The sequence below is a fragment of the Shewanella holmiensis genome (assembly GCF_025370255.1).
Taxonomy (GTDB): domain Bacteria; phylum Pseudomonadota; class Gammaproteobacteria; order Enterobacterales; family Shewanellaceae; genus Shewanella; species Shewanella holmiensis.
In genome coordinates this window covers 1-49026 of the sequence record NZ_JAMTCD010000028.1, presented here as the reverse complement: position 1 = coordinate 49026, position 49026 = coordinate 1, and the positions used below count along the sequence as shown (strand labels likewise).

31 protein-coding genes are annotated in these 49026 nt (G+C 42.3%); 21 read left to right on the top strand and 10 right to left on the bottom strand.

All coding sequences use genetic code 11. From position 1 onward, the window contains the following. The 7 genes from NE535_RS16515 to NE535_RS16485 all read left to right on the top strand — a co-directional run. Nucleotides 1-4404, top strand: a 4404-nt coding sequence (locus NE535_RS16515) for a beta strand repeat-containing protein (RefSeq protein WP_261299698.1), incomplete at its 5' end; no start/stop codon positions are given. Nucleotides 4405-4490: 86 nt separating this feature from the next. Beyond that, nucleotides 4491-6668, top strand: a complete 2178-nt coding sequence (locus NE535_RS16510) for a type I secretion system permease/ATPase (RefSeq protein WP_188842682.1) — start codon at nucleotides 4491-4493, stop codon at nucleotides 6666-6668. Next, nucleotides 6665-8047 (top strand): HlyD family type I secretion periplasmic adaptor subunit, encoded by a 1383-nt coding sequence (locus NE535_RS16505; RefSeq protein ID WP_188842680.1) that lies wholly within the window; start codon nucleotides 6665-6667, stop codon nucleotides 8045-8047. The genes NE535_RS16510 and NE535_RS16505 overlap by 4 nt, the downstream gene beginning before the upstream one ends. A gap of 21 nt (nucleotides 8048-8068) precedes the next feature. After that, a complete protein-coding gene (locus NE535_RS16500) occupies nucleotides 8069-9481 on the top strand; it encodes a TolC family outer membrane protein (RefSeq protein ID WP_261299697.1) in 1413 nt (470 codons plus the stop codon). Further along, the gene (locus NE535_RS16495) at nucleotides 9481-10086 is read left to right on the top strand and encodes an OmpA family protein (RefSeq protein ID WP_261299696.1); all 606 of its coding nucleotides are present in this window, start codon (nucleotides 9481-9483) and stop codon (nucleotides 10084-10086) included. The genes NE535_RS16500 and NE535_RS16495 overlap by 1 nt, the downstream gene beginning before the upstream one ends. Nucleotides 10087-10096: 10 nt before the next feature. Next, complete coding sequence (locus NE535_RS16490) at nucleotides 10097-10819, top strand: transglutaminase-like cysteine peptidase (protein ID WP_425347469.1); 723 nt, start codon at nucleotides 10097-10099, stop codon at nucleotides 10817-10819. Nucleotides 10820-10826: 7 nt separating this feature from the next. Further along, nucleotides 10827-12752 carry a bifunctional diguanylate cyclase/phosphodiesterase gene (locus NE535_RS16485; RefSeq protein ID WP_261299695.1) on the top strand — a complete coding sequence of 642 codons (1926 nt, stop codon included), beginning with the start codon at nucleotides 10827-10829 and terminating at the stop codon, nucleotides 12750-12752. A 77-nt stretch (nucleotides 12753-12829) separates the two neighbouring features. Here NE535_RS16485 and NE535_RS16480 read toward each other — a convergent pair whose 3' ends face one another. Together NE535_RS16480 and NE535_RS16475 are read right to left on the bottom strand one after the other, a co-directional pair. Further along, on the bottom strand, nucleotides 12830-13270 hold the full coding sequence (locus NE535_RS16480; protein WP_261299694.1) for a hypothetical protein: 441 nt from the start codon (nucleotides 13268-13270) through the stop codon (nucleotides 12830-12832). 416 nt (nucleotides 13271-13686) lie between these two features. Continuing rightward, nucleotides 13687-14688 carry an NAD(P)H-quinone oxidoreductase gene (locus NE535_RS16475; RefSeq protein WP_261299693.1) on the bottom strand — a complete coding sequence of 334 codons (1002 nt, stop codon included), beginning with the start codon at nucleotides 14686-14688 and terminating at the stop codon, nucleotides 13687-13689. A 268-nt stretch (nucleotides 14689-14956) separates the two neighbouring features. Here NE535_RS16475 and NE535_RS16470 point away from each other — a divergent pair, with 268 nt between their 5' ends. Beyond that, nucleotides 14957-15616, top strand: coding sequence for a substrate-binding periplasmic protein (locus NE535_RS16470; RefSeq protein ID WP_261299692.1), 660 nt, complete (start codon nucleotides 14957-14959; stop codon nucleotides 15614-15616). Nucleotides 15617-15688: 72 nt separating this feature from the next. Here NE535_RS16470 and NE535_RS16465 read toward each other — a convergent pair whose 3' ends face one another. From NE535_RS16465 to NE535_RS16435, 7 genes are all read right to left on the bottom strand, one after another. Next, nucleotides 15689-16798, bottom strand: coding sequence for a glycosyltransferase family 9 protein (locus NE535_RS16465; protein WP_261299691.1), 1110 nt, complete (start codon nucleotides 16796-16798; stop codon nucleotides 15689-15691). An 8-nt stretch (nucleotides 16799-16806) separates the two neighbouring features. Then, a complete protein-coding gene (locus NE535_RS16460) occupies nucleotides 16807-17583 on the bottom strand; it encodes a glycosyltransferase family 25 protein (RefSeq protein ID WP_261299690.1) in 777 nt (258 codons plus the stop codon). A 47-nt stretch (nucleotides 17584-17630) separates the two neighbouring features. Then, complete coding sequence (locus NE535_RS16455; RefSeq protein WP_261299689.1) at nucleotides 17631-18476, bottom strand: glycosyltransferase; 846 nt, start codon at nucleotides 18474-18476, stop codon at nucleotides 17631-17633. 37 nt (nucleotides 18477-18513) lie between these two features. Then, nucleotides 18514-19467 (bottom strand): ADP-glyceromanno-heptose 6-epimerase, encoded by a 954-nt coding sequence (gene rfaD / locus NE535_RS16450; RefSeq protein ID WP_261299688.1) that lies wholly within the window; start codon nucleotides 19465-19467, stop codon nucleotides 18514-18516. Nucleotides 19468-19517: 50 nt separating this feature from the next. Further along, nucleotides 19518-20528: a glycosyltransferase family 9 protein gene (locus NE535_RS16445; RefSeq protein ID WP_261299687.1), complete on the bottom strand. Its 1011-nt coding sequence runs from the start codon at nucleotides 20526-20528 to the stop codon at nucleotides 19518-19520. Between the two features lie 165 nt (nucleotides 20529-20693). Continuing rightward, nucleotides 20694-21371, bottom strand: a complete 678-nt coding sequence (locus NE535_RS16440; protein ID WP_261299686.1) for a single-stranded DNA-binding protein — start codon at nucleotides 21369-21371, stop codon at nucleotides 20694-20696. A gap of 54 nt (nucleotides 21372-21425) precedes the next feature. Next, on the bottom strand, nucleotides 21426-22793 hold the full coding sequence (locus NE535_RS16435; protein ID WP_261299685.1) for an MFS transporter: 1368 nt from the start codon (nucleotides 22791-22793) through the stop codon (nucleotides 21426-21428). 225 nt (nucleotides 22794-23018) lie between these two features. Here NE535_RS16435 and uvrA point away from each other — a divergent pair, with 225 nt between their 5' ends. The 5 genes from uvrA (at nucleotide 23019) to NE535_RS16410 (ending at nucleotide 30840) form a co-directional block, all read left to right on the top strand. Beyond that, nucleotides 23019-25931 carry an excinuclease ABC subunit UvrA gene (uvrA, locus tag NE535_RS16430; protein ID WP_261299684.1) on the top strand — a complete coding sequence of 971 codons (2913 nt, stop codon included), beginning with the start codon at nucleotides 23019-23021 and terminating at the stop codon, nucleotides 25929-25931. Nucleotides 25932-25956: 25 nt separating this feature from the next. Next, on the top strand, nucleotides 25957-26967 hold the full coding sequence (locus tag NE535_RS16425) for a M20/M25/M40 family metallo-hydrolase (RefSeq protein ID WP_261299683.1): 1011 nt from the start codon (nucleotides 25957-25959) through the stop codon (nucleotides 26965-26967). 206 nt (nucleotides 26968-27173) lie between these two features. Continuing rightward, a complete protein-coding gene (locus NE535_RS16420; protein WP_261299682.1) occupies nucleotides 27174-29033 on the top strand; it encodes a DEAD/DEAH box helicase in 1860 nt (619 codons plus the stop codon). A gap of 169 nt (nucleotides 29034-29202) precedes the next feature. Further along, on the top strand, nucleotides 29203-30261 hold the full coding sequence (locus NE535_RS16415; protein WP_261299681.1) for a hypothetical protein: 1059 nt from the start codon (nucleotides 29203-29205) through the stop codon (nucleotides 30259-30261). A gap of 9 nt (nucleotides 30262-30270) precedes the next feature. Next, complete coding sequence (locus NE535_RS16410) at nucleotides 30271-30840, top strand: LemA family protein (RefSeq protein WP_261299680.1); 570 nt, start codon at nucleotides 30271-30273, stop codon at nucleotides 30838-30840. A gap of 141 nt (nucleotides 30841-30981) precedes the next feature. Here NE535_RS16410 and NE535_RS16405 read toward each other — a convergent pair whose 3' ends face one another. Next, nucleotides 30982-31923: a DMT family transporter gene (locus NE535_RS16405; protein WP_261299699.1), complete on the bottom strand. Its 942-nt coding sequence runs from the start codon at nucleotides 31921-31923 to the stop codon at nucleotides 30982-30984. A 252-nt stretch (nucleotides 31924-32175) separates the two neighbouring features. Between NE535_RS16405 and NE535_RS16400 the strand changes: the two genes are divergently transcribed. The 8 genes from NE535_RS16400 to rimO all read left to right on the top strand — a co-directional run bounded on the left by NE535_RS16400 (nucleotide 32176) and on the right by rimO (nucleotide 48711). After that, nucleotides 32176-33279 (top strand): phosphoribosylaminoimidazolesuccinocarboxamide synthase, encoded by a 1104-nt coding sequence (locus NE535_RS16400; protein WP_261299679.1) that lies wholly within the window; start codon nucleotides 32176-32178, stop codon nucleotides 33277-33279. 989 nt (nucleotides 33280-34268) lie between these two features. Beyond that, a complete protein-coding gene (locus NE535_RS16395; protein WP_261299678.1) occupies nucleotides 34269-35321 on the top strand; it encodes a porin in 1053 nt (350 codons plus the stop codon). A 32-nt stretch (nucleotides 35322-35353) separates the two neighbouring features. Next, on the top strand, nucleotides 35354-38602 hold the full coding sequence (locus NE535_RS16390) for an ExeM/NucH family extracellular endonuclease (RefSeq protein WP_261299677.1): 3249 nt from the start codon (nucleotides 35354-35356) through the stop codon (nucleotides 38600-38602). Between the two features lie 74 nt (nucleotides 38603-38676). Then, nucleotides 38677-41334 (top strand): endonuclease, encoded by a 2658-nt coding sequence (locus NE535_RS16385; protein ID WP_261299676.1) that lies wholly within the window; start codon nucleotides 38677-38679, stop codon nucleotides 41332-41334. Between the two features lie 156 nt (nucleotides 41335-41490). Next, a complete protein-coding gene (ushA, locus tag NE535_RS16380; protein WP_261299675.1) occupies nucleotides 41491-43230 on the top strand; it encodes a bifunctional UDP-sugar hydrolase/5'-nucleotidase UshA in 1740 nt (579 codons plus the stop codon). Between the two features lie 499 nt (nucleotides 43231-43729). Continuing rightward, nucleotides 43730-45886 carry a TonB-dependent siderophore receptor gene (locus tag NE535_RS16375; protein ID WP_261299674.1) on the top strand — a complete coding sequence of 719 codons (2157 nt, stop codon included), beginning with the start codon at nucleotides 43730-43732 and terminating at the stop codon, nucleotides 45884-45886. A gap of 108 nt (nucleotides 45887-45994) precedes the next feature. Then, nucleotides 45995-47107 (top strand): PepSY-associated TM helix domain-containing protein, encoded by a 1113-nt coding sequence (locus tag NE535_RS16370; protein ID WP_261299673.1) that lies wholly within the window; start codon nucleotides 45995-45997, stop codon nucleotides 47105-47107. A 179-nt stretch (nucleotides 47108-47286) separates the two neighbouring features. Then, entirely contained in the window at nucleotides 47287-48711 is a 1425-nt protein-coding gene (rimO, locus tag NE535_RS16365; protein WP_261299672.1) for a 30S ribosomal protein S12 methylthiotransferase RimO, read from the top strand. Nucleotides 48712-49026: the final 315 nt, after the last annotated feature.

The following is a 49026-nucleotide window of genomic DNA, read 5'->3' as shown; positions in this document are numbered from 1 at the left end:
AACGGCGGCAGCGACACGGCCACAGTGACCCTCAATGTCAGCAATGTGAATGATGCCCCAGTAATCACCTCAATTTCTAATTCTCGAGTATCTGAAGAAGGCCTAACGGGTGGTGTTGCTGATACGACTGGCAATACTGATACGACCAATTTTGCAACTGCATCTGGAACAATCAATATTAACGATGAAGATGGAGACTTACTGACTGTATCGCTATCAGGACCATCCGGCATAACTTCAGGCGGCGATCTCATTCAATGGACTTGGGATGGTACAAATACCCTAACAGGATATATTGGTACACCGGATACAAGCTCATATGTGGCTGTGATGACTGTTGTTCTAACCGCTCCAGCAAATGGTTCTTCGGGAGCTTGGTCATATGACGTGACGCTGTTAGCTCCTGTTGATCATGCAGATACTCAGTCTGAAGATAATCTTTCACTCGACTTTGGCATTGTGGTTAACGATGGCAACGGCGCTTCTGGTGTCGGCGATTTCACTGTAATAATTGAAGATGATGCTCCTGTAATTGCTGATGCTAATGTAGTAGCGGTAACCGACATAGATATCCCTAATACATTGATTGGAAGCTTCTCACTCACAAATAATCTCGGTAGTAATAATGAGCTTGATTTTGATGGTTTCACCATTACTGCTAGAGGTTTCACCTCTGCCACTGATTCTTCATTAACGGCAGCTTCTGTGTTTGGTAATAGCGACGGGATCGGTGTTAAAAGTGTAGGTGCGCCATATCATCAGATTAATGGAGAGATCGATTTCCGTAAATTTGCAGATGGCTCAGAAGCCTCTGAAGAAATAGTAATCACGCTAGATCCAGGCACCCTTGCATATGGTGTCAATATCGAGTTTTCTGCGATGTTCGGTGGAGAGCTTGAAGTGGGAGTCGTTGAGTTTTATCGAGACGGCCAGCTTGTTGCTACGCAGTCATTTAGCTCCGATGCAAATGATGGTAATTACGCCGCTGTTTTTGAAGTATTACAAGGTGGGTTTGATCAAATGATAATTAAAGCTACTGACAATGGCTTTAATGCGGCTCACGGTGACAATAGTGATTTATCAATTAAAACCATAGAATTTTTAGGGGCTGCTGATGTCGCCATTGCCTACGCCTCTGGGTCTGTTGATACCCAATGGGGCGCTGATGGGAAAGGCTCCTTGGTGTTTAGTGGAACTGATGAAACTGGACTTCTGACTGCTACTGGTGATGCGGTTATCATCACTCAATCAGGCAATACCTTAGTTGGTCAAACTGCCAATGGTGATCTGGTCTTTAAAGTAGAGTTTACTCCTCATACAGGCCAATGGGATTTCTATCAATATCAAGTAATGCAGCCTACGGCTGATGGAAAGCTAGACTTTAATGTTGTAGCAACGGATGGTGATGGAGACAGCTTTACTGGACACTTCGCTGTATCGGTGCAAACGAATACTGCACCCGTGTCTGTCGATTCACTAACACAGGGCATAGAAGATACTCCTTTATTACTTAATTGGGACAGTTTGAGCATTACTGATACCAATAACAGCAGAGATGAATTATCCATCAAGATTACGGCACTACCCAATGCAGCTAATGGTGAGCTACAACACTTAATAAATGGACAATGGGAAGCTGTGACTGTAGGAATGTTACTGACGTCAGCAATGTTTGATGCGGGAAGCGTACGATTTGTTCCTGCTAACGATCAAGCTGATGGTGGAAACTCTGCAACAGGCATTGGAAATCAAGGGGAAGCACTAGCAAACTTCACCTATATTGCAACAGACGGCTCCAATGAGAGTTCGCCTGCAACGGTTACCATCCACATTGATGCCAGAGCTGATGAGCCTATGTTAACAGTATCGAAGGGGCAATTAACTTGGATTAATGCCTCAGCAGATAATACGCTGAATTCGACTCACACTATTGGCTCCAATGATTTTGGTATTACCATTGAAGCCACTAAATCAGGTCGTACTGCTACTGCCGATAACGATAAAAACCATTACTTACAAGGCGATTCTAACGACTCGAATATGCTTACCGGTAAAGGCGGTGATGATATTTTAGTTGGTGGTAATTTAAGCGACAACTTGCTTGGAGATAGTGGCGATGATGCATTTATTGGTGGCGGATTAAACGACTCTATTTATGGTGGTTCGGGTACTGACACCGCTATTTACTCAGGCAATTTCGCTGATTATGTTATTACTAACCATACTGACCACTCCGTTACGCCTTATATATTAATTAATGATAAGCGTGGCATTGATGCCAGCTCGGTAAATACCAATGCTTTAGATGCTGGCGATCACTTGTATGAAGTTGAGCGTCTGGTTTTTGCTGATGGCGTTTACATTGTCAATGATAAAGGTCAAATTACACAGCTACAGATTAAACAAATCCCATTATCAATCGATGTTGATTTAGTCGATACAGATGGTAGTGAGACCTTAACAGATGTCACTATTTTTGGCATTCCTAGCGGTGTTTATCTGACTGCAGGCACACTCAATGCTGATGGTAGTTGGACGGTATCAATTAGTGATCTACCGAATATCAAGTTACAAGTTGCTGAAGATTACAAAGGTGATCAAGAGTTTACTTTAACGATTTTAGCAAGCTCAGTTGAATCAAGTAATAGTGATATTGCGACCAGTCAAACCACTCTTGATATATCGTTAAGAGACTATGTCTATGACAATGGTACGGATGGCGATAACACCATCACCGGAACTGACAATAATGACGTTATTGTCAGCGATACGACGGGTATTCAAATTGTTCAAGGTGAAAACTATAATATCGCCTTTATTCTAGACTCATCTGGCAGTATGGGAACCAGCAACATAACCGCTGCAAAAACACAGTTGCTTCAAGTTTTTGATACTTTAAAGTTAAGTGTAGGCTCTGCCACATCTGGTACTGTTAATATTTTACTTGTCGATTTCGATTATGGTACTCAGGTCAACGTCGCGGTTAATTTAGCAGACGCTAATGCGATTTCGGTGTTAACAGCTGCCCTCAACACCATCCAGAATGGTGGTAATACCAACTATGAAGCCGCATTTGAAACTGTTACAAATTGGTTCCTAAATGGATCTGCTGCAAGCAACAGCGGGAATAACCTCACCTATTTTATTACCGATGGTGAGCCAAATACCTATAACACCGACGCGCAGCTAAATACGGTTTTGGCCTATGATGTTTCGGGAAGCAATAATGATAAAAAGTTGTCAGATCTTATTGGCAACTATACAAAAGGTCAGGCATTAACTCACAATGGTAAGGTCATTATTGACGAATATGGTAATACCTATAAATGGTCTAATGATAGTGGCTCATGGAGAAGTGTACAAACAGGTAGTTTAAGAGTTGATGCCAGCGGAAAATATTACCTAGCCAAAATCACTGATACCACTAACAGCGAAGCTGCTGCACAAGCAAAAGCGGCTTTCCAAGTGCTCAGCACATTATCCGAGGTTGAAGCGATTGGTATCGGCTCTGGAATCAGCCTAAATAAACTGACCCCTTATGACTCAGATGGTAATGTCGCAACCAACATCAATGCCAACAGCTTAGCGAGTGTCATTTTAGGATCTGAATTGTCGCTCATTCAAGGTGATGATAGCGTCAACTCTGGTGCTGGTGATGACATTATCTTCGGTGATTTGGTTCAATTTGATGGAATAGAAGGGCAAGGCTACGCCGCATTGCAAAAATTTGTTGCGCAACAAACTGGTGAGAATGCAGCTGATGTGTCAATTCAAGATGTGCATGAATACATTACAGCCAATACCGGATTATTTGATACATCACGTGTAAATGACGGTGATGACATTCTTGCTGGTAATGAAGGTAATGACATTTTATTCGGTCAAGGAGGGAATGATGAACTTCATGGCGGAAGTGGCAAAGACATGCTCATCGGCGGAACAGGTAATGATTCATTAGATGGCGGTTCTGATAATGATGTGCTTATCGGTGGTCTAGGCAATGACACATTAATTGGTGGCTTAGGAGATGATACCTTTGTATGGTCTAAAGGCGACACTGGCATCGACACCATAATGGACTTTGAGGTAGGAAATAATAAACTTCACCTCAGTGACTTATTGCAAAATGAACAGAATGGAAATTTAGATGATTTTCTACATTTCTCGTTCAATAATGGCAATACCACTATCTCAATTGATGTTGATAAAGACGGTAAGGTAGATCAAACAATCGTGCTAGATGGCGTAGATTTATCGGCAGAGTACGGCTCAACGACTGATGGCGTGATCATCAATGGATTACTGAATGATGGTGCATTAATTGTCGATACGGCAACGACTACATCAGCAATCTCATTATATGTTGAGCCTCTTGAGCCATTACATGGAAATATGATTCCTTAATAGAAATACATTGTATACGTCACATAGTATTATGTGACGTATACTCTATTAATATACTTACAATAATTATTTAGGACTCTTATTAGGTGTCTATTACTGCGTCTAAAAAAAGCGATCAGTGGACGATTTCAGCTTCTCAACGAGTAACTATTGATCCACTACTCGATTGCTTAGTTTTGCTAACCGAACATTTTGGTAGCCCATGTTCCATAGAATCTTTATCGGCAGGTCTTCCTTTGTCAGGGTCGGTTATTACCCCTGAGTTACTTCCTCAAGCTGCGGGCAGAGCTGGATTATCAGCTAAGTTATCTCGCAAAGATTTAAATCAAATCTCTGAAATATTGTTACCTTGTATTTTATTATTGAAAGATAAGAAAGCGTGTGTTTTAAGAAAAATTGATTTTGACAATGATAAAGTGATTATTCAGTTACCTGAAACCGGTGGCGAAGATACATTATCCATTGGAGGGCTTGAGTCTTTATATGTCGGGTATCTGTTTTTAGTCAAACAGGATTATCGAGGCGATAAAAGTGTTGATGTTCATTTACATGACAACAGTACCCACTGGTTATTGCAAAGTATAAAAGATTCAGCCTCAATTTATCGTGATGCGTTAATTGCTTCTGTACTCGTTAACTTGTTCGCTTTGGTTTCACCACTTTTCATCATGAATGTGTATGACAAAGTCGTGCCTAATCTTGCATTTGAATCTCTTTGGGTATTAGCTATCGGGGCGAGTATTGCCTACCTATTTGACTTTATCATGCGACAATTAAGAAGCTACTTAATTGATGTTGCAGGTAAAAAAGTCGATATTATTGTGTCTTCAAAATTATTCGCAAAAGCTGTGGGCATTCCGCTATCAAAACGCTCCCCTAGTGTAGGCGGAATGGCCAGACAATTAGGTGAATTTGACAGTATCCGTGAGTTTTTAACTTCCGCAACAATTACAGCTTTGGTTGATTTACCCTTTGCACTGCTGTTCGTATTTATTATCTATATCGTTGCGGGTGACTTAGCCTTAATTCCTGTGTTGGGTAGTATTGTTATTATCGCAACCACCTTTTATTTACAGCCGAAATTAAAACAAGCTATTGAAGAAAGTAATCGTTTTGCTAGCTTAAAACATGGACACCTTATTGAAAGCTTAACTGCACTTGAATCAATAAAAGCCAATGGGGCTGAAGGGCTTGTTCAAAAGAGTTGGCAACAAATGATTGGCCATACGGCTAATTGGCAATTAATCACCAAGAAATTGTCAAATCATGTCACGCATATTGCAAATTTTATGGTGCAATTGACTGTGGTATTGGTGGTTATTCTAGGTGTTTATCGACTTGCTGATAACGAAATATCAATGGGAGGCATTATTGCCGCCGTGATGTTATCTAGTCGAGCTATTTCACCGATGGCACAGCTTGCAGGACTTATCACTAGAGGTAATTACACTATAAGCTCTCTTCGTCAACTTGATGCAATAATGGAGCAAGATGATGAATTTGAAAACAAAGGTCATCTGGTTAGTAAAGAGCGTATTTCAGGTAAAATTGAAGCTGACAATCTAAGCTTTAGTTTTCCGGGCACAGAAAAACCTAGCTTATATCCCTTATCGTTAAGAATACAACCAGGAGAGCGTATTGCGATTATTGGTCGTAATGGTTCAGGTAAGAGTACTTTAGCTAAATTATTATTGGGTTTATACAAGCCAACCCAAGGTAGTCTTCGTTATGATGGTTTGGATTCAGGACAAATTCACCCTAGTGATTTAAGGCGTAATTTTGGTTATTTACCCCAAGATATCACCTTATTTCACGGTAGCATTCGAGATAATATCTTATTTGGCTCACGTCAAGTTACTGAACATCAGTTAATGAGAGCTGTGCAGCTGTCTGGTGTGAGTTTATTTACCAATGTTGAATCTGAAGGGTTAGATTTGCAAGTCGGTGAAGGTGGTTTATCACTGAGCCGAGGTCAGCGCCAAACGGTCGCCTTAGCAAGAGCAACCCTTAATGACCCACCGATTTTACTTATGGATGAACCAACTGCGAGTTTAGACGCTAGAGCTGAAAAACAATTTATTAAATCAATGCAATTAGTTAGCCGCGATAGAACCCTATTACTGATCACGCATAAAATGCACTTACTTAATTTAGTGGATCGTATTATTGTCCTAGACAGAGGCCATGTAATGGCTGATGGTCCAAAAGACGAAGTACTTGCTAAATTAAACTCAGGCGCAATGGCAGGAGAAAGAAGTGCATGAGTAAACACCTTACGACAGAAGACCTAGAAATGGTCGATGATGTATACGGTGCCATGATGACTGATGCGCCAACTGGACATCGTTTAATTATATGGTCATTAGCGGCAATGATGGTTTGCTTCTTTATTTGGACATACTTTTCTGAATTAGATCAAGTTACTACTGGCATGGGTAAAGTGATACCGTCGACTCAGATACAAATGATCCAAAGTTTAGATGGCGGTATTTTACAAGAAATTTATGTTCAAGAAGGGCTTTTAGTTGAAAAAGGCCAACCGCTTGTACGTATTGACGATACACGTTTTCGCTCTGATTTCGCCCAACAAGAACAAGAAGTTTATGGATTACAAACTAATGTTATTCGTATGCGAGCCGAATTAGACAGTATTTTGATATCAGACATGTCAGCAGACTGGCGCCAACAAGTAAAAATTACCAAGCAATCTCTTATTTTTCCTGAGGAATTAATTGCACAGGAGCCAGCATTAGTTAAGCGTCAGCAGGAAGAATACTCTGGTCGCTTAGACAATCTTAGTAATCAGCTGGAAATTTTGGTGCGTCAAATTCAACAACGCCAACAGGAAACTGAAGAGTTAGCATCCAAAATATCAACCTTGACCACCAGCTATCAATTAGTATCAAGAGAGCTAGAACTGACCAAACCATTGGCCCAAAAAGGCATTGTACCCGAAGTTGAACTACTAAAACTTGAACGTATTGTGAACGACATTCAAGGTGAATTACAATCATTGCGTTTATTGCGCCCAAAAGTAAAAGCATCGATGGATGAAGCTATATTAAAGCGCCGTGAAGCGGTTTTTATCTATGCTGCTGATTTACGTGCGCAACTGAATGAAATGCAGACTAAACTTTCACGTATGAATCAGGCTCAAATTGGGGCTTTTGATAAAGTGAGTAAAGCGGTTATTACTTCACCTGTAGCAGGGACAATTAAATCTATTCACATAAATACACTTGGTGGTGTCATTCAGCCTGGTGTTGAGATTATTGAAATAGTGCCTTCAGAAGACCGATTACTGATCGAAACAAAAATCATCCCCAAAGATATTGCTTTTTTACATCCGGGTTTACCAGCAGTCGTTAAAGTTACCGCCTATGACTTTACACGTTATGGCGGATTGAAAGGAACGGTGGAACACATTAGTGCCGACACATCACAGGATGAAGAAGGCAACAGTTTCTATATCATTAAAGTAAGAACTGAAGAATCGAGTTTGATAAAAGACGATGGCACACAGATGCCAATTATTCCCGGTATGCTCACTTCGGTGGACGTCATTACAGGGAAAAGATCCATACTTGAGTACATTCTAAATCCCATATTAAGAGCAAAAGATACTGCGCTGAGAGAGCGCTAAAGAACCGGGAGGGTTTTTTAAATGAACAATAAAATCAATCGACAATTTAAGTTCAGTGCTATTGCATTAAGCTTGTCGATGTTAATTGCCCCAACAGCCTCTAGCCAAACGCTAGAACAAGCTGTTGCGCATACATTGGACACAAATCCAGAACTAAAAATTGTTTTTAATCGCTTTAAAGCACGAGAAGAACAAGTTAATCAGGCTATATCAGGTTATATGCCCACAGTAGATATTACTGCCGGATATGGCTGGGAACAAACTGATAGTCCCTCTTCTCGCAGAAAAGTACAGCCTCTAAATGATAATTTTGATGACGGGGTGATGGAGCTTGAACGCGGCGAGGCGGGATTTAGTATTAAACAAATGCTTTTTGATGGGTTCTATACCAGCAGTGAAGTTGATCGCTATTCATTCGAAGCCAGTGCAGAGCAATGGGCACTGATGGCTGCGGCTGAAGATATGGCATTAGATGTATCTAAAGTCTATTTAAATTATATTCGTGCAGAGCAGGTACTATTGCTTGCGGAAAAAAACTTGGCCAGTCATAAAGAAATTTTTGACCAAATCAAGCAACGTACTGACTCAGGTTTAGGCTCAATTGCTGACTTATCACAGATTACTGGTCGCTTGGCACGAGCTAATGCAAACGTTATTTCAGCAAAAAACAACCTACAGGATGCAAAAGCGCAATACATTCGTATTGTCGAAGTTGCACCTGATGATTTAATTCTGCCGGTTCCTGATGCAGAGATGCTGCCAAGCAGCCTATCTGAAAGCATTGAGTTAGCGTCATCAAGCCATCCTATTCTGAAATCATCAGAAAGTGACATAAATGCAGCAAAAGAAGAGCGTAATTCAGCCCAGTCAAATTACTATCCCAAGTTCAACCTTGAATTAAGTGGTAACTGGAACAATGATATCAGTGGTGAAGATGGTTATAGCCAACTCACCAGTCAAAATGTCAATGGTTATAATAACGATTTAGTTGCTATGGTGAGAATGCGCTATAACTTATTTGCTGGCGGTAAAGATCTCGCCCGTGATAAAGAGTCCGCTTACAAAATCAATGAAGCAAAAGAAATTCAACAACGCGCTAACCGTCAGGTTGTTGAAGGTGCCACATTAGCATGGAATGCTTATGAAATGCTGTCACCTCAAAAACTGTATATTCGCGATCATGTTATAGCATCAAAGCAAACCCAAGTAGCCTACTCTCAACAGTTTAATTTAGGACAGCGTACCTTACTTGATTTACTTGATACTGAAAATGAACTGTTTGAAGCCCGCAAGGACTACTTACAAACAGAATATGATGAAATTATTGCTCAATATCGAGTGTTAAATGCAACAGGTCGATTATTAGAATCTTTACGAGTAACCCGTCCTGATGTATGGAAAGGTGAGCGTAGCTATGAAGGAGGAGTCAAATAATGCGGTACTTCATTTTACTATTTGTTATGGCCCTAACTACTGCTTGTTCTATGAATGATATTATTGTTCAAGATCAAGTTACCAAACAGAAATTTGACTTGAGCGATCAAGATCGTGACGGTGTTATCGTTGCAAGAGAGCGTTGCGTTGGCACCCTTACGGGTTCTGATATTGATAATTATGGTTGTGGCGCAATTAAAAATATTGCAGAACGCCAAGAGCTGAAAATTCTATTTGCCAACAATTCTTATTACATTGAGCCTCAGTATTATCCGCAAATTGAAAAAATTGCGATAATGTTAAAGCAATACCCTGCTACCACCGTTGTGATTGAAGGTCATACAAGTAACAAAGGCAGTTACGAATTAAATTTGGCACTATCCCAGAATAGAGCTTCTGCGGTGACCGACGTATTAAGAGACACCTACGGTATAGATCAATCTCGTTTGAAAGCGATTGGTTATAGTTTCGATAGATTAATCGATGCCAGTGGTACCCCTGAAGCTGAGACAGTCAATCGCCGTGTAATCGCAGAAGTAACAGGCGAAGATACAGCTTCAGATTTAAAATGGAATATTTACACTGTTGATGAAGAAGTAAAATAAAGAGTAGTCAATGGACATGCCGCTTTTGAATCTGCAACGATTCAACAAGTCCATACAACAAAAGCGCTGCCACATTTTTATTGTGGCAGCCTTTTTAGCTGTATCTACACTTTACGCTGCGCCAACCCAACAACTGGATGCCAACAAAATAACCTCTACTCTCGCTAAACGTTATGGAGAACGTGCAGGATTAAGAGCAAAAGCGTGGTTTAAGGTTGTCGCAGAAGCTCAAAAATTACCGGAAAAACAACAACTCGAAAAGGTGAATCAATTTTTCAACCTGTTTCGATTTGTAGATGACATCGTGCTTTGGGGGGATTCTAATTATTGGGCAACGCCAATGGAATTTATTGGCGTAAATGGTGGAGACTGTGAAGACTTCTCGATTGCAAAATATTTTACCTTACTGCAACTTGGCATTCCGGAAGATAAATTACGCATCACCATGGTAAAAGCCACCTCGGTCAATCAATATCATATGGTATTAGCATATTATGAAACACCAGGTGCAATACCCCTAGTTTTAGATAATTTAGATACAAAAATAAAGCCTGCAACACAACGTGGTGACTTATTGCCAGTGTATAGCTTTAACGGTAAACAGTTATGGCTAAATAAAGAAAAAGGTCGTGGGGTGCTAGCTGGCTCATCATCTCGACTTGAAAAATGGAATGATTTAAAAAATCGCTTAGGTGTTGACCGCCTACGTCAACCCAAACTTAACATGGAGTAGTAAGCTCATGACCCTGTTTAGGCAGATTTATGCGTTACTTTTCGTACTATTCTCGCTCACAATAGCCAGTTTAGCCTACGTGCAATTTAACGAGACCCAAAGCTTTCTAACTAAGCAAATGGAGTCAGACCTCAATAATGCAAGTCATTCGCTCAGTTTGATGCTGGTTCCGGCTTTAGAGTCGGGTGATACCGTCGCCACTGAAACTTTGGTGAATGTGCTATTTGAAGGCGGTTATTACAAACAGATAAAATTGACCTGGTTAGTCGATGGTAAACAGCAAGTTTGGAATAATGCCATTAGAGTTCAAAATGTACCCCAGTGGTTTATTGACTTAGGCATATTCAAGCCAATTTCCAAAGAGAACGTAATCACTTCAGGTTGGTTACAACTCGCTAAAATTGAAATTACCGCACATCCTGGATTTGGTTATCATGAGATGTGGCGAATACTATCAAATACTGTGATTGTATTTGCGATACTATTTTTAGTGGCCATTTTATTTGCCCGCGTTGGTTTAAGCATCATATTAAAACCTTTACATGCACTTTCTGAACACGCGAAAAAAATTGCCAACCGTCAATTTGGGCCTGATATGCCCACGCCAAAAACAACCGAGTTAAAAGAATTAGTTCAAGCATTTAATAGCATGTCTAGTCAGTTAAAACAGGTTTTTAGCTCATTAGATGACGAAGTCTCAGCTTTACGTAAAAAGAATTTAGTCGACCAAGTATCCAACTTACCAAACCGTCAATACATGGTGAGCCGTATCAATGGCTGGTTAAGTGAACCTAATTCAGGCGCTTTATTTTTAGTGAAAATGGACTGGCTTGAAGATGTACATAGCCAATATGGTTATCAAGTTCGCGATGAAACCATTAAATTATTAGCTGAAAAATTACACCAAAGTTTAGACAGTGTTACACCATCAGTGATAGCACGCATCGCTGCCTATGAATTTGCATTTTTAGTTGAAGAAAGTGAACATGAGCAATTAGTCAGCTACTTGCAAAATCTCATTCGCACAGTGAATAAAGAAGTATCGAAAGCGGGTTGTAAACCTAATGAGCAGTTTAATATAGGTATTGCTGAACGTTCTGGACAAATGAATGTGTCAGACATTCTTGCACAAGCAGATAATGCCTTACAAAAATCGATTAAAGATAATAAAGTTTTTCATTGGTATGAGAATAACCAACAACAATTATTTAACCGTGACGAATGGCGCAATAAATTAACCTATGCAATTAAGAACAATCAGTTTCAATTCCGATGGCAACCTATTTTAGACAATGAAAGAAACACTCCTTGCCAAAGAGAATTGTACTGCCAACTTACGCTTGATGGAAAAGTGTTGCATGCAGGACAGTTTATGCCGTTTATCGAGATTCTATCACTCGGTACCATGTTAGACCGTTGCTTAATTGAGGCCGTTAACAAACACCATTTATTTGATCGTAATTATGAGCCTGTGGCCATTAATTTAACTTATCAAAGTATCAGCGATCGCGACTTCCACTCATGGATTAAGCATTTTCTCAGAAATCATAAAACACCAGAGCGTATTTGTTTCGAGATCCCTGAAGCCAGTGTTTATAGCGATTTAAGTGCCTGTGAGCATCTGTGTGACATTATTCGTGACAGTGGCGCACATTTTGGTATCGATCATTTTGGACGCCAATTTGGCTCTATGGCTTATTTACAAAATCTGCGCCCAAGTTATGTCAAACTGGATCAATCGTTTGCCTTTATCGAAGAGAACCAACACAACAGCGAGCTATGTCGTGCACTCGTCAACGTGGCTAAAGGCTTAGATATTCAGGTCATTGTGACAGGTATTCAAGAGCCGGAACAATTAGCAAGATTCAGTGATCTACGCCTCGATGCATATCAAGGGTTTATTGAGCCTCCAGTGGATATTAAACTCGAATAAAACAGCGGGTTATAAACCACACAAACAAAAAAACCAGTAGCTTTCTACTGGTTTTTTTATTGAAATTACACGATACATTAATCGTCTAGGTTATCACCCATTTCATCATAATCATCGTCGCCATCATCGGTATCATCGGGATCATCAAAGTCATCGATATCAACATCAGATGATTCATCTGGCTCTGGTGCTGGCTTGACTTTTTTCGGCGGCGCTGTATCTGGTACTTTAGACAAGTCGATACGAGCCTGATGTTTCACCATAAATTCAGCACGAACCGCTTTCCAAGCATCACCAAACTGCTCTAAAGCCGCTTTAACTTGGGCATCATCAAGATCATGTAGATTCACCTTAACGATATCTTCCACATACTCCACAATGATGTTGCGCACTGTGTTGTATAAATAAACACGCCCTTTAGACGCTTCAGGTAATTGGCCATCATGAAAGACAATAGTGTTACCTCTTGCCGTTCTTAACTCACCTACCCATAATTGTTTCTTTGCCATGTTATACATATATGCTAACGCCCTTAAATCAACACATATACTTAAAAAGATATGTTATATGAGCTTTAAAAACTAAAGCTTTGCTTAATATTATTAAGCTTTAATAATGTGGGTATTTAAACAGAAAATTGCAGAGAATCAATGCCTAAATAGGTGAAATTTTCAATTTTTTGCCAAAAAAGCACAAAATAACTCATCATGGATACAAATCAGCCAATCCTCGGCTAAGCAAGGGCTAGTGTGAATCGATAGTCCGCTTAGCCCTTGGTGTCTAAACCACGCTTGAGTTTGATCAAATGCAAGTATTACGCTTAAAAATTGGCGTGGTTTTGTCAAAAAATTAACTCAACAAACATTTGATAAATGCAGATTAGCTTAAATTTATTATGCTTCAAGTTTTTTATGACTTTTTTTCATGTCATTTTTTAATTGCTTATATTTAAAATGATTTTACCTTTATGTAAACCCGACTCCATATGTTGATGCGCCGCGACCACCTCATCAAACAAAAACACTTTATCAATCGCAATATTTAATTTACCAGCATCAAGTAGCGGCCAAACATGTTGACGAAGTTCACTGGCAATTTTCGCTTTTGCAGCCACACTCTGCGGTCGTAGCGTTGAGCCAGTCCACACGATACGTTTAGCCATTATCCTAAATATATCGACTGTCGCTTTAGGGCCTCTTTGCATTGCGATAGACACCATGCGGCCATCCATTGCTAGCACCTTAAGGTTTTCATTAATAAAATCACCTCCAGCGATATCGACCACGACATTAACGCCAACATTATCGGTTAATGTTAAGATCGGCTCGACAAAAGACTCCTCATGGTAATTAAGAGCAAATGATGCCCCCTGGCTTAAGCAAAATTGGCGCTTTTCTTCAGACCCTGAGGTGGCAAAAACTTTGGCTCCTAATTGGCTAGCGAGCTGAATTGCCGTACTCCCTATACCACCCGAACCACCATGCACTAAAACCGTTTCGCCCGCCTTTAAACCCGCTCGCATAAACACATTACCCCACACGGTAAAAAATGTTTCAGGCAGCCCAGCAGCTTGAATAAAACTCCAACCATTGGGAATAGGTAAACAATGAGCCGCGAATGTATTAACGGCTTCTGCATACCCACCTCCCGGCACCAAAGCACAAACAGGGTCCCCCACTTGCCATTGCAAGACATCATCAGCAACAGCAATAATCACCCCAGCGACTTCTAAACCAAGAATAGGGCTAGCGCTTTCTGGCGGAGGATAAGCCCCCATGCGTTGCTTTATATCAGGCCCATTAACGCCTGCCGCGTGGACTTTTATACGTACCTGCCCTGGTTGTAAATAAGCAAGTTTTCCTTCAGAGAATTGCATTACATTTGCATCACCAGGCTGTTCAAAAACAACCTGTCTAACCGTGTCATGATTAAGCATATTGCACCTATTTCTAGTTAAATTTAATCAACAAAAAAATGAATCAAATACAGCATTATAGTGACGACAACATCAAAAAAAATCACAACATTTAGTGATTTACTCCAAAGATAGTAACATCCATAAGCGAAATATATTGCGGTATAACAGTAAATCCTTAATGATAGCTACGCCATACCACATGCTAGAGGAACCCATGCTTAGAATTTTTATGATAGTGACTGTGATGACGTTATGCAGTTTCACTGTATCAGCAAGGAATATCCATGTGGCTTCAGATGTATGGTGCCCTTATGTTTGCGATACTCAGCCAGGTTATCTGGTCGAAATTATGCAACGCGCTTTTGAATCCCAAGGTGATAAAGTCATTTTTACCCAAATGCCATTCAAAAGAGCGCTGAAAGAAGCGCAAGTCGGCAATATTGATGCGGTATTAGCCATCACTGCAACCGTCGCAGCAGCTAATCAATTATTAATAGATGATACTGAGGTGGGGTATGTCAGCAATGACTTTTTCGTGGTCAAAAACAATTCTTGGGCTTATCACCAACTCAGCGATCTCAATCAGCAATCTATCGCAGTAATTAAAGGCTATGATTATGGCGACGTATTGGAGCCATATTTACAGCAGCATAAAGCGCTTTTTCTTGCATCAGGTGAAGACCCTCTTTCAATGAATATTATTAGATTAATAAAAGGTCGACATAAGGTCATTGTGGATAATAGACATGTGATCGAATATACCGCAAAACAACTGGGGCTGATTGATAAAATTCAATACGCAGGTTCGATGCCTGACAAGCAACCTCTGTATATCGGTTTTCATGCACGCCAAACAGCCGCCATCGCAAGATTCGCCCTTGGCGTGATAGCACTAAAACAATCAGGGGAGTATCAGCAAATTCTCGATAAATACCAGTCACTGTAAATAGCGACTCAATTGAGTTGAAAAAAGCGCTCAACCTCATTTTTATAAATGCGATGAACTTACCCTAAACCGTTATTGACAGATAATCTTATCCAATTGTGCTTTACAGGCCTTTACCACAGTCTCAGGTTCCACAGAGCTGGCTTTACCGCTACCTTCTAAAATTAGACTATCACCCAATGGCTGCCAAAGTTTAAAATCACTCGCCATTACAGCTACTTGCGGCACCCCCATACTAACAGCAAGATGGGCAGTGGCGGTATCGACACTAAAACAAAAATCACATTCAGCCATTAACGCAGGTAATTGGAAAAAATTATCCAAAGCGGTAAAAACGGTTATAGGTAAGGCACTCAAATTTTTATCGGTACTTACATCCTGTTGTACCGTTGCTAATTGATTCGGAGGGGTATTGATGATGAACACCAATTGAGGATATTGCTGTGCTAGCTGCAATATCACCGTTTTTAATTGAGGCCAAGGATAATCTTTTTTCGCAGCGGTTGAGAGATGATTAATAAAACACACCCGTTTTGAAGTATCGCCTTGAGTTAAGGCTGTAATAATCTGTTTAGCTTGCTCTGTAAACTGGGCTTCAGGTTGGATCATTAACTGAGTATAGCCAGACACTAAATCGGTAGATTTAAGGCCTAACAAGCGCTCAAAACACTCCGCATATAACTCAGTAATATGTTGGGTGGAATCAGCAATATCGTCGTAACTAATTACGCCATCTAATTTATTAAAGTATAACCACTTAGTTAAAAAATTAATCCCGCTAGATGTCGCAACAACCCACCCCTTAGGGGATATTTGTCTGGCCAACTTGGCATATTGTGCTGCACGATTTTTACCAACAAACACGACTACATCGTAATCTTGATGTTGTGCTTTAGTCATAAACTGTTCACGTTGGGCAATATTCGACACGATAGGGTAAACATCACCAAAGTCACCAATGGCATCAATCCATTCGGTTAAAATCTGATTACGGCCACTGGCCCATTCATGTGGTCTTCTACGGCAATCATCAAACCAAATATCAATGGTTAAGTGTGGATATTTGGCTTTTAACGCCGATAACCACACGCCTTGATAAACAAAGTCACCAATAGCCAAATGAGTCATATAAAGCACTCGCTTGGCATCTAGAAGCTGCTGATGGCTGACTAATCCGTTCACAATATTCCTTACTTCAAACTATTTTTAAATTGGTTAAAATGTTTGTCTAATGATGGTGTGGCTAACATGCGTTTAAACGCGCGGGTCCAATTTAAACGTAACTTAGTTAATTTGCGTTGTTTCATCTTCTCTAACCCACCATGTGGGTTAATATCTGAAAGACCATCTAAATCCACGGAAACGCAGTAAGGCATTAACCCAAATGGATAGATACCCAGTGACCACCAAGACTTAATGTGGCCATCTACAGGCTCTAAAATATAAGGCATGTGCTTCAGTAATGACCTTGCGCCTTGTTTACTCACTACCTGAGCAACCGCACTAATCGGGAACTTATGGTAACTCACAAATTGATGCCCTTGGTAATCAAATGAGTCTCTAATATTGCTACCACCGCCACGTCGCAGTGGATACAACTTAATAAAGTCCCAATTTGCATGCGGTAAATTGGCCATTAAGTTAACTACATCGGCAAAGTTATCTTCAAGGCCAATGTCATCTTCCAATACAAATGCAAAATCTAAATCATCATCCAGAATTTTTTGCCAAGCGCGTTTATGGCTTAACGAGCAACCAATCTCGCCTTTCCCTAGCGCTCTATGGTAACTTTTTTCCGCTAGTACTTTAGGAGATACAGCCTCTATATCATCAGCGCTAAGTAAACCGCCATCAACACCTTCAATGCGCTCAAAAGGAATACCAAGCTGTGCTAACTGAGTCGATATAGCAGTTAAACGCTGAGGTGAACGCGCAAGGTTAATAACAAACACTTTGTATTTAAGCAAAAATCATCACTCCAAATAAATTGATGAACACTGTAAATTATCTGCAATTATATTGTGACAAACTTTTTGGCCAAATAATCCACCATTGTTCTAGGCAGCTTGTAACGTTTGTGGGCTTTATTAATGAAAAGTTCCCATCCACTACGCTTAATATCGGCCAATGTGTCTGCTGCGATCAATCCTTTATTTAACTCGCAAAAGTCATTCACAAATCTCACTTCACGTTTCAATGAAGAATTGGTATAGCCTCGACCAGCGTAATGAATGAAGCTCGCATCACGATAGCCCTCTGCGCCTAACACATCCATACGATTGAATTCTGCATCAATACTTTGATGCTTTAACCCATCACGCTGAATAAGGTAATTGATATAGGTTTGCTCATAGTACTTAATGTGATTACACACCTGTTGTAAATCTTCTAAATTAGCAATGTCGAATAATTTGCTTTTGTTTGAAATAAGCATGCAGCCCAAATTGAAATAAACTGGGCGACCATTTACTTGAGGCCAGTTTTCAACCGGCCCTTTTATAGCAAAGATTTTATCTAAAACAGGTTGGCGCTCGAGTAATGCACCTTCATTGAACATATAAATGGTTTCTAAATCATCATATTGTTCAAATATGTTTTTCGCATGCGGCGTAATAATAATATCCGCATCCACATATAACACTCTATCGTATTGTTTCAGTAGCTCTTTAATGTACAGCTTCTCGGTCCAGGCAGGACTCGCGGTATGCTGAGGATTTTCTATGTTGATGGGATAGTGAAATTGATCTGAGACAATTAAATCTGCACCCACTTTTTCAGCATATAACTTAAAACCTAGCAATGCTGCGTTATACATTGGATTAGTATCACCAATTGCCAATGTAAAAATAGCCTTTTTCATTTATTGTTCCACTTTACATTAAAGAGTTAAAAACAGGTTACTGACCAATAAAGTGTTGTGCTTTCAACCAGTCTAGATATTCAGGAACAGCCTGCTCAACGGTCTTAAACTCATGGTGACAGCCAACCTTTCTTAATTGAGTTAAATCAGCTTGCGTGTAGCTTTGATAAGCACCTTTAAGCTTATCTGGAAACGGAATATATTCGATGTGCCCTTTACCATGATATTGAATCACCGCATTCGCCACATCATTAAAGCTTTGAGCCTTACCCGTACCACAATTGAAAATGCCGGAGACTGTCGCATTTTTCCATAGCCATAAATTCACTTTTACCACATCTTCTACGTAAACAAAGTCACGTAATTGTTGACCATTTTCATAGCCATCTACACCTTCAAACAAACGACATAAGCCATTGGCATTAATTTGATTGTTAAAGTGGAATGCCACGCTCGCCATACCGCCTTTATGCTGCTCGCGGGGGCCATAAACGTTAAAGTATCTCAGTCCTGCAACCTGGGTAGTTAATGTTTGCTGACGGACATATTGATCAAATAAGAATTTAGAATATGCGTACACATTTAACGGCTTTTCTAGCTCACGTTTTTCGACAAACGTTTCACTGCCGCCATAAACTGAAGCCGAAGAAGCATAAATAAATTGCACTTTATTGGCCTGGCAAAAATGCAGTAAGGTTTTAGAGTATTCAAAGTTATTCTCCATCATAAACTTGCCATCCCACTCTGTGGTAGATGAGCAAGCACCTTGATGAAAGATAACCTCGATTTCATAGTCAAGTTGACCCAATTTTATCTGTTCAAGAAAAGCATCTTTATCTAAATAATCCGCAATTTCACAATCAGCTAAATTAAACATTTTTGTGCCATCGGTCAGATCATCAACAGCGATAATGTCATTGCGACCTAATTGATTTAATGTCTTAACTAAGTTACTGCCAATAAAGCCTGCGGCTCCAGTAATTACGATCATAATATTGCTTCCACTAGGTTGGATTTATATTGTTTACAACACCATTCAAATTACACTTGCTCAGCATAATGCTGGTTTAAAAAGGCGCTAATTTCACTTGCCGCGTGATCCACATCAACCAAGGCCATATTTCGCCCCTTTCGCCCCACAGGCGGAGTGAATGCTAAACGTTTAGCAGGTTCTGTTAATGTCTGCCATTTCAACTTTGGTGCAGAGCGTCGACCTGCATAAAAACCAACAGTTGGCACATTATGTAACCCAGCAATGTGCAGAGGGCCGGTTGAGCCTGCAATAAACATATCTGCAGCCACAATCGAACGGGCAAAATCAGCCAAGCTTTTCAATGGTGTGGCTAATTCAACTTTGATATTGGTCTTAACCAGTAATGATTGAATGCTAAGCGCCAGCGCTTTTTCATCACCACTGTAGGTTAATATGAAACGACAATCTAAATCTGTGCGCTGATCAATCTTTGTTATCAACTCAGCAAAATGTGCTTCTGGCAAACTTCCTGAAGAACCGCCAGTACCTGGATGAATAAAAATCAGTTTTTCATCATTTTGCTGTTGATAGTACTTACGCCACTGTTCACGCTCAGAGGTCACATCCCACAACTGAGAAGGCAGTTCTGGAATGGTAACTTGATGGTTAAGTAAAAACTGCTCGGCTAACATGTAACTGCCACGCCAACAGGGTTCGCCTTTTTTATATTTCGTATTCGCTCGATGAGGATATAGGTATCGAAACCAACCATGATTAGGCGCAATTTTGTATGGGATATCAGCTTTACTGACTAAATTGTAAATTCGGAAATCGGAGTGAGATACGATAACCGCATCGTAACGATTGGCTTTAATTTGCTCAACTAACTGCGCGTCATCACCAGTATCAACGACGACATCATCAATGTATGGGCACGTCAATGCGAAGCTTTTCATTACAGGAGCAACGAAAACCTCAATGCGCGTGTTGGGTAATGCTTTTTTCAATATATAAAAAGCAGGCCATGTGAGAATAAAATCCCCTATTTTGTCATGGCGAATGAACAGAATTTTTTCCATCACTATCTTCTTTTTAAGATTGCCCAATAATCTCAGCTGAGTTTACCAGAGCCTGCATACAAAAGAGAATTAACCCACTCTTTTATATCAACATACAAAAATTAAAAAGACCTGCAAGCAGGTCTTAGATTTCATTAACTTGCGTTAAGTTACTGTAACGATATCCTAGAACGGAATGTCGTCATCCCAGCCTTCATCTAAATCTGGGGTAAAGTTTTGCGCAGGTTGAGGCGCTGGACGCTGAGCGGGTGCCGCATTTTGTTGAGGCTGATAATTACCTTGTGGCGCCTGTGGTTTAGGAGCATAAGCAGGCTGTTGAGGCGCTGGCTTATTCGGTTGTGCATAACCACCTTGAACGGGTGCTTGCTGATAGCTACCTTGTGGAACACCTTGGTTTACACCACCTTGATTATACTGAGGCTGCGCAACTGGACGAGCCGCTTGAGGGGCGCGTTGTTGAGGAGCTTGATCATATTGACTGTTATCTTGGCCTGCACCGCTGTTGCGGCTATCAAGCATTTGCATTTCCATTGCATTAATTTCAGTTTTGTAACGGTCTTGCCCCGTCGTTTGATCTTGCCACTTGCTGGTTTGCAACTTGCCTTCTAAATAGACTTTCGAGCCTTTTTTAAGGTACTCACCAGCCACTTCAGCTAAACGACGATACATGACAATGTTATGCCATTCGGTACGCTCTTGAAGTTGGCCTTGCTGGTCTTTCCAAGACTCACTTGTCGCAACAGTAAAATTGGCAACGGCATTACCGTTTGGCATGTAACGTACCTCAGGATCTTTACCTAAGTTACCCACTAAAATGACTTTATTCACACCACGACTGGCCATTGAAATCTCCTGCGATTATCTTTTCTATACACTTATTCGGTTGATCAAAATGATCTAATTAACAGAGCCTAACACAGCTCTGGCTTCGCTTAAATTGAAATCGTCATTCACCTTTAAATAGGCGACTTTATCCTCTAATACCACTATAGCTTCAGCCACACCCGTTAGCTGTGACAACTGAGAGGCCATGGTTTGAGCATGAGGTTTATCTTTTATATTTGCTTCAAGCGTATAGCTTTTTAGCAGCACTGGCTTGGCCATGCCAAAGGTCAGTAATAACCATAAGGTCATTAATCCCAGTGAGACGAAAAAGACCCCAGAGGCGCCGACTAACTGATACGCGCCACCACCTAACATGCCACCACAAAATGCACCTAAAAACTGGCTGGTAGAATACACCCCCATTGCTGAACCTTTATCGCCAACAGGGCAAAACTTTGCAATCAAACTCGGTAACGATGCTTCAAGGTAATTAAACCCAGTGAAAAAGAACAGCACTGCGCCGCTCAACACCCAAATATTGTCAGCAAAAATACCCATAGCCCCCAGCGAGGCCATCATCAACAACAATGAAATTTGAAACATGGTTTTAGTATTGTTTTTCTTCACGCCGATGATAATCAAAGGCACCATCAGGAAAAACGCGCCAACAAAAGCCGGAAAGTATAACATCCAATGCTTTTCTTTTACTAAGCCCGCATCGACTAAATCTAAAGGTAATGCCACAAACACCGCGGTTAAGACTAAATGCAAAATAAAAATACCGGCATCTAAACGAAATAATTGTGGATCCATTAACATTTTTTTCAATTTAGCGGGAGTCGCTAAAGTGTCGCCTTTTGGCGCTTGACTGATAGGATTAGGCACAAAAAACTGCACAATTAGCATTCCTAGTACAGCTAAAGCCGCAGTCAGTAAAAATAACCCTGTTAAACCAACATATTGAGCAACAACAGGGCCAACGAGCAAAGATAATGCAAACGAAAACCCGATACACATCCCAATAACAGCCATAACCTTGGTACGCTGTTCATCACGGGTTAAATCGGCAGCAAGCGCTAACACCGCTGCGGCTATAGCCCCCATGCCTTGCACTGCTCGGCCAAACACTACGCCATAAATATGATCAGAAGACGCGGCAATTAAACTACCAATGGCAAACAATACCAGCCCCGCCATGATAATGGGTTTACGGCCATACTTGTCAGACAATATGCCCATGGGTATTTGTAAAATGGCTTGGGTAAGCCCGTAAGCACCAATGGCGATACCGACCCAAAGAGGTGAGAAACCTTCAAGGTGTTGTCCATATAACGCAAAAACAGGCATGATCATGAATAGCCCCATCATGCGTAAGCCAAACACACTGGCTAACGAAAATGCGACTTTTTTTTCCATGCCCGACAGTCCATTACTGGCCATTCATCTACCCTTTTACCAATTCAATGAGTCGCGCATATTACCATAGCCTGAATCAGTTGCTCAAAAGGAAATCACAGTTTATGAATTTAAGCTTAATTAAACTTTTTTTAGGCTTTCATCGTAGAGCATTACCGAGTAGGAAATAGTGATGATTGACTAAACAGGTCTCAGTTAATGTGCGATACTGAAACCCATTTTGCCCCATAGCGAACATAGAGCGATTAGATGGACAATATTGAAATCCGCGGTGCCCGAACCCACAATCTTAAAAACATCAATTTGACGATCCCAAGAGATAAACTGATAGTTATCACAGGATTGTCTGGTTCAGGCAAGTCTTCACTCGCTTTTGATACCCTCTATGCAGAAGGGCAACGTCGTTACGTTGAATCTTTATCCTCCTATGCGCGACAGTTTTTAAGTTTGATGGAAAAGCCTGATGTTGATCATATAGAAGGCTTAAGTCCAGCTATTTCAATTGAACAAAAATCAACCTCACATAACCCTCGCTCTACCGTTGGCACAGTGACCGAAATATACGATTACCTGCGCTTATTGTTTGCGCGAGTAGGTGAACCACGGTGTCCGACTCATGGTCAACCACTATCGGCACAAACCGTCAGCCAAATGGTTGATAAAGTATTAGCTTTGCCAGAAAACAGCCGCCAAATGTTACTTGCCCCAGTGATTAACGATCGTAAAGGCGAGCATGTAAAACTACTCGAAAGCTTATCGGCCCAAGGCTATATTCGTGCCCGAATTGATGGCGAAGTGTGTGATTTAACCGATCCCCCAACACTCGACTTACACGTGAAGCACACCATTGAAGTTGTGGTTGATCGCTTTAAAGTGCGAGAAGATTTAAAACAGCGTTTGGCTGAATCCTTTGAAACCGCATTAGAGCTATCTGGCGGTATCGCAAAAATTGCTTCAATGGAAGACAGTAGCACTGAGGAGCTGATTTTCTCTGCCAACTTTGCTTGCCCCCATTGCGGCTACTCCATGACAGAGCTAGAACCGCGGATTTTCTCATTTAACAATCCAGCAGGTGCATGCCAAACCTGTGATGGCTTGGGTGTTCAGCAGTTTTTTGATCCTGAAAGAGTGATAAGCAATGGCGAACTGTCTCTAGCTGGCGGGGCGATTAGAGGCTGGGACAGAAGAAACTTCTATTACTTTCAAATGCTCAGTTCACTGGCCGAGCATTACAAATTTGATGTCGAAACCCCATTTGAGCAATTAAGCGACAAAGTTAAAAAGTTAGTGCTATTTGGGTCTGGCAAACAAAACATTGCCTTCAAATACATTAACGACCGTGGTGATGTGGTGGTTCGCAACCATCCGTTTGAAGGTATTTTGAACAATATGGATCGTCGCTATCGCGAAACCGAGAGTAATTCGGTACGTGAAGAGCTCTCTAAATTTATTAATATGCAGCCATGCAACAGTTGTGAAGGCTCACGTTTACGTGAAGAGGCCCGCAATGTGTTTATTGGTGATTTAAATTTACCGCAACTGACAACCTGGTCAATTGGTGAAGCAAAAAGCTATTTCGCCGAGCTCACTTTTGAAGGTCAACGCGCTCAAATCGCCGATAAAATTTTAAAAGAAATTGGTGAGCGTTTAGGATTTTTGGTTAATGTTGGTCTGAATTATTTAAGTTTATCGCGCTCAGCCGACACGCTATCAGGCGGTGAAGCGCAACGTATTCGCCTTGCTAGCCAAATTGGCGCCGGATTAGTAGGGGTAATGTACGTATTAGATGAGCCTTCTATCGGTTTACACCAGCGTGACAATGAGCGATTACTCAACACCCTTATTCACCTGCGTGACCTAGGTAATACCGTCATTGTGGTGGAGCATGATGAAGATGCGATACGCATGGCAGACCATGTTATTGATATCGGCCCTGGTGCAGGTGTGCATGGCGGCGAAATTATTGCACAAGGTACTTTAAGCGATATTCTTGACTGTGAAGTGTCGGTTACAGGCCAATACCTTTCAGGTAAAAAACAAATTCATATTAGCGACCAACGCACCCCAATAGATCCCAAAAAAGTGATTGAGTTATTCGGCGCAACAGGAAATAACCTACAAAATGTCGACTTAACTATTCCCGTTGGCTTATTAACCTGCGTGACGGGTGTTTCTGGCTCAGGTAAATCAACCCTGATTAACGATACCTTTTTCAAAATTGCTCATCGTATGCTCAATGGTGCCACTGTAGACGAACCTGCACCTTACAAAGAAATAAAAGGCATGGATCACTGCGATAAAGTCGTGGATATAGATCAAAGCCCAATTGGCAGAACACCACGTTCTAACCCAGCCACTTACACAGGCATTTTCACCCCTGTACGTGAAATATTTGCAGGCACCCAGGAAGCACGCACACGCGGTTATTTAGTCGGCCGCTTCTCATTCAACGTTAAAGGTGGCCGTTGTGAAGCTTGTCAGGGGGATGGGTTAATTAAAGTAGAGATGCACTTTTTACCTGATGTTTATGTGCCTTGTGATGCCTGTAAAGGCAAGCGCTATAACCGTGAAACCTTAGAAGTAAAATACAAAGGTAAAAACATTCACGAAGTGCTGCAAATGACCATAGAAGAAGCGCGCGTGTTTTTCGATGCCATTCCCGCCATTGCGCGCAAACTGCAAACCTTAATGGATGTCGGTTTATCTTATATTCGCTTAGGACAAAGCGCGACCACTTTATCTGGTGGTGAAGCACAACGGGTTAAGTTGGCTAAAGAATTATCTAAACGCGATACCGGTAAAACCCTGTACATTCTGGACGAACCCACTACGGGGCTGCATTTTGCCGATATTCAACTATTGTTAGATGTGTTGCATCGTCTCAAGTCTCATGGCAATACCATAGTCGTGATTGAACATAATTTAGATGTGATTCAAACAGCGGATTGGATTATCGATTTAGGCCCTGAAGGCGGTTCAGGCGGCGGGACTATTTTAGTAGCTGGAAGCCCTGAAGATGTGGCTAACCACCCCACGTCCCATACGGCACGCTTTTTAAAACCCATGTTGGCTTTGCACAAACAACGTGCAGCAAAACAGAACTCGGGCGCTAACCCAGCCGCTAAAAAAACTGTGAAAAAGACTGTAAAAAAAACCACTTAATCAATTAACGCGCCAAAGGACAAATATGATCACACTAGGCGCATTCATAAAAACACTCAGTGGCACAAAAATAAACACGCCTAAAGGGGCTATATTATGTAGCCTCGCCTTGGTATTCATGCTGAGCAGCTGTGCCAATAAAGATAGCATTGATTGTCATATGCCGTTACAACATCAATGGGCAAATAGCGCACACATTATTGATGATATCCGTACCCTTAGCTCTGCTGAATTTGCCGGTAGAAAAACCGGTAGCGAGGGTGCGATATTGAGTCAAAATTATCTAGAACAACGTTTTACTGCCCTGGGTTTACAGCCATGGCAATCGACTTTCAAAGTCCCGTTTACCTACAAGTATCAATTTAGTCAGCAACTAGGTGTGAATATTGTTGGCATTATTCCTAGCCGCACGCCTTCAAACCGCTGGCGCATTATCACGGCACATTATGATCATCTTGGTCATCAAGGTAAGCGTACCTTTCATGGCGCCGACGATAATGCTTCTGGTGTCGCAGGCTTATTGGCTATCGCCGAGCAATGGCAACATACTGGGCTAGCTGAAGTTAATTTGATGCTGGTTGCCACCGATGCAGAAGAACAAGGCTTGTATGGCAGTTATGGACTGGTCGAGCAAATACAAATGCATCCCGAGATGCAAATTGAATTAGCAATGAATCTGGACATGATTGGTCACCCTTCACGTCCCCGAGCGATATACATAGAAGGCGAACAGAACTTTGTTGATTTTGAACAAATCAAAACGGATCTCACTAACAAACATCAATTATGTATTCGTTTAAGTTATGCAAAAAATAGCGCTACAGGAATAAAACGGATGAACTGGTTAAAAGCATCCGATCACTACCCGTTTCATCAAGCTGGCATACCCTGGATTTACTTTGGCGTGCCGCCACATAATCAATATCACACCGTAGATGACACTATCGACACACTAAAAATTGACTTTTTAGCCAGTGTGACCGAAATGGCCTACAGCTTTATCAGCCAACCTCAAATCGAAATTAACCCACAATAACATCAGTTACAGGGTAAATAACTTACAAGACAAGGCAAAAATCAGGCCACATTTAAATATATATCACATTTTCTATAGTCAAATCACAGAACCACTGCTATAATATCGCCCTTTCGGCGCGGGAAATCGACACGGGGTTGATTTTCTGTCTGTGAAACTCAGCACGAGCATCCGAATTTCGTGCACATCCACAAGGCTACAACCCAATGTCATCCAATGAAAGAACTTTCCGCGAACTCGGCCTGTCTGAGAATCTGTTGCGTGCTCTTGACGAGTTAGGTTATGAGAAACCAACACCGATCCAGTCAGCAAGTATCGATCCGCTTATGGCTGGTCAAGATATTATCGGCCAAGCACAAACTGGTACAGGTAAAACAGGTGCGTTTGCGCTGCCTTTACTGAACAAAGTCGATATTCGTCTTAATGCCCCACAAATTTTAGTTTTAGCACCAACACGTGAACTTGCCGTTCAGGTTGCTGAAGCGTTTGGCAGTTATGCTAAACACATGAAAGGCTTCCATGTACTACCGATTTACGGTGGTCAAAGCATGCATCAACAATTAAGCGCCCTTAAACGTGGACCACAAGTGATTGTGGGTACACCAGGTCGTGTAATGGATCACATGCGTCGCGGCACATTAAAGTTAGATGCGCTAAAAGCATTAGTACTTGATGAAGCTGATGAAATGCTAAAAATGGGCTTTATCGATGATATCGAATGGGTATTAGAGCATAAGCCAGCAAACAGCCAATTAGCATTATTCTCAGCCACTATGCCTGAGCAAATTAAACGTGTTGCTAGCAAGCACTTAACTAACCCAGTTAACATCAGTATTGCTGCCAGCCACACAACGGTTGAGTCTATTGAACAGTGTTACGTACAAGTATCACAACACAATAAACTAGAAGCACTAGTACGTGTATTAGAAGTTGAAAATACCGAAGGTATTATCATTTTCGTTCGTACCCGTAATAGCTGTGTTGAGTTGGCTGAAAAGCTAGAAGCACGTGGTTACGCTTCATCACCATTACATGGCGACATGAATCAACAGGCACGTGAACGTGCTGTTGAGCAACTGAAAAGTGGCAAGCTAGACATTTTGATTGCCACTGACGTTGCAGCTCGTGGTCTAGACGTTGAGCGTATCGGTCACGTAGTAAACTACGATATTCCTTATGACTCAGAAGCCTATGTACACCGTATCGGTCGTACTGGCCGCGCGGGTCGTACTGGTATGGCTATCCTTTTTGTAACACACCGTGAAATGCGCATGTTGCGTACTATCGAACGTGCTACAAACAGCCGTATTTCGCCAATGAAAATCCCTAGCCCAGAAACGGTTGCAGAGCGTCGTCTATCTCGTTTAGGTGAACAAATTCAAGAAACCCTAAACACTGATTTAGATTTCATGAAAAATGCTGTGGCTGAATTATGTACCCAGTTAGAAATCGATACCGATTTGTTAGCTGCGGCATTATTACAGCAAGTACAACAAGAGCGTCCATTACAGTTACCACAGATCCAAGAGCGTCAACGTGATTCACGTGACGAACGTGGTCCTCGTGAAGATCGTGGTTCACGCGATGGCGGTGATCGTCCTCGTCGCGAGCGTAGCAGCCGCCCATCACCAACTAGCTTCGGCCAACCTGAAGGATTAAAAGATAATCCTGATGTTAAAATGAACCGCTATGTTATTGATGTAGGTCGTGAGAATGGCGTTGGTGTGGGTAACATTGTTGGCGCGATTGCTAACGAAGCTAACATCGACAGCCGTTATATCGGTCAAATTCAACTGTACGATCAAGTCACTACAGTTGATTTACCAGATGGCATGCCAAAAGATGTATTAACTCACCTAAGAAAAGTGCGTGTTTGTGGTCGTCCACTTAACATTCGTGAAGCTGGTGATGAAGTTTTCGTTGATTCTGGCCGTGGTGCTGCTGCACCTCGTCGTCCACGTGGTGACCGCCCATCGGGTGACCGTCGTCCTCGTGGTGGTGACCGTCCTTCTGGCGATCGTTCATCGGCAGAACGCCGCCCACGTAAACCACGTGATAACGGTTAATAAAACGTTGAACTCAGCAAATGATTAAACAATGGAGCCTTTGGGCTCCATTTTTGTTTTGAAACACATGCCATTATAGAACCGATCAATTTAAGCCACCTAAAAGCAACACTTTACAGGCTTAATTTTCCTTGTAACATAAACATAAGATTTATGACAAGGATGTAGAATGCCGGCCAAAAATGTCTCTGAACATGCCAAGCCTATCAATAACGCCGCCCTCACTCAGTTTATAAAAAAGCTACAAACTAGGGTGTCTCAATCACAATCTATTGATGTTGTTAAAGCCTGCTTAGATAAAGCCATTGCTTATCCGAATCAACTTACTTACCAAAATAGTGCTTTATACCTGTGTATTTTAGCGTCAGTGATCTCTGCTATTGGTTATTGGTTTTATCTTGAGACACAAAGCCAATACACTCGCATTTCAAACACCGATTTATTCATATGGGCAGTCTGTGCCATAGTCGCTATCGTCGCCATTTATCAAATTATTGCCCGCAAAAAGCGCCTAACCACACTGTCGAATCTATTTAGAGATGAAACCTTAAAGCACCTTTACAATGTAACCCACTGTGATGCGACCTTTTTAAATAATGCCCAACATAAATTTATCGACTTTAACCGCGGAAATTACTCACAAAATGTTGAATGGGGTAAACAAATTGACTTCCATTCTGAATCTGGCCTCATCCGCGCCGCGGTGGTTTATCATCACTATGTCGATAAAAGAACGGAAACATATCAAGAGTCAGACGGTAAAGGCGGCACCAGAACACGAACAAGAACTGTGTATGATCATTATTATCGCCAAGGGGTTATCTTTCCGCCTATCAACAACACCACCCATTTAGTCATGAGTCAGTCAAGGCTAGCTAGGCATTGGCAGCAGCGTTTTATGCCCGCATCACGCGAGTTTGAAAAACGCTTTTATGTGCAAACGGATTCAGAATTCAATGCTGCTAAGTTTTTAGAGCCAGTGGTGGTGATTGCCTGTGAGCAATTGGCCCACAAACTTGATGATTTAACCATTGAGTTTGCCTACGATGGCAGTTTATTGATTAACCAAAAAAATACTAATCTCCTTAATCCTGCAATGCATTATGACATCACCGAACCAGAAAAATTTAAACAAGAATTGCTAAATGACACATCTTTGTTCACAGTGAACCGTATCTTTGGTTTTGTAAATCAAATCATCAAGCACAGCGCTAGCCCATTATATTAAGGAAAAATTATGGACCTGTTTTTTATTATTATTGCCATTTTAGTTGTTGTCGCGTTCATTATATTCAGCATTTATAATGCCATCGTCAAAGAGCACAATGCGGTACAACGAGGTTGGGCAGATGTGCTAACCCAGGAAAGGCAGCGCAGTCGAATTATTCCTGAACTTGATCGCGTGCTACAGCAACATCAAGATTATGAAAAAGATTTATTGCCTAAAATTACCGCTTTGCGCCAAGGGATTAATGCGCTTAAAGACAATAAAATTGATACCAAGTTACAAAATGATGTTGATCAAGCCTCGCAGGCGTTGATGAAAGGCATTAATGTTGCTGTTGAAGCTTACCCTGAACTAAGAGCATCAGAATCTTTTGCCAAGTTTATGTATGAAATTACCGAACAAGAGGAAAATGTGGGCGCTGCTGTACGTATTTTTAACCAAAACGTAGCCAATTTTAACGGCTGTATTCAATCTTTCCCGAATAACCTAGTGAACAGTTTTTTTAATAAAAAACATACTATTGAAGTGTTTAGTGATAGCAAAGCACAGGCTGAGTTTGAATATAAACCTAAGTTTTAATCTTATATAGCCATAGATGATGAGCCTGATGATGCATGACATCTCAGGCTAGTATACAAAAATAGAGAGTCAATATAGCGTGTCTACGACCCGCATCACTTCTGCGTCATTGATGCTTGACACCATCCAGCACAACAATAGCTAACCCAATCTAAACTGTTTGCGTTTGACGTACAAAGGCCAAATTTGCACCGCAAATACCGAAAAAATAATCAGTGCAATGCCAGATAAGGATAACCCGTCCAGATTATCGGCGCTGAAGGTATCACTCCACCATCCAAGGCTAACCACAATAGCCGTTGCACTAAAACTTAACACCGGAGTCAACGCCAACATGGCACTGACTTGTGCCGTAGGCCAATACTTCATGGCTTGCCCAAAACAACCATAGGCAATCAGGGTATTCGCGCCACAAAAAACCACAACCCCCCAATCAGATAAACTCATTAATTCAAAATGACCAAAGTCACTGAACGGCGCCATGGCAAAAATGCCTAATCCATAGATAAACAACAATACATTGCTGGGGGATAATTTAGGCCCTAAAGACTTTTGTAATAATGCATAACTTGTCCAGGACAATACCGAAAACTGCACGATTAACACACCAAGCATAATTTGATGGTTATCAGCGTTGCCAACATTCAAATTTGGATGGAAAAACATCAGCATGCCAATGGCTAAGGTAGCAAAACAAGTTAATTGCACGGCATTTAAGCGCTCTTTAAATAACAATACACCACCAAAAGCTAAAAAAAATGGTGCGGTTTGAAAATTCAATTGGGCTGTTCCCGGTGCAAGATAATCCAATGAATACACAAACGATACATAGTTAAACATCAGCAAGGTGCCAGCGAGACACAATTTAAGCCAATCGGCGCGAATGAGCAGGCTAAATTGACGCAGTTGGCCAAATCGCCATTGCAGTAACAAGGTCACCACAAACGCCATTAAAAACCGAAACCAAGTCAAAGTCACGGGGTCGATAAATCGCCCAGATAGCTTTAATGCTATGGGTAAAATGCCCCAAAAAAATACCGCAACGGAAACGAAAATGAGACCTAGCTTGGCGGTATTATCCATTTGAGTATCTGTCACAGTAATGACTCTTAGTTTTGAAGAATTGAATACTGCCTGATATGCGCATTCGTGTCAGCTAATATTACACAGCAATAAATAACAAGGCGTAATACGCTGCGATCAAACACTGGATTGTTCTGTAGTGAAAAAAGCCTATTTCAACCTCGCCTTTTTACGTGGCAAAACCAAAGAATACGGGTAAAATAGCCGCCATAAAAATTAGCCCTTCCCCCTTCAACTAGAGGAATACTCGTCATGAGTCTTGCCGATTCCGTTTTAGCCGTTAATAACGATTTACCCATCCGCACAGACAAGCCAGTGCATAGCGGTAAAGTGCGCAGTGTATACTGGCTAACCGAGGCTGATAGTCGTCGTTTAATCAAAGACAAAGGCTATAATGTCCCTGAAAATACGCCATTAGCCATCATGGTCATCAGTGATCGTATTTCGGCATTTGATTGTATTTTTCATGGTGAAGGCAATTTACAAGGTATCCCAGGTAAAGGCGCGGCATTAAACGCCATTTCAAATAACTGGTTTAAGCTATTTGCTGAAAATGGCTTAGCTGACAGCCATATTCTGGATATTCCACACCCGTTTGTGTGGATAGTACAAAAAGCTCGTCCAATTAAAGTAGAAGCCATTTGTCGTCAGTATATTACTGGCTCAATGTGGCGAGCTTATGCTAAAGGTGAACGCGAATTTTGCGGCATCACCTTGCCTGAAGGATTAACCAAAGATCAAAAGCTACCTGAGTTGTTGATTACACCATCAACTAAAGGCATTTTAACCGGTATTCCGGGGGTGCCTGAGCAAGATGATGTCAACATCAGTCGCAGTGACATTGAAGCCAATTATCAAGCATTCGGATTTGAAAAACCTGCAGATATCGACCTATACGAAACACTATTAAAGCAAGGCTTTAAGGTTATTTCTGATGCATTAGCCAAGTTAGATCAAGTGTTTGTCGATACCAAATTTGAATTTGGTTATGTCACAGATAAAGAGGGCCAATCAAAACTCATTTATATGGATGAAGTGGGTACGCCTGATTCTTCGCGTATTTGGGATGGGGCGGCGTATCGTGAAGGTAAGATTGTCGAAAACTCAAAAGAAGGTTTCCGTCAATTCTTACTCAATCATTTTGACGATGCGGACATCTTGCTCAATAAAGACAGAATGCCGGAGCGTGAGGCACTTGCGCGCGATAATGATTTACCATTAACCGCCATGATGGCAGTTTCAGAGACCTATACCGGCGTAGCTGAAAAAGTCACAGGTCAAAAAATCATTTTGTCGTCAAATCCCAAAGCAGACATCATTGAAATTTTGAAAAATGAATATGATTTAATTGCCTAAATTTTAGTAAGACAGTTCAGCAGGCAATACTGAAGACTGGTAAACTCAATGTTACCAATAGAAAAAGGATGACTCAATGTCATCCTTTTTTCGGTTATTGCACTCAAGGTTAGATAACTTAATGATCTCGCAATCAACGAAGGCTTAACTTTACCTAAGCTAAGCTAAGCTAAGCTAAGCTAAGCTAAGCATTGATAATAGCATAAGGTCAAACAACCTAAACCTCCCCCTGCTTATATACTCAACATGTAGCTCAGGTCTTATTGGCACCTCTCGCCCTAGGTCAAACACAATGATCACTTATCCTTGATCACTGTGCCATGGCCAGATGAAGAAAAATCATTATCAAATTTAACTCAATCCCCCGTAAACTGACTCCCATACCCAAGCTCGTAAGATTCAAGGGCATTTATATTGCCAATCTTCAACACCACCCTAAGCTCAACTAGGGCAACTTAACGCATGAATGACGTTACGGGGCCGCGTTCTTGGGTACTTAAAGATCAGTCACAGGTTTTATCAATCGCACCGCTATGACTCATGCACTTGAGAGTCTAATTTATTCGTAAAAATCCCCTTTAATTCTCACGTAAGTTTACAGCAAACACATCAGACCACGTTCTCCCTTAAGATCCTGATTTTTAGCACTATAAAGCAGCTCGTGTTACACCCTGTTCTCTCACGCGTTCAGCAAATGTCTTTTTTTCTTTGTTTAACAGATACTTGTGTTTTAAAAATGTGACTAAACATTCTTTTTTTTGTTATCAAACTCTGCAACAATCGCGCCTCACGTTAATAAAAATTAGCGAAAATATTATAAATACGGGGTCAATTTATGAAACATGTAACAAAAGTCTCGGCGCTTTCGCCATCAAATGCTCCACCTACTATCAGCAGCTAGCAGTTTAAAAATTTACTAATCAATATTTTTAATTTTAAGTTTGGCCTTCAAATATTGGCTGACAAATTACTATTCGGAAGTAACAGTAATGTTAAAAAAATCAACAATTGCAATTGCTATCTTCACTATGTTTAGTGCGGGTTCAGTGAGCGCTGTAATGCTAGATGGTGACAGTAAAGGCGACCACGTTCGCTTGTATGGCGAAGTGGGTGTCGGTGGGCATTTTGATACTCATCCAGATTACAATCACGATGAGTTCTACGATACCAAAGGCTATGTAGATGATAGCTTCGCCACCATGGGCGTAACGGGAAAACGTCAACAGTTTACCTACCGTCTTGAATTAGATTACCAACGCCGCAACTGGCTTGGCGGCGATGGTGAATTCGAATTGGCCATTGACAAGCTATACGTCGGTTATGCTTTTACCGATCAACAGTGGATCGAGCTAGGCTTGACCGATACAGCATTCGATGATTACGACCACTTCGGTGATTTCACCTTCAACAAGTCAGTTGAAACTGGTGAAGCCGGTGACCAAGAAAACACGGTTAAATATCAAGCTGAATTTGACAATCTGATTTTCGGCGCCTCTTACTCATACGACGGTGAGCATAAGAGTGGTGCACTACAAGGTGACATCATTAACGGATACATGGGGTGGATGTCTGATCTGCTGTCTGTAGTCGTTGGTTTAGAAACTCGCGGTGGCTCAAACGGAATCAGTAAATACGGTGAACAAAAACAAGTAGGTTTTGGGGCACGCCTGAAACTAATGCCTGATTTATCTATTGGTTTAAATGGCTTTGTAGAAGATGAAGACTTGTCTACGCGTAAGGGCGGTGATGTACACCTAGATTATCAAACTTTCCGCAATCAAGGGCTAACGCTCAGTGCCAAGTATGATCTTAATCAACACTGGGAAATTATCAGCTCAGTAAACCACGAAGAATATGAAGGCTGGGATCTGATTGGTCCTAACTACGACTATTCTGAGCTACCGCCTGAATACGGAAAAGAGCGTCAGTGGGCCAGTTTAGGTTTCAACTATCGCCCTGCCCGCGACATCGTTTTCTCACTAGAAGGCAGAATAGGCGAAGCCCCTGAAGCAGCGTATGCCTACGCGCGTATGTATTTCTAGTCCGAATTAAATTCACTTTTATAGAGTTTACTATGAAAAAAAGTTTCCTATCGCTGGCTATTGCCAGCACCATCAGCATGGGCGCCTTCGCTGGCGTTCAAGACCTGCTGATCACCGAAATGACCCAGAGTACCGATGCCAATGTTGGCGCGGTTGAGATCACCAATACTGGATCTGATGCCTTCACCTTCACCGATGAAATTACCGCTTTCCAACGTTCAAGTGGCAAGTATGACAATGAGCTTCTGAACGCTGATGTTAAGCCACTGCTGACTGGCCAGACGCTTGCCCCTGGTGCCTCTCTTGTGATTGTCAACAGTCGAGCTACCGAAGATTTTCGTAATGCCATTGCGACTCAAGGTGGCACCGTTGTTGTCTCTACATATGATGCCAGTAATAAGTACAACAACCTGTTCATGACCAGCGATGACGGTTTTTTCCTGAAAAATGGTGATACTGTTATTGATCGTGTTGGCGCCGAGAATGAGACTAGTAAGTGGGCACCTAATACTACTTTACGTCGTAAAAAAGCGGCCGATGGCAGCAATCCTGCTCAATCAGGTACCTTCGATGCAGCTAACTGGCAGAACATTTTACCGATGAGATTTGATGATCTAGGTAAATCAGAGCTGCCTGCTGCTGATGCTGAAGACATCATGGACATCTTCACTTGCCCAACTGATAGCAGTGAAATCCTGTCTCCTAGCGAAGTTCAGGGCACAGGCTTTACTTCGCCTTTGATTGCCGAAGGCAAGACTGAGTCAGATGAAAAAGTTGCCGTAGAAGGGATTATCTCGGCTAAGGTCTCTATTCCTAACGATGGCTTCTATCTTCGTAACCTTGTTTCTGATAATGATCCTGAGACTTCTGATGGTCTCTTTGTTAGCTCTAGTGCTGCGGGCGATCTTAAAGTAGGTCAAACTGTTTGTATCGGTAGTAAAGTGGCTGAATACCAAGGTCAAACACAACTGTCTGCAGATACAGCATTTAGCTGGAACGTGACGAATACAGATATCCTCACACAACCTGTCGATATTGAGGTTATTAGCGCTGATAACGATTCTTTCGATAAGACCTTAGAGCGTTATGAAGGTATGTTGGTTAATCTGCCTACCGATCTGGATCCTCAGACTGATGGTGACCAAGATATGCGTATTACTCGCAGCTTCAGTTACAACTATCTGTCATCTCCTAACGGTCGCAACAACATGGTAGCGGCTTATAAGCGTCCTAACTTACAGCCTAACCATTTGCATGTTGCAGGAAGCCCTGAATCTAAAGCTGCTTATGAGCAAAACAATGACTATCGTTTAGTGATTGAAAGCTCGCCTAAATCAAACGGTACAGACTTACCTTACTACGCAGGCTTTAACAGTGACCCACACACCAACTATATCCGTATCGATGATAGTCTCGTTAATGCACATGGTGTGATCAGTCAATATGAAACTGAGTTGATCCCAGGTACTGACAAGTTTGACCAGGACTATAGCCTGACCATAACTAATCAGTTGACCAGTGATAACTTTATTCACAACTTACCTCGTACTAACAAGCCTGATCTAAATGACACTGTGGCAGATGATGAATTTGCTATCCGCGTTGCCAGTCAGAACCTGTTTAACTTCTTCAACTCTCCTTTTGGTGGCGACAATAACAACTATGGTCAAAGCCGAGGCGCTGATACTTACGATGAATACATCCACCAGAGAACCAAGCTGGTAGAAATTATTCGTGCTCAGGATGCTGATGTCATGGCCCTGATGGAGATTGAAAACAACGGTTTTGGCGATGACAGTGCTATTGCTGAGATTGTGAACCAAGTCAATATCAAGTATGTAGATGAACGCGCCCAAGATTACAATGGCCCTAACTCTACTGAAAACCGTTATGTGTTTGTTGGTTTTGACAACAACGGCAATCAAATGCTGGATAACCTAGACGCCATTGGTTCTGACGCCATTGCAACAGGTATTATCTATCGTCCAAGTAAAATGAGCATTCAGCGCACTCGCGTTATCCCAATGCCTCAGCAAAAAGCGCCAACTATCGTCAACGACTTAGGCGAAGTGATCAAAGATCAAAACCAAGAGATCTTGGAAGATGGCCAAAACTACCACCGCGATGCTCTAGTGGTTACCTTTATCATTAACCAAACAGGTAAGCGCTTAACGCTATCTGTAAATCACCTTAAGTCAAAAGGCTCTGGTTGTTGGGAAGAATGGCAAGGTGTTGAGTTTGGTAATGCCACGACTTGGAATAACCGTGAAGCGCCCGATCTAGACTACCAAGGAGCTTGTGCTGAGTTCCGCGTTGCCGGTGCTGTGCACTTAGGTGAAGAGATGGAAGACATTCCTGGGGATAAAATCATCCTTGGCGATTTGAACGCTTATGGTAAAGAAGATCCTGTGCTGGTGCTTACCGAGAACCCACGCAACAAGACGATCGTTACCGCTAGCCATACTTTCCTTGGACCTAAGCCACAGTTTAACCAAGATGGCTCACCAGTCACTATCACTAAGACGTACGGCTACATTGATATCGTCGGTGAAAAGTTCAAAGAGAAAGGCAAGACGCCTTGGAGTTACTCTTTCAGTGACGAATTAGGATCGCTTGATCACATCTTAATCTCACCTTCACTAAAAGATCGTGTGATTGATGCAACAGACTGGCATGTTAATGCTGCCGAAACGGGTTTGTATGACTATCAAAACAGCTTCAAAGGTAGTATCGACGGAACTGGTGCGCACAAGTTTTACAAACCAGACATCTATCGCGCATCGGATCACGATCCTGCGCTCATTACCATTAGCTATAAGCCTGGTGATGCGGATGATAGCGTGCCTCTATACCTGCCAAAACTGAGAAAGCTGATCAAGGTTCCTTATCAAATCCCAGCGAGTATTTCACCTCAAGTGGGCGATGTCGCGACCGTCAGTATGACTCCGTATGATGATGAACAGCGCTTAGATTTGAACCAAATGGTACAGCCTAATGTGGTTATTTCTAATAACACCACAACTTTGGTGAATTTCGAAGTCTTTGGTGCGCCATCTGCTATCTACAACGTTAATGTAAACCTAATGCGTGATGGCAAAATTTTAGAAGGGTCTGGACAAACTTTCCTAGCGAAAGTATCTAACCGCGACGGCTTGATTGCAGACATTGTAGAAGAAGAAAGTGATGGTACTGGCGGTGACGGTGGTGCGGGTAGCACTGGCTTCATCAGCTTGCTATCCCTGTTCGGATTGGCTGCTATGCGCCGTCGTCTTCGCAAGTAAGCGTTGATCTCGATAATGAAGCGCCTGTCTTTCGACAGCGCGCTTCCCATCAAAGACTTTAAAGAGATACGATTATGAGAATTAAAATAAATGCAGTTGCCGCGGCTACTGCTATGGTTTTGGGCTGCTTTTCTACTGCTGCCAATGCAAATTTAGTGATTACTGAGTACATCGAAGGTAGCAGCAACAACAAAGCTGTTGAAGTTTCCAACATGGGTGGCAGCGCCATAGATCTGGACGCTAATGCGTATAAGCTGATTCTATTCGGCAATGGCGCAGATGCATCAAAACCAGGTAATACTGAAACTTTAACAGGCACTTTAGCGCCAGGAAAGAGCCTTGTGTTCCACAACTCAGGTGCAGCAGATGCGTTTAAAGTGGGCAATGCCTCTACCGTCACATTCTTCAACGGTGATGATGCCCTAGTATTAACTAAAGACGATGTGGTAATCGACCGTTTCGGTAAACGTGGTGAAGACCCAGGCTCTGCTTGGACTGATCCAAGCGACGCCAATTTCTCCACCGCGAATAAAACCCTACGCCGTAAAGCCAGTGTGACCACTGGTGATACCGTGGCTGAGGCTGATTTTCCAGGTACTAATAATCAGTGGTTAGTGTTTGATATTGACACTGCTGATGGCCTCGGCTGCTCCGGTGAAGTGGCTTGTAGCTCAGAAGCGACTCCAGGCTTATTGATGCTAACCGAATATATCGAAGGCAGCAGCAACAACAAAGCGATTGAGATTTCCAACGTAGGTGGCAGCGCCATCGATTTAGATGCCAACGTGTATAAGCTGACTCTGTTCGGCAATGGCGCTGACGCATCAAACCCTGGTAACAGTGAAACATTAACTGGCACTTTGGATCCAGGAAAGAGCTTGGTTTTCCATAATTCTGGTGCCGCTGATGCGTTTAAAGTGGGCAATGCTTCTACTGTCACTTTCTTCAATGGTGATGACGCCCTAGTATTAACTAAAGACGATGTGGTTATCGATCGCTTCGGTAAGCGTGGGGAAGACCCAGGCTCTGCTTGGACTGATCCAAACGACGCCAACTTCTCCACCGCGAATAAAACCCTACGCCGTAAAGCCAGTGTCACTGCTGGTGATACTGTAGCAGAAGCAGATTTTCCTGGTACTAACAACCAGTGGGCTGTTTTCGATATTGATACTGCTGATGGTCTAGGTTGTGCTGGTGAGGGTACCTGTGATGGTTCAGTCACGCCGCCAGAGCCTCCGTTGCCAGAAACCGGTCCTTGTACGGGTTGTGAGACGCTGACTCCGGTTGCAGATCCTACTACGTTCAATGCCGAAATCTATTACTCAGATATAGTCAGTGGCGAATTTGCCAATGCAGAAGAGCTGAAAAATGCCCTCTCAGCAATCATAGCCAAAGAACATAAGCAACTTACCTATAAGCAGGTTTGGAGCACACTGACCTACGCAGACCAAGATCCTAATGACGATAAAAAAGTGATTGAGATCTACACTGGCACTTCTATTTCCAAATACGACAACCAAACTAGCGGTAGTGGTGTAGGTAAGTGGAACCGTGAACACGTTTGGGCCAAAAGCCATGGCTTCCCAAGTGAGTCTCAGTGGGGCTATACCGATGCCCATCACCTACGTCCTTCTGATCCAGGTATCAATACTGCGCGAAGCAACAATGACTTCGGTGCGTGTAAAGATACCGGTGAAGAGGTACTGTTTAACGGTGTAGGTACTGGTAACTATTTGGACAAAGCCACGGATTGCTGGGAACCTCGTGATGAGGTCAAAGGCGATGTCGCGCGTATGATCATGTATATGGATACTCGCTACCAAGGCACTGATACAGCAACAACTCAAATGCCTGATCTCGTTGCAGTAGATCGTCTAACGACGGCAGACGAGGATAGCGCTCCGCTGATCGGTACGCTTTGTACTCTGTATGCATGGAACCAATTAGATGCTGTTGATACATACGAGCAGAACCGTAACAACCAAGTATACAAATACCAAGGAAACCGTAACCCGTTCATTGACCGTCCAGAGTTAGTGCAAGAGGTTTATGGTGCAGTTTGTGGAGACGATCCAAACCCTGTTTTGGAAGTCGAAGGCGATATCGTCACTCCTGAAAGTGTTACCGAAGGCGCTGTATACACCATCGATGCCTCTGCAATCAAAGCGGGTGAAGCTGTTACCCTAACTTATAAGTGGGAGCAAATTGTTGCTGAAGAGAAAATTCTTGTTGGCAACGAGGCTATCTTGTCTCTGAAGGCACCAATGGTTAAAGCTGACGAGACGTTGAACTTCACCTTGACCATCAGCGACGGTAAGTTGGAAACAACTAAAGATGTTAGCTTGAGCGTAATTAACGTGCCTTTGACGCTGAATGTAGAGTTTGCTGGGACCACGAAAGTAACCGAAGGCGATAAAACGTCTATCACAGCGACGGTTACGGGTGCACCAGAAGGGACAAGTTACAGTTGGAAGCAGGTATCCGGTGATACAGCACTGTTTACCGCTACGGGTCTGACACTTGATGTGACGTCACCTAGCGTCGATATTAATCAAGTGCTTGTGTTCGAACTTAAGGCATCTGTTGACGGAGAAAGCTTTAGTCAATCGGTAAGCATTGAGGTGTTAAACGCCGAAGATGATGGTTGGACTAAGCCTGATGGCGCGGGTAGTTTAGGTGGTTTTATGACTCTACTGCTACCGTTGATCTGGTTGCGTCGTCGCCAAGGCTAACCACCAGCTGAGCCTATAAAAAGCAGCACCGGGATCGCTCTGGGTGCTGTTTTTTTTAACGGTAAAGACGTTGTCTTCGGCTCGCCATGCTCAATGATGACACTCAGCCATTAAAGCTGATGACGACGCTTATCTGAATAATATTGAAGGATTACTATGAATACTTCACTCCGTCTTTCTGGCCTACTTATTACTGGCTCAGCTATCGCGCTCGCATTAGCATTGAGCGGCTGTAATAAGAAGCAGGAAGAAGCTCCTAAAGCGCCGAAGGTGACCGCATCTGTCGCCTGTATCGCGGCAGGCGATAACTGCAAGCGCTTCACCCTACTGCATACTAATGATCACCATGGCCGTTTTTGGCATAGTGAAAATGGTGGTTATGGTATGGCTGCCCGCAAAACTATCCTTGACCAGATCCGCAAAGAGGTGGTTGATCAAGGTGGTCAAGTTTTGTTGCTCTCAGGTGGCGATATCAACACTGGCGTTCCTGAGTCTGATCTTCAAGATGCCGAGCCAGATTTTATCGGTATGAACCATCTAGGCTATGATGCCATGGCCGTGGGTAACCATGAGTTTGATAATCCATCAACAGTGATGGATAAGCAGCGAGGCTGGTCAAAATTCCCTTGGTTATCTGCCAATATTTATCGCCAAGTCGATGGGGAATGGCAACGCTACTTTGAGCCCTACAAGGTCTTTGACGTTCAGGGCTTAAAACTAGCTGTAGTAGGCCTAACCACTGAGCATACTGCTGAAATAGGCAATCCAGAATACGTTGCAGGGTTAAAATTCACTTCAGCTCAAGCTGAGGCGAAAGATATCTTGGCAGAGCTTGAACAACAGCATCAGCCAGATCTGGTATTCGGTCTCACCCACATGGGTCACTATGAAAATGGTAAGCATGGTAGTAACGCACCCGGTGATGTATCTCTAGCTCGCAACCTTGAGCCTGGACAAATTCAGGCAATCATTGGCGGTCACTCGCAATTACCTGTTTGTATGGAAGGTGACACGGGTGAGTATGTAAAAAAATATGCTCGAGATGAGCCGTGTAAGCCTGATCGCCAAAATGGCACTTGGATCATGCAAGCCTACGAGTGGGGCAAATTTATTGGCCGTGCAGACTTTGAATACTACGGTGGTGAGCTTCATCTAGCACACTACGAGCTGGTTCCAGTAAACACTGAAACCAAGTATGGTTTCATGCAGCATTCTTCTATGCATACTCCCAAAGATCCAGAAACCCTCGAGTTACTGCGTCCATATCAGCGCAACGGTCAGGTCAAGCTACGGGAAGAAATTGGTGTGGCAAAGGCGAATTTCATAGGAGATCGTAAGGTGGTTCGTTCCCAAGCGACACCGCTAGGAATTATGATAGCCCACGCTCAAACTCAGCTCCCTGTGCCAGCAGATTTCGGCATCATGAATTCTGGCGGTATTCGTACCACCATAAAGAAAGGGCCTATTCGTTATCGTGATGTGCTTGAGGTGCTGCCTTTTTCCAACAGTGTGACTGTGACTGAGATGAAGGGTGCTGAACTGAAAAAATATTTGTCTAAGGTTGCGCTTATGACTCAAGGTTCAGGAGGTTTTGCCCACTTCAGCGGCATCAAGATGACCGTTGACTGTAAAGCTAAAGATGTTGATATCAGTGCCGTTGGTGATAAGCCTTTCAAGCTGGAAGATAATTACCGATTTACCCTCCCTAGCTATAATGCTGCGGGCGGTAACAAATATCCCAAGTTGAAAGAACAGGCCAGAGACACCGGTTTTATTGATGCAGATATGCTTTATCAATTCATCAAAAAGCATGGCAAGCTCGATCCTGTCGACTATGACAGAGCAAAAGATGTTCGCTATATCAACTCTAGAAATGCAAATGGCTGCGGCGGTTAAACTGATGTTCTAATAAGGTTAATCAGCTGCTTCCTTAGCGCCTTAAACAGCGCCTAACCTTTCGGTTTGGCGCTGTTTATTTTAATGCTGACTGGTAAACATATAGTAAGGTAATCAATATTTGACACGCAGGCTTACCTGATTGTCGCTGAAAATAATGCATTAGATAATCAAACCCTGTTAATAACACTCGCAGAGTTCGTGATAGATTCAATTCTCTATCTTGCTGTCTAAATCGATGACGAAGAGCAGAATAAGTTGAAATACCCTCGAAAGATCAACTCCCACCAAAAAATACCTAAAAATCATTATTTTCATAACCTAACGATAAAAAACAATCTTCAGCGTTATCACCACAAACACTATTCTGTAAATCTTTACAATCACCACCAAAATGTAAATGATAATCGTTTTTATTTAGGTCTTGATGTTATTTGTATACACTCGGTAATGAATTTAACTCTGCGCAGTAACCGCGCTTTCTACACTCGTTACCAAGATGAATCAAACAATGAAATTAACAACACTATCATGCGCCATATATCTCGCCTTACTGCCTGTCAGCCAACTCCATGCTGAAACCGCATCAAATACTGATGATTCTGCTCACTCGGATGTGGAAAAAATTGAAGTCAAAGGCCGCTATATTCAAGGCTACAATGCTCACTCTGCCAGTGGAGCTTCGAGATTAGATCTGGCCATCAGTGATATTCCACAATCAGTTTCAGTGATCACCGATGCTCAATTACGAGACTTCCAACTTAATGACATTAATGCTGCATTGGACACAGCAACAGGCATTAATGTCGAAAGAATTGAAACCGACCGCACCTATTACACCGCCCGTGGGTTTGATGTCACCAACTTCCAGGTCGATGGCGTTGGGTTGCCGCTAGCAACGGGTAATAATCATGCCGATGAAGACACAGCCATCTATGATCGTGTTGAGGTGATTAGGGGAGCAAATGGTTTAATGACAGGTGTAGGAAACCCATCCGCCACTGTTAATTTTATCCGCAAAAGACCAACTGCAGACAATCAACTGAATTTATTAGCTAGCTATGGAAGTTGGAACAACTTGCGCTTAGAAGCCGACGGTTCTGCGCAGCTTAATGACACGTTTGCCGCTAGAGTTGTCGCGGTTAAACAAACCAAAGACTCCTATTTAGATCGCTATCAAACAGATAAAACAGTGCTTTACGCTTTTATCGACGCCAAGTTGAGCGATGATACCAGCCTGTCTGTAAGCCATAGTTATATCAATAACGATGCCGAGGGTAATAATTGGGGCGCATTACCGCTGTTCTATACCGATGGCAGCGCAACTGACTATGACACATCAACCAATACCTCGGCAAACTGGTCAAACTGGCTGGTGATAAAACAAAACACTGTTGTGGAATTTAGTCATTATTTCTCTGATAACTGGAGTTTACGCGCCACTTATTCGCATAAAACTACCGATGAAGATACCGAGTTATTCTATGTTTATGGCACGCCAGATAAAACCACTGAACTCGGCTTAACAGGCTATGGCAGCGAGTACGACTTAGATGATCAGCACAACTTAGCCGATGTATATGTAAATGGTGATTTCAGTCTATTTGGACGCGAGCATCAAGTGGTTGTGGGCTTAAACTACGCCAAGCTGGATTACACTGATAGTTCATTATATGACTACACGACAGGCAATGGATTTCCACCGATGCCAGATCTCAATACCTGGGATGGCAATACCCCAAAACCCACCTTTAAAGATGCACCTAGCGGCAGTGATGTGAGCGCCACCCAAAAAGCGGCTTACTTTACCGGTCGATTTAATCTATTTGAGGATTTCCATCTGATTGCAGGCGGCCGTTTTAACGACTGGCAAGCAGAAGGCGAATCCTACAGTAAAGTTCAAGATGTCGAAGATAGACAGTTTATTCCCTATGTTGGGGTAACTTACCGCTTTATTCCCGAGCTACTTGCCTATGCTAGCTACACCGAAACATTTAAAGCGCAGCGAGAACTAGACATAGACGACAATACGCTTGCTCCTGTCACAGGTGAAAGCCAAGAAATTGGCCTTAAAAGCGAGCTATTCAATGGCAACTTAATTACGACATTGGCTTACTTTGATATTCAACAAACTAACCTCGCTACGCCCGACCCGCGCACTAGCCAACTCCCGCCAACAGAGCGTCGCTATATTGGGGCCGATGGTATCGGCAGTCATGGTTTTGAAGTCGATATTGCAGGTGAAATTTACCCCGGCTTAAATGCCAGTATAGGTTACACCGACTTTGATATTACCGGCGATGACAAAGTTGCAGGGTACACGCCAAGTCAGTTATTTAAGTTTGCAGCCACCTATGACCTCAACTTCATTGAAGGGTTAACATTTGGTGTAAACATGCGCTGGCAAGATGACATTCATCGCTCACAAGGTATTGTCGCTGATGGATTTAATAATGCAGGTCAGGAAATTATTACTAAGCAAAATGCTTATGCGATTGTCGATTTAATGGCGAAGTATCGCTTTAACGATGCAGTGGATCTGACCGTCAATGCCAACAATGTCACCGATGAAAAGTATCTAACCAGCCTTTATTGGGCCCAAGGTTTCTATGGTGCTCCCGCAAACTACAGTGCCACGCTAAGCTGGCGTTTGTAGTCATGTCCTAAATCATTAAGCAAACATAGCGTGGAAAACTCTGCGCTATGTCTTTGGCTTTCTTGCCCGATAACTCGTAACACAAGCCCAGTAACAACAGAGGTAAGCATGAGAAAATCCCTCTTTAAATGGCACTCTTATGGCGCGCTCATAGCCATGTTGCCCATTTTAATCATGTCGATAACCGGCAGTATTTTGGTATTCAAAGTAGAAATTGACAGTCTGCTTAGGCCAAATCATATGCTGGTTGAGGCACTGCCTGAAACACCGCGTATAAGTTTAGACACCTTAATGCAAACGACACTAAGCGAAAACCCCGAATATGAACTAGGCGGCTGGGAGTTATATGATGATAAGTCACGTTCTGATGCGGCCTATCTAATTAAACGTGGCACAGATGACTGGCACAAGGTTTACGTTAATCAATATAGTGGTCAATTATTGTCGCAGCCTTATCCAATGGATCACTTCATCACCGATTGGCTACTTGAATTGCACTATTCATTCTTGTTGCATGTTAAAGGCGCGTCGGTCGCGTTTGTTGCCGCATTAGTTATGCTGTTTCTTGGGATCAGCGGCATGATTTTATACCGGCGTTTTTGGGCCAAGCTATTCACCCTGCGCTTAGGGGCGGTGAAACGCATTCTTTATAGTGATATTCATAAAATGGTTGGCATCATCAGCTCGCCGGTATTGATTATTTTGGCGTTCACCGGGGCTTATTGGAACATTAGCGGCATCATTCATGAAGTCACTGAACATGGTGATGGCGAGCATGTTTATATCACTAAACCGCTTTATCGCGCAGATATCTCGTTTGAAGCATTACACCAGCAGGCAACAAATGAAATCAGCAGTTTTAAAGCAGGGTATCTCGCTATGCCCCATGAACCCGACAGGGATATTACCTTTTACGGTGAGGTGGATAGCAACAACCCACTCAATAGTGAATACAGCAGCATGGTCAGTTTTGATAAAACCACGGGTGTATTGCTATCAAAGCAAGATATTCGTGAAGCGGGCTTGTTGACCGTATTTTTAGACAGCTTTAGAAAATTACACTTTGGCTATTTTGGTGGGTTAATTACCCGTATTATTTGGTGTGTTCTAGGCTTGATGCCAGTCATGCTCGCTTTTACGGGATTATACTTATATTGGCAACGTCGCCAGTCAAAAGTGCAATCAAAACAAAAGCGCCAGCAAATGGTTAATGCCATCTAAGGTCAAAATCCTCTTCTGTATTCAGCACCAATCAGCAAGGTTTAGCCTAACAACTAAGCCTTCATTTTGTTGCACGTCATTTTCTATAGCTGAATTCCCTAAAATACTGCTGTATAATTCCGCCACTCAATTTTGGCTATTTTACGCTGGTCAATTTTATATCTATCTATAGAGGCACTATGACTGTTAATCACTATGACCCGAAACAAACCACAACCCTAGCGACACCCAAAAAGGTCATAGAGGAACAAGCACAATCCGCATCTACCAATAGTCCTATTTCAGCCAGCGCTGCAAAAATTGGTTTTGTTAGTCTTGGCTGCCCAAAAAACCTCGTCGATTCTGAAAGAATTTTAACCCAACTTCGCACTGAGGGTTATGACGTGGTATCCACATACGCCGATGCCGATATGGTTATCGTTAATACCTGTGGGTTTATTGATGCAGCGGTACAGGAATCCTTAGATACCATTGGTGAAGCATTAGCAGCCAATGGCAAAGTATTAGTGACCGGCTGTTTAGGCGCTAAAAAAGATGAAATTATTGAACTGCACCCTAACGTACTAGGTGTCACTGGCCCACATGCCTATGATGAAGTATTAAAGCAGGTGCATCTGCATGTTGAAAAACCAAAGTATAATCCTCTAATGGATTTAGTGCCGGATCATGGCATTAAACTAACACCAAAACATTATGCCTATTTAAAGATATCTGAAGGCTGTAATCATCGCTGTACTTTCTGCATTATCCCTTCAATGCGCGGTGACTTAGACTCTCGCCCTATTGGTGATGTACTAGGTGAAGCGCAGCGCTTAGCCAAAGCTGGCGTAAAAGAGTTATTGGTTATTTCGCAAGACACATCTGCCTATGGCGTTGATGTTAAGCATAAAACTGCCTTTTGGGATGGCATGCCAGTCAAAACCCACATGCAGCAATTGTGTGAAGAATTGGCTAAGCAAGGCGTTTGGGTTCGCTTACATTATGTTTACCCCTACCCACATGTCGACGACATTATTCCATTAATGGCTGAGGGGAAAATTTTACCGTATCTGGATATTCCTTTTCAGCATGCCAACAAGCGCATTCTTAAGTTAATGAAGCGTCCTGGCAGCTCTGATAGAGTGTTAGAACGCATCAAAAAATGGCGTGAAATTTGTCCTGAGCTGGTTATCCGTTCAACCTTTATTGTCGGTTTCCCTGGTGAAACAGAAGAAGAGTTTGAAGAGCTACTCGACTTTTTAGAAGAAGCACAATTAGACCGTGTCGGGTGTTTCAAATATTCGCCCGTTGCTGGTGCGAAAGCCAATGACTTACCCGATCATGTGCCTGACGATGTAATGGAAGACAGATTACAACGCTTTATGGCGGTACAGGCACAAATTAGTGCAGACAAACTGCAAGCTCGTATAGGTCAAGAGTACCTAGTGTTAATTGATGAAGTGAACACCGAAGGTGCTGTAGGGCGTTCGTACATGGACGCACCAGAAGTAGACGGCAAAGTTTACTTAACCGATGAATTTGATGTGCAGCCTGGTGATCAAGTTTGGGTACAAATTATCCATGCTGATGAACATGATGTTTGGGGCGTTCGCGTAGAAGATTAATCCCCTAGCAATGACTGCTGTGGCTTTAATTCTAAAAGCATGAAGGCAACTTCATGCTTTTTTGTATCTGAGTATCCTTAAAATCGATTTAAACTCAATTTTGCTTAAGATAATTACTCATGGATTAATATATTTCACTTATCAAACGAAGATTTTCTAATGATAACAGAGCAAATTGGTATGTCATTAACTGGATATTACCTGAAAATTCAATGCAGTTAACCTTACCGACAGCAAATGCATTTACCAGATGAATTAAACCAGATTAAACGTGATTAACTGGCAGGTAACTTATGCCGCCCTGAAATCGCATCG

What these genes read in the sequence shown, in the direction of transcription:
- NE535_RS16375 (WP_261299674.1), top strand. Translation starts at nt 43,730, where the DNA reads ATGAATCAAACAATGAAATTAACAACACTATCATGCGCCATATATCTC.
- NE535_RS16390 (WP_261299677.1), top strand. Translation starts at nt 35,354, where the DNA reads ATGAAAAAAAGTTTCCTATCGCTGGCTATTGCCAGCACCATCAGCATG.
- NE535_RS16400 (WP_261299679.1), top strand. Translation starts at nt 32,176, where the DNA reads ATGAGTCTTGCCGATTCCGTTTTAGCCGTTAATAACGATTTACCCATC.
- NE535_RS16455 (WP_261299689.1), bottom strand. Translation starts at nt 18,476, where the DNA reads ATGAAAAAGGCTATTTTTACATTGGCAATTGGTGATACTAATCCAATG.
- rfaD (WP_261299688.1), bottom strand. Translation starts at nt 19,467, where the DNA reads ATGATCGTAATTACTGGAGCCGCAGGCTTTATTGGCAGTAACTTAGTT.
- NE535_RS16395 (WP_261299678.1), top strand. Translation starts at nt 34,269, where the DNA reads ATGTTAAAAAAATCAACAATTGCAATTGCTATCTTCACTATGTTTAGT.
- NE535_RS16415 (WP_261299681.1), top strand. Translation starts at nt 29,203, where the DNA reads ATGCCGGCCAAAAATGTCTCTGAACATGCCAAGCCTATCAATAACGCC.
- NE535_RS16475 (WP_261299693.1), bottom strand. Translation starts at nt 14,688, where the DNA reads ATGCTTAATCATGACACGGTTAGACAGGTTGTTTTTGAACAGCCTGGT.
- NE535_RS16440 (WP_261299686.1), bottom strand. Translation starts at nt 21,371, where the DNA reads ATGGCCAGTCGTGGTGTGAATAAAGTCATTTTAGTGGGTAACTTAGGT.
- NE535_RS16435 (WP_261299685.1), bottom strand. Translation starts at nt 22,793, where the DNA reads ATGGCCAGTAATGGACTGTCGGGCATGGAAAAAAAAGTCGCATTTTCG.
- rimO (WP_261299672.1), top strand. Translation starts at nt 47,287, where the DNA reads ATGACTGTTAATCACTATGACCCGAAACAAACCACAACCCTAGCGACA.
- NE535_RS16425 (WP_261299683.1), top strand. Translation starts at nt 25,957, where the DNA reads ATGATCACACTAGGCGCATTCATAAAAACACTCAGTGGCACAAAAATA.
- NE535_RS16505 (WP_188842680.1), top strand. Translation starts at nt 6,665, where the DNA reads ATGAGTAAACACCTTACGACAGAAGACCTAGAAATGGTCGATGATGTA.
- NE535_RS16410 (WP_261299680.1), top strand. Translation starts at nt 30,271, where the DNA reads ATGGACCTGTTTTTTATTATTATTGCCATTTTAGTTGTTGTCGCGTTC.
- NE535_RS16420 (WP_261299682.1), top strand. Translation starts at nt 27,174, where the DNA reads ATGTCATCCAATGAAAGAACTTTCCGCGAACTCGGCCTGTCTGAGAAT.
- NE535_RS16405 (WP_261299699.1), bottom strand. Translation starts at nt 31,923, where the DNA reads ATGGATAATACCGCCAAGCTAGGTCTCATTTTCGTTTCCGTTGCGGTA.
- NE535_RS16445 (WP_261299687.1), bottom strand. Translation starts at nt 20,528, where the DNA reads ATGGAAAAAATTCTGTTCATTCGCCATGACAAAATAGGGGATTTTATT.
- NE535_RS16490 (WP_425347469.1), top strand. Translation starts at nt 10,097, where the DNA reads ATGGACATGCCGCTTTTGAATCTGCAACGATTCAACAAGTCCATACAA.
- NE535_RS16500 (WP_261299697.1), top strand. Translation starts at nt 8,069, where the DNA reads ATGAACAATAAAATCAATCGACAATTTAAGTTCAGTGCTATTGCATTA.
- NE535_RS16370 (WP_261299673.1), top strand. Translation starts at nt 45,995, where the DNA reads ATGAGAAAATCCCTCTTTAAATGGCACTCTTATGGCGCGCTCATAGCC.
- NE535_RS16495 (WP_261299696.1), top strand. Translation starts at nt 9,481, where the DNA reads ATGCGGTACTTCATTTTACTATTTGTTATGGCCCTAACTACTGCTTGT.
- uvrA (WP_261299684.1), top strand. Translation starts at nt 23,019, where the DNA reads ATGGACAATATTGAAATCCGCGGTGCCCGAACCCACAATCTTAAAAAC.
- NE535_RS16385 (WP_261299676.1), top strand. Translation starts at nt 38,677, where the DNA reads ATGAGAATTAAAATAAATGCAGTTGCCGCGGCTACTGCTATGGTTTTG.
- ushA (WP_261299675.1), top strand. Translation starts at nt 41,491, where the DNA reads ATGAATACTTCACTCCGTCTTTCTGGCCTACTTATTACTGGCTCAGCT.
- NE535_RS16485 (WP_261299695.1), top strand. Translation starts at nt 10,827, where the DNA reads ATGACCCTGTTTAGGCAGATTTATGCGTTACTTTTCGTACTATTCTCG.
- NE535_RS16480 (WP_261299694.1), bottom strand. Translation starts at nt 13,270, where the DNA reads ATGTATAACATGGCAAAGAAACAATTATGGGTAGGTGAGTTAAGAACG.